This window comes from Marinobacter sp. G11, assembly GCF_021282325.1.
Lineage (GTDB): Bacteria > Pseudomonadota > Gammaproteobacteria > Pseudomonadales > Oleiphilaceae > Marinobacter > Marinobacter vinifirmus.
Genome location: NZ_JAJSPB010000025.1, coordinates 1 through 55,794, shown reverse-complemented (window position 1 = coordinate 55,794; position 55,794 = coordinate 1). Strand labels below are relative to the sequence as shown.

General features: G+C 58.9%; 51 protein-coding genes and 1 pseudogene. 27 read left to right on the top strand and 25 right to left on the bottom strand.

The window, feature by feature from the left end; all coding sequences use genetic code 11:
- Positions 1–448 precede the first annotated feature (448 nt).
- From LWH94_RS14625 to LWH94_RS19445, 3 genes and pseudogenes are all read right to left on the bottom strand, one after another.
- Positions 449–910, bottom strand: a pseudogene (locus LWH94_RS14625) (IS5 family transposase); the annotation flags it as partial.
- 128 nt (positions 911–1,038) lie between these two features.
- Positions 1,039–2,202, bottom strand: a complete 1,164-nt coding sequence (locus tag LWH94_RS14620) for a serine hydrolase domain-containing protein (RefSeq protein WP_232902685.1) — start codon at positions 2,200–2,202, stop codon at positions 1,039–1,041.
- A gap of 70 nt (positions 2,203–2,272) precedes the next feature.
- Positions 2,273–2,812, bottom strand: a complete 540-nt coding sequence (locus LWH94_RS19445) for a pilin (RefSeq protein ID WP_269802609.1) — start codon at positions 2,810–2,812, stop codon at positions 2,273–2,275.
- A gap of 365 nt (positions 2,813–3,177) precedes the next feature.
- Between LWH94_RS19445 and pilB the strand changes: the two genes are divergently transcribed.
- The 11 genes from pilB to LWH94_RS14555 all read left to right on the top strand — a co-directional run bounded on the left by pilB (position 3,178) and on the right by LWH94_RS14555 (position 15,727).
- On the top strand, positions 3,178–4,890 hold the full coding sequence (pilB, locus tag LWH94_RS14605) for a type IV-A pilus assembly ATPase PilB (protein ID WP_232902684.1): 1,713 nt from the start codon (positions 3,178–3,180) through the stop codon (positions 4,888–4,890).
- 2 nt (positions 4,891–4,892) lie between these two features.
- Positions 4,893–6,113, top strand: coding sequence for a type II secretion system F family protein (locus LWH94_RS14600; RefSeq protein WP_232902683.1), 1,221 nt, complete (start codon positions 4,893–4,895; stop codon positions 6,111–6,113).
- Positions 6,114–6,185: 72 nt separating this feature from the next.
- Positions 6,186–7,061, top strand: coding sequence for a prepilin peptidase (locus tag LWH94_RS14595; protein WP_232902682.1), 876 nt, complete (start codon positions 6,186–6,188; stop codon positions 7,059–7,061).
- A gap of 3 nt (positions 7,062–7,064) precedes the next feature.
- Positions 7,065–7,694, top strand: coding sequence for a dephospho-CoA kinase (gene coaE / locus LWH94_RS14590; RefSeq protein WP_232902681.1), 630 nt, complete (start codon positions 7,065–7,067; stop codon positions 7,692–7,694).
- A 137-nt stretch (positions 7,695–7,831) separates the two neighbouring features.
- Positions 7,832–8,080 carry a hypothetical protein gene (locus LWH94_RS14585; protein WP_442914999.1) on the top strand — a complete coding sequence of 83 codons (249 nt, stop codon included), beginning with the start codon at positions 7,832–7,834 and terminating at the stop codon, positions 8,078–8,080.
- Positions 8,073–8,822 carry a tRNA (N6-threonylcarbamoyladenosine(37)-N6)-methyltransferase TrmO gene (gene tsaA / locus LWH94_RS14580; RefSeq protein WP_232902680.1) on the top strand — a complete coding sequence of 250 codons (750 nt, stop codon included), beginning with the start codon at positions 8,073–8,075 and terminating at the stop codon, positions 8,820–8,822. The genes LWH94_RS14585 and tsaA overlap by 8 nt, the downstream gene beginning before the upstream one ends.
- A 44-nt stretch (positions 8,823–8,866) precedes the next feature.
- Positions 8,867–10,945, top strand: coding sequence for a response regulator (locus LWH94_RS14575; RefSeq protein ID WP_232902679.1), 2,079 nt, complete (start codon positions 8,867–8,869; stop codon positions 10,943–10,945).
- A 125-nt stretch (positions 10,946–11,070) separates the two neighbouring features.
- The gene (locus LWH94_RS14570; RefSeq protein WP_094623941.1) at positions 11,071–11,631 is read left to right on the top strand and encodes a YfaZ family outer membrane protein; all 561 of its coding nucleotides are present in this window, start codon (positions 11,071–11,073) and stop codon (positions 11,629–11,631) included.
- Between the two features lie 117 nt (positions 11,632–11,748).
- Positions 11,749–13,938 (top strand): hypothetical protein, encoded by a 2,190-nt coding sequence (locus tag LWH94_RS14565; protein ID WP_232902678.1) that lies wholly within the window; start codon positions 11,749–11,751, stop codon positions 13,936–13,938.
- Positions 13,939–13,999: 61 nt separating this feature from the next.
- Positions 14,000–14,818 (top strand): glucosaminidase domain-containing protein, encoded by an 819-nt coding sequence (locus LWH94_RS14560; RefSeq protein ID WP_232902677.1) that lies wholly within the window; start codon positions 14,000–14,002, stop codon positions 14,816–14,818.
- A 12-nt stretch (positions 14,819–14,830) separates the two neighbouring features.
- The gene (locus LWH94_RS14555; RefSeq protein ID WP_232902676.1) at positions 14,831–15,727 is read left to right on the top strand and encodes an acyltransferase; all 897 of its coding nucleotides are present in this window, start codon (positions 14,831–14,833) and stop codon (positions 15,725–15,727) included.
- Here the strand turns inward: LWH94_RS14555 and LWH94_RS14550 are convergent, their stop codons facing one another.
- The 4 genes from LWH94_RS14550 to zapE form a co-directional block, all read right to left on the bottom strand.
- Entirely contained in the window at positions 15,728–18,418 is a 2,691-nt protein-coding gene (locus tag LWH94_RS14550) for a LuxR C-terminal-related transcriptional regulator (protein WP_232902675.1), read from the bottom strand.
- A gap of 191 nt (positions 18,419–18,609) precedes the next feature.
- On the bottom strand, positions 18,610–19,971 hold the full coding sequence (locus LWH94_RS14545) for a DUF1329 domain-containing protein (RefSeq protein WP_232902674.1): 1,362 nt from the start codon (positions 19,969–19,971) through the stop codon (positions 18,610–18,612).
- Positions 19,972–20,004: 33 nt separating this feature from the next.
- Positions 20,005–21,831: a DUF1302 domain-containing protein gene (locus LWH94_RS14540; protein ID WP_232902673.1), complete on the bottom strand. Its 1,827-nt coding sequence runs from the start codon at positions 21,829–21,831 to the stop codon at positions 20,005–20,007.
- A 273-nt stretch (positions 21,832–22,104) separates the two neighbouring features.
- Positions 22,105–23,205 carry a cell division protein ZapE gene (gene zapE, locus LWH94_RS14535; RefSeq protein ID WP_208618749.1) on the bottom strand — a complete coding sequence of 367 codons (1,101 nt, stop codon included), beginning with the start codon at positions 23,203–23,205 and terminating at the stop codon, positions 22,105–22,107.
- Positions 23,206–23,438: 233 nt separating this feature from the next.
- Between zapE and LWH94_RS14530 the strand changes: the two genes are divergently transcribed.
- Positions 23,439–23,876 carry a YhcB family protein gene (locus LWH94_RS14530; protein ID WP_022990657.1) on the top strand — a complete coding sequence of 146 codons (438 nt, stop codon included), beginning with the start codon at positions 23,439–23,441 and terminating at the stop codon, positions 23,874–23,876.
- A 289-nt stretch (positions 23,877–24,165) separates the two neighbouring features.
- Here the strand turns inward: LWH94_RS14530 and LWH94_RS14525 are convergent, their stop codons facing one another.
- The 11 genes from LWH94_RS14525 to LWH94_RS14475 all read right to left on the bottom strand — a co-directional run bounded on the left by LWH94_RS14525 (position 24,166) and on the right by LWH94_RS14475 (position 33,443).
- Positions 24,166–24,909 (bottom strand): Nif3-like dinuclear metal center hexameric protein, encoded by a 744-nt coding sequence (locus LWH94_RS14525; RefSeq protein ID WP_232902672.1) that lies wholly within the window; start codon positions 24,907–24,909, stop codon positions 24,166–24,168.
- A 220-nt stretch (positions 24,910–25,129) separates the two neighbouring features.
- Positions 25,130–26,191, bottom strand: a complete 1,062-nt coding sequence (hisC, locus tag LWH94_RS14520; RefSeq protein ID WP_232902671.1) for a histidinol-phosphate transaminase — start codon at positions 26,189–26,191, stop codon at positions 25,130–25,132.
- 253 nt (positions 26,192–26,444) lie between these two features.
- Positions 26,445–27,749 (bottom strand): histidinol dehydrogenase, encoded by a 1,305-nt coding sequence (gene hisD, locus LWH94_RS14515; protein ID WP_232902670.1) that lies wholly within the window; start codon positions 27,747–27,749, stop codon positions 26,445–26,447.
- Between the two features lie 361 nt (positions 27,750–28,110).
- Entirely contained in the window at positions 28,111–28,761 is a 651-nt protein-coding gene (hisG, locus tag LWH94_RS14510) for an ATP phosphoribosyltransferase (protein WP_232902669.1), read from the bottom strand.
- Positions 28,762–28,788: 27 nt separating this feature from the next.
- Positions 28,789–30,051 carry a UDP-N-acetylglucosamine 1-carboxyvinyltransferase gene (murA, locus tag LWH94_RS14505; protein ID WP_232902668.1) on the bottom strand — a complete coding sequence of 421 codons (1,263 nt, stop codon included), beginning with the start codon at positions 30,049–30,051 and terminating at the stop codon, positions 28,789–28,791.
- A gap of 19 nt (positions 30,052–30,070) precedes the next feature.
- Positions 30,071–30,319 carry a BolA family protein gene (locus tag LWH94_RS14500; RefSeq protein WP_022989665.1) on the bottom strand — a complete coding sequence of 83 codons (249 nt, stop codon included), beginning with the start codon at positions 30,317–30,319 and terminating at the stop codon, positions 30,071–30,073.
- A 60-nt stretch (positions 30,320–30,379) separates the two neighbouring features.
- On the bottom strand, positions 30,380–30,691 hold the full coding sequence (locus LWH94_RS14495) for an STAS domain-containing protein (protein ID WP_058341294.1): 312 nt from the start codon (positions 30,689–30,691) through the stop codon (positions 30,380–30,382).
- Positions 30,688–31,341 carry an MlaC/ttg2D family ABC transporter substrate-binding protein gene (locus LWH94_RS14490; RefSeq protein WP_022989667.1) on the bottom strand — a complete coding sequence of 218 codons (654 nt, stop codon included), beginning with the start codon at positions 31,339–31,341 and terminating at the stop codon, positions 30,688–30,690. The genes LWH94_RS14495 and LWH94_RS14490 overlap by 4 nt, the downstream gene beginning before the upstream one ends.
- Before the next feature lie 38 nt (positions 31,342–31,379).
- Positions 31,380–31,829 carry an outer membrane lipid asymmetry maintenance protein MlaD gene (mlaD, locus tag LWH94_RS14485; RefSeq protein WP_232902667.1) on the bottom strand — a complete coding sequence of 150 codons (450 nt, stop codon included), beginning with the start codon at positions 31,827–31,829 and terminating at the stop codon, positions 31,380–31,382.
- A gap of 22 nt (positions 31,830–31,851) precedes the next feature.
- Positions 31,852–32,634: a lipid asymmetry maintenance ABC transporter permease subunit MlaE gene (gene mlaE, locus LWH94_RS14480; protein ID WP_232902666.1), complete on the bottom strand. Its 783-nt coding sequence runs from the start codon at positions 32,632–32,634 to the stop codon at positions 31,852–31,854.
- Positions 32,631–33,443 (bottom strand): ATP-binding cassette domain-containing protein, encoded by an 813-nt coding sequence (locus LWH94_RS14475; protein ID WP_232902665.1) that lies wholly within the window; start codon positions 33,441–33,443, stop codon positions 32,631–32,633. The genes mlaE and LWH94_RS14475 overlap by 4 nt, the downstream gene beginning before the upstream one ends.
- A 138-nt stretch (positions 33,444–33,581) precedes the next feature.
- Between LWH94_RS14475 and LWH94_RS14470 the strand changes: the two genes are divergently transcribed.
- The 12 genes from LWH94_RS14470 (at position 33,582) to yjgA (ending at position 42,811) form a co-directional block, all read left to right on the top strand.
- Positions 33,582–34,571, top strand: coding sequence for a KpsF/GutQ family sugar-phosphate isomerase (locus LWH94_RS14470; RefSeq protein ID WP_058341299.1), 990 nt, complete (start codon positions 33,582–33,584; stop codon positions 34,569–34,571).
- The gene (locus LWH94_RS14465) at positions 34,572–35,153 is read left to right on the top strand and encodes a KdsC family phosphatase (protein WP_232902664.1); all 582 of its coding nucleotides are present in this window, start codon (positions 34,572–34,574) and stop codon (positions 35,151–35,153) included.
- The gene (gene lptC, locus LWH94_RS14460; RefSeq protein ID WP_232902663.1) at positions 35,150–35,749 is read left to right on the top strand and encodes an LPS export ABC transporter periplasmic protein LptC; all 600 of its coding nucleotides are present in this window, start codon (positions 35,150–35,152) and stop codon (positions 35,747–35,749) included. Before LWH94_RS14465 ends, lptC begins: the two co-directional genes overlap by 4 nt.
- Positions 35,733–36,302, top strand: coding sequence for a lipopolysaccharide transport periplasmic protein LptA (gene lptA, locus LWH94_RS14455; RefSeq protein WP_232902662.1), 570 nt, complete (start codon positions 35,733–35,735; stop codon positions 36,300–36,302). Before lptC ends, lptA begins: the two co-directional genes overlap by 17 nt.
- The gene (gene lptB, locus LWH94_RS14450) at positions 36,280–37,005 is read left to right on the top strand and encodes an LPS export ABC transporter ATP-binding protein (protein ID WP_022989675.1); all 726 of its coding nucleotides are present in this window, start codon (positions 36,280–36,282) and stop codon (positions 37,003–37,005) included. The genes lptA and lptB overlap by 23 nt, the downstream gene beginning before the upstream one ends.
- Before the next feature lie 133 nt (positions 37,006–37,138).
- Entirely contained in the window at positions 37,139–38,671 is a 1,533-nt protein-coding gene (locus LWH94_RS14445; RefSeq protein WP_232902686.1) for an RNA polymerase factor sigma-54, read from the top strand.
- Between the two features lie 82 nt (positions 38,672–38,753).
- Positions 38,754–39,056, top strand: coding sequence for a ribosome hibernation promoting factor (hpf, locus tag LWH94_RS14440; RefSeq protein WP_022989677.1), 303 nt, complete (start codon positions 38,754–38,756; stop codon positions 39,054–39,056).
- Positions 39,057–39,151: 95 nt separating this feature from the next.
- Positions 39,152–39,622, top strand: a complete 471-nt coding sequence (gene ptsN, locus LWH94_RS14435) for a PTS IIA-like nitrogen regulatory protein PtsN (RefSeq protein ID WP_058341304.1) — start codon at positions 39,152–39,154, stop codon at positions 39,620–39,622.
- Positions 39,623–39,656: 34 nt separating this feature from the next.
- Entirely contained in the window at positions 39,657–40,541 is an 885-nt protein-coding gene (gene rapZ, locus LWH94_RS14430) for an RNase adapter RapZ (protein ID WP_232902661.1), read from the top strand.
- 6 nt (positions 40,542–40,547) lie between these two features.
- Positions 40,548–40,817 carry an HPr family phosphocarrier protein gene (locus tag LWH94_RS14425; RefSeq protein ID WP_022989680.1) on the top strand — a complete coding sequence of 90 codons (270 nt, stop codon included), beginning with the start codon at positions 40,548–40,550 and terminating at the stop codon, positions 40,815–40,817.
- Positions 40,818–40,903: 86 nt separating this feature from the next.
- Positions 40,904–42,265: a magnesium transporter gene (gene mgtE / locus LWH94_RS14420; protein WP_022989681.1), complete on the top strand. Its 1,362-nt coding sequence runs from the start codon at positions 40,904–40,906 to the stop codon at positions 42,263–42,265.
- An 18-nt stretch (positions 42,266–42,283) separates the two neighbouring features.
- Complete coding sequence (yjgA, locus tag LWH94_RS14415; protein ID WP_199457167.1) at positions 42,284–42,811, top strand: ribosome biogenesis factor YjgA; 528 nt, start codon at positions 42,284–42,286, stop codon at positions 42,809–42,811.
- A 28-nt stretch (positions 42,812–42,839) separates the two neighbouring features.
- On the opposite strand, the gene LWH94_RS14410 is transcribed toward yjgA, so the two are convergent.
- From LWH94_RS14410 to LWH94_RS14380, 7 genes are read right to left on the bottom strand one after another with little or no spacing between them, the layout of a single operon-like run.
- Complete coding sequence (locus tag LWH94_RS14410) at positions 42,840–43,664, bottom strand: carbon-nitrogen hydrolase family protein (protein WP_232902660.1); 825 nt, start codon at positions 43,662–43,664, stop codon at positions 42,840–42,842.
- 10 nt (positions 43,665–43,674) lie between these two features.
- A complete protein-coding gene (locus LWH94_RS14405) occupies positions 43,675–47,397 on the bottom strand; it encodes a YhdP family phospholipid transporter (protein ID WP_232902659.1) in 3,723 nt (1,240 codons plus the stop codon).
- A gap of 39 nt (positions 47,398–47,436) precedes the next feature.
- Positions 47,437–48,918: a ribonuclease G gene (rng, locus tag LWH94_RS14400; protein WP_022989685.1), complete on the bottom strand. Its 1,482-nt coding sequence runs from the start codon at positions 48,916–48,918 to the stop codon at positions 47,437–47,439.
- Positions 48,915–49,517: a Maf family protein gene (locus tag LWH94_RS14395; protein ID WP_232902658.1), complete on the bottom strand. Its 603-nt coding sequence runs from the start codon at positions 49,515–49,517 to the stop codon at positions 48,915–48,917. Before LWH94_RS14395 ends, rng begins: the two co-directional genes overlap by 4 nt.
- A 4-nt stretch (positions 49,518–49,521) precedes the next feature.
- Positions 49,522–49,998: a rod shape-determining protein MreD gene (gene mreD / locus LWH94_RS14390; protein WP_022989687.1), complete on the bottom strand. Its 477-nt coding sequence runs from the start codon at positions 49,996–49,998 to the stop codon at positions 49,522–49,524.
- Positions 49,998–50,864 carry a rod shape-determining protein MreC gene (gene mreC / locus LWH94_RS14385; RefSeq protein ID WP_288370829.1) on the bottom strand — a complete coding sequence of 289 codons (867 nt, stop codon included), beginning with the start codon at positions 50,862–50,864 and terminating at the stop codon, positions 49,998–50,000. The genes mreD and mreC overlap by 1 nt, the downstream gene beginning before the upstream one ends.
- Before the next feature lie 29 nt (positions 50,865–50,893).
- Positions 50,894–51,934 carry a rod shape-determining protein gene (locus LWH94_RS14380; RefSeq protein WP_036219800.1) on the bottom strand — a complete coding sequence of 347 codons (1,041 nt, stop codon included), beginning with the start codon at positions 51,932–51,934 and terminating at the stop codon, positions 50,894–50,896.
- Between the two features lie 400 nt (positions 51,935–52,334).
- On the opposite strand from LWH94_RS14380, the gene gatC reads away from it, so the two are divergent.
- Genes gatC through gatB form a run of 3 tightly spaced genes read left to right on the top strand, consistent with a single transcriptional unit; the run spans position 52,335 to position 55,587 of the window.
- A complete protein-coding gene (gatC, locus tag LWH94_RS14375; protein ID WP_014422114.1) occupies positions 52,335–52,622 on the top strand; it encodes an Asp-tRNA(Asn)/Glu-tRNA(Gln) amidotransferase subunit GatC in 288 nt (95 codons plus the stop codon).
- A gap of 33 nt (positions 52,623–52,655) precedes the next feature.
- On the top strand, positions 52,656–54,113 hold the full coding sequence (gene gatA, locus LWH94_RS14370; protein ID WP_232902656.1) for an Asp-tRNA(Asn)/Glu-tRNA(Gln) amidotransferase subunit GatA: 1,458 nt from the start codon (positions 52,656–52,658) through the stop codon (positions 54,111–54,113).
- Between the two features lie 22 nt (positions 54,114–54,135).
- Positions 54,136–55,587 carry an Asp-tRNA(Asn)/Glu-tRNA(Gln) amidotransferase subunit GatB gene (gatB, locus tag LWH94_RS14365; RefSeq protein ID WP_232902655.1) on the top strand — a complete coding sequence of 484 codons (1,452 nt, stop codon included), beginning with the start codon at positions 54,136–54,138 and terminating at the stop codon, positions 55,585–55,587.
- Positions 55,588–55,794: the final 207 nt, after the last annotated feature.

The following is a 55,794-nucleotide window of genomic DNA, read 5'->3' as shown; positions in this document are numbered from 1 at the left end:
CCGAAATCCTGGACGGCGACGACAAGCGGCTTAGGCTCCCTCCCCTTCTTTCTCAAATCAGACTATCGGCGCAGCCGCCGAAAACGTCGCTCGCCTGAAATCGGCAGATTTCCACAATTCACGGTGGAATGCCGCCGCCGTTTTGTCATAACCCCGAATTAGACGCAGCAAATCGAAAGCCAGGAACGACAAAGGCCCGGGGTCGAAACCGCCGGGCCTTTGGGGATCGGGTCAGGCTAGCGGGTCAGGCTAGTGCCTGTCCATGATCATTCAGAAACGACAAAGGCCCGGGGTCGGAACCACCGGGCCTTTGGGGATCTGGTCAGGCTAGTGCCTGTCCATGATCAACTTGTGTCCATGATCACTTACAGTGCCTGTCCATGATCACTCCATGTCCATGATCATCTGCATCTACAGGCTAGTGCCTGTCCATGATTGATATGCCAGTTTGGTTCTTGGTGGAGCTGGGAGCAGAGATGATGGTGGCATCTACGATGCTTCCTTCACGCAACATCAAGCCGTTTTTCTCCAGGTGTTTGTTCACCTCTTTAAACAGCGCCTTGCCAAGACCGTGCTGCTCCAGGAAATGCCGGAAGTTGAGAATCGTCGTCTCATCTGGCAAACGGTCCAGCTTCAGACCCGCGAAGTGCCGCATGGATTCGATCTCGTACAGCGCGTCTTCCATGGCCGGATCGCTCAAGTTATAGAACAACTGCATGCAGTGAACCCGCAGCATGGCAGGCAGCGGATAAGGGGGCCGTCCGTTCCGGCCCTTCGGGTAATAACGGGCTACCTTCTTCTCCAACTGCTTCCACGGAATCAGCTTGTCCATCCGTTCCAGAAAGATCTCGCGACGGGTCTTGCGCTTCTTGGTCTGGTATTCGGCTTCGGAGAAGGTGATCTGATCCATGCTGGCAACGATCCTATGCGATTGACGATGGCCGTATTATCGCTGATTTTGGAGACTTATTCAGAGCCTCCTTATATATCGTCAATAAGGCAAATGTGGCGCCAACTTTTTAAAGACATCTTTGCCTGCTAGTTAAACACTTCGAGCACTTTCGCTTCCAACCGCTCACGATGATGCGACTCCAGAGGAGCTCCAGCTGAAGTTACCAACAAAATATGCCCATCAGTATGGATGGCAAGCAATGAGCTCGCCCCCGGTAAGTAGCCTTGCTGGACACCGACACGCTTGCCATTCGGCAGGTCGTGGATAACAAGATTCGCTGAGTAACAGCGCCCCTGCTTTTTTTCCCGACAGCCAGGAACTGAGGGTAAAGTAAGAATTTCAGGATGTTCAAAATATAGAGATTGCATGAGCGCCACCAGCTCCTCTGGCTTACCAACAAGTCCTGCAGCCGGTGCCAGAGCGCTCACATCCAGCCAAGATGCATACGTCTGATTGAACCTCCAATCGTTGGAATAGTCGTATGAGGGCTCATCCGCCCTGAAACTCGACCCGATAAAACCCAAAGAAGGATACCTGAAAAGGTATTCACGGGTCATATAACTCTCGAATGGCTCGCCAGACTGCCGAGAAATGACTTCTCCCAAAAGGCAATAGGCAACATTAGAATAAACACTGTTGCTACCTGGCTGACCTGCAAGCCGAACGGAAGATAGCCTTGAAAAGTCGTGGGGGCACCAGGGTTGTTCATCCTTTTTTATCATATTGTCAGAACCAAAGGGCCCACCGAACCCCGAAGAATGACTCATCATCGAATAAAGACTGACCTCGGATAACCGATCATCGGCAAGGGTCTTCGGATCAATCTCTGGAAAATAATCCAAGAGCTTTGTTTCGAGTGTGACACTCGGGTTACCACCGACCATATTCAGCACGGAGAACGCAGTTAAAGTTTTGGTTACGCTGGCGAAACGGAAACTTTGATAGGAGGGGTTGATTGATCCGGATGACGAGGTGCATTCAGAAAGCGCGCCATCGCTATCCAAGAATAGGATATGGTTATCGAGGGCAAAAAAGGGGAGAGAAGTTCCGGCTAACACATCTCTCAGCTTTTCAGAACGACTGCCAGAGCATTTAATCTGTAAACCGACCTTGACTGCCTGCAAAAAGTAAGGGCTTTTTTTAACGTAATGCGGATATACAACATAGAAATGTACCACTAGGGAAAGGATCGCAATCGGAAACAACAGAAGCTTTATTATGCGCAAAAGCTTGCAATGAACACCTGTCATTTTTGTTTATCCCTAATAAAAATGGGCGCCCAACTTGGCGCCCATTTTAATCTCTGTTGCGATTAGCTCATCACGCCGGCTCGGGATTTGTTTCGGCCGGAGGTGTTTCAAGATCGCTCGCACAGCCGGAGGGACGGTAGTTGGTGTCCACATCAGTGGTGCAACCCCACACGCCATCTTCATCGCGGTTCCACTCGAGAACGCTATCGTTCAGAGCCGCAGCCGCGCTGCCGCCGAATGTAGCGATAATCTCTGCAGTGTTGTTCGCAGCATCGATGTTAACTTCCAGACCCGGATCCTGAATCGTTGCACCCAACAGGTTGCTGGCAGTCCAGCCAAGGTTGCACTCGGTAGCATCAGCAGGATCGGTGGTAACAATAGTGGTACGCCCTTGCAGCATGCAGTTCTCGACAGCAGTACGCAGTGAGCCGGTCTCGCTCATCACACGGGATACCTGGGAGCTGGCAATGTAGTTCTGGTACTGAGGAATAGCGATAGCAGCCAGGATGCCGATGATCGCAACCACGATCATCAATTCAATCAGAGTAAAACCCTGCTGACCTTTGTTCATCTGAATCTTTTGCATGTTATCAACCTCAAGAGTTGTCATTTTTCGTTTATCCAGCTCCGGGGCGGTGGAGCGTTGCCCCGTTTCCGCGCTGAGCGTGGTGTAACTTAAGCAGGCACCATGCCAATTGCAAGAAAATGTGAAAAATCAGCGTTCACACAGTGACTTAAATCAAAAAACGCCAACCACGCCAGTCCACACACCCAAACCCTGGTGCCCCTCCCCGCCCAAAGGTGACAATTTCCGTCACCCAAGCCGGCAATTTCAGACAGGCCACTTTTATCTGCATGTCTTTGAGAAAGATCAAACCTGAGACACACCCCGCTTTCCAAAGCGGAACCATCCATCTAAACTCTGGTTCATAAATCCGAGATTCAGCCACTTATAAGACTTTCCTCAGAGCATTTATGGCGAGCAGCAACCGAAACGTGACGCTGACGGGCCTGGCCCGTCGATTCGTGGAAGACGGGCTTCTGGACGAAGACGTGGCGAAGGATGCCTTTCTTCAGGCCTCCAAGAACCGTATTCCGCTGATCACCCACCTCACTCAGAACGACCTGGCCGACAGCCGCAGGCTGGCGTTTTCTGCCGCCATGGAGTTTGGTGTATCGGTACTGGACCTGGACGCCTTTGCCCCGGAAATGCTGCCGGAAAAGACGGTCGACGAGAAGCTCATCCGCAAACATAACGCCCTGCCACTTTATAAGCGTGGCAACCGATTGTTTGTGGCCATTTCAGACCCGACCAACCTGCAAGCGCTGGACGAAATCAAGTTCAACACCGGCCTGAGCACAGACTCGATTCTGGTAGACGACGCCAAGCTGCGTACCGCCATCGATAAATATCTGGAAAGCCAGGATTCCACCATGGGCGACTTGGAAGACGCCGATTTGGAAGGGGTGGAGACTGAAGGCGGTGATCAGGAAGACGAAAAGGCCGTCACTGCCGAGGTGGATGACGCGCCCATCGTCAAGTATGTGAACAAGATGCTGCTGGATGCCATTCGCGGCGGCGCATCGGATGTGCACTTTGAGCCTTACGAAAAGTCCTACCGTGTTCGATACCGTACCGACGGCATTCTGAAAGAGATTTCCCGCCCGTCCATCAAGCTGGCACCTAAGATTTCTGCCCGGGTGAAGATCATGGCGCAGCTGGATATCTCCGAGCGCCGGGTTCCCCAGGATGGCCGGATCAAGATGAAGCTGTCCAAAACCAAGGCCATCGACTTTCGGGTGAACACGTTGCCCACTCTGTGGGGCGAGAAGATCGTGCTTCGGATTCTGGACCCGAGCCAGGCCAAGCTGGGCATTGATGTACTGGGTTATGAAGAAGACCAGAAGCAGCTTTATCTGGATGCCTTGGAACAGCCGCAAGGCATGATCCTGGTTACCGGGCCCACCGGTTCCGGTAAAACCGTTTCCCTGTATACCGGCTTGAACATCCTGAACACCACCGAGCGCAACATTTCCACGGCGGAAGACCCGGCGGAGATTAACCTGGAAGGCATAAACCAGGTAAACGTTAACAACAAGGTGGGCCTGGGGTTTGCCGAGGCACTGCGAGCCTTCCTGCGTCAGGACCCGGACGTGATCATGGTGGGCGAGATCCGGGATCTGGAAACCGCCAACATTGCCATCAAGGCGGCGCAAACCGGGCACCTTGTGCTGTCCACCCTGCACACCAACAGCGCAGCGGAAACCCTGACCCGGATGATGAACATGGGCGTGCCGGCGTTCAACATTGCCACCTCGGTGAGCCTGATTATTGCCCAGCGTTTGGGCCGGCGGTTGTGTAATGGCTGCAAACAGCCGGCGAATATTCCGGTGGATGTGCTTTTGCAGGAGGGGTTCACACAAGAACAAATTGATACAGGCTTCACGTTGTACCGCCCCAAGGGCTGTGATAAATGCAATGGGGGATACAAAGGCCGCGTTGGTATTTACGAGGTGGTCAAGATTACAGACGAGCTGGCCAACATGATTATGGAAGAAGCCAGTTCCATAAAAATAGCAAAGCAGGCTCAGGCGGAAGGCTTCCGCACACTTCGGCAGTCCGCCCTTCTGAAGGTAATTCAGGGGGTGACCAGCCTTGAGGAAGCCAACCGCGTGACGAAGGATTAAGCATGGCAGAAAAATCACATAGGCTGGAAACGTACGTTTGGGCAGGTAAAGACCGGAAAGGCAATGCATCCAAGGGCGAGATTATGGGGTCCAGTATTGCTCTGGCCAAAGCCCAACTGCGTAAGCAGGGGGTGATTCCGGACAAGGTCAAGAAAAAGCCCAAGCCGTTGTTCGGCGGCAGCAAGAAGATTACGCCGTTCGACATTGCCATGCTCACCCGGCAGCTGGCCACCATGATGAAGGCTGGTGTGCCGTTGGTGCAGAGTTTTGACATCGTGGCAGACGGTCTTGAAAACAAGGGCCTGCAGGAGTTGGTGGTAACCATCCGGAATGACATTTCTTCCGGCTCCGGCTTTGCTGCGTCTTTGCGCAAGCACCCGAAATACTTCGATGATTTGTATTGCAACCTGGTGGATTCCGGTGAGAAGGCCGGTGCATTGGAAGCGATGCTGGATCGGATTGCGACTTATCTTGAAAAGACGGAATTGCTCAAGAAGAAGGTCAAGAAAGCCATGACCTACCCCATCGCCGTTATCGTGGTGGCAATCGTGGTTACTGCGATTCTGCTGGTAAAGGTGGTGCCGCAGTTCGAGAGCCTGTTCCAGGGCTTCGGGGCGGAGCTTCCAGTATTTACGCAGATGGTGGTTCGGCTATCTGAGTGGATGCAGAGTTGGTGGTTTGTCGTGCTGCTGGGCATTGTGGGTACAATCTTCCTCTTCAAGGAATCCAAAAGGCGTTCCCAAAAATTCTCAGATATTGTCGACAAGTACGTGCTGAAACTGCCGGTTGTGGGCGAAATCCTGGACAAATCCGCCGTAGCCAAGTTCGGCCGTGTTCTTTCCACCACCTTCGCCGCCGGTGTGCCGCTGGTAGATGCCCTGGATTCCGTCGCCGGCGCCACCGGCAACGCGGTTTACCGGGATGCCATCCAGCGTATCAAGAACGATGTTTCCAGCGGCACCCAGCTGCAGGCTTCCATGCGCCAGCAGGACATCTTCCCTGTGATGGCAGTGCAGCTGACGGCCATTGGCGAAGAGTCCGGTAACCTGGACGAGATGCTGCAGAAAGTAGCCGAACACTATGAGGCAGTAGTCGACGACATGGTAGACAACCTGACTGCCCTGATGGAACCCATGATCATGGCGGTTCTCGGCGTGCTGGTAGGTGGCCTGATCATTGCCATGTACCTGCCGATCTTCCAGATGGGTCAGGTTGTTGGCTAAACACCGGCCCGTTCCTGCTCCCCGTTTCTTTGGGGAGCAGGCATTCTCCCAACATTTCCGATGAGTTCCTGAATGCCCTCTCTCGACGTATTCCTCAACACCCCCTGGCTCCTCTACCTAACCGTAACCCTCGTCTCCCTCTGCATCGGCAGCTTCCTGAACGTAGTGATCCTGCGCCTGCCCAAAATGATGCATCAGGACTGGCGCTGCCAGTGCGAGGAATTTCTGGAGGTCCCGGAGGCGCAGCGCAAGCAAGAAGAAACCATCACCCTCTCCAAGCCCGCCTCAACCTGCCCCTCCTGCGGCCACAAGATTCGGGCCTGGGAGAATATTCCGGTGGTGAGTTGGTTGTTGCTGGGCGGCAAGTGCTCTTCCTGCAAATCCCGGATTTCGGTTCGTTACCCTCTGATTGAGGCCGTTACCGCAATATTCTCGGTGGTTACGGTGTTCTTGCTGGGGCCGACGGAAGCCGCGCTTTGGGCCTTGCTGCTGGTGTGGGCGCTGGTGGCGTTGACGGTGATTGATTTCGATACCCAGTTGCTGCCAGACAGCATCACCCTGCCGCTGATGTGGCTGGGCCTGGTGCTGAATTATTTTGGCGTGCTGACGGATTTCGAGAGCGCCTTCTGGGGTGCTGTGGCGGGGTATTTGTCGCTGTGGTCGGTGTATTGGTTGTTCAAGCTGGCCACCGGCAAGGAAGGTATGGGCCACGGGGATTTCAAGTTGCTGGCGGTGCTTGGGGCCTGGCTGGGATGGCAGTTGTTGCCGGCAGTGATTTTGTTGTCGTCCCTGGTGGGGGCTGTGGTTGGTATTGCGCTGATGGTATTCAAGAAGCACGGGCGTGAGGTGCCGATTCCTTTTGGGCCTTATCTGGCGGCTGCCGGATTGCTTGGATTGTGGTTTGGGGCGGAGATTCAGGGCTTCTGGTTTGGGTTTTTGGGAGTTTGATGCGTGAGGATTATTGGTTTAACAGGCGGTATCGGCTCCGGAAAATCCACCGTGGCCCGGTTGTTTGGGGAGCTGGGGGTGCACTGGGTGGATGCCGATAACGTAGCCCGTGAAGTTGTGGAACCGGGGCAGCCGGCACTGGCGCAAATTGCAGAGCATTTTGGTGCTGAGGTGTTGCAGGCGGATGGTTCGCTGAACCGCGCCTGGTTGCGCCAGCGGGTGTTTGCAGAGCCTGCGGAGCGGGAGTGGCTAGAGCAGTTGTTGCACCCGGTGATTCGGGAGGAGCTGGTTCGCCAGCTGCATAACCCTCCCAGCCTTTCGGCTAAGGGCAACTCCGGCGATTATCCGTTACCTTATGTGCTGCTGGTATCTCCCCTGCTTCTGGAAACCAATCAACACCAACTGGTTGAGCAGTTGATTGTGGTGGATGTGCCGGAGGAGGTTCAGCTGGAGCGCACTATGGCGCGGGATGCCAATTCCCGGGAACAGGTGGAGCGGATTATGGCGGCGCAACTGGGCCGGGACGAGCGGCGGGCGCGGGCAAGCGCTATTATTGATAATAACCGCCCGCTGGATAACGTGGAGCTTCAGGTTTGTGAGCTGCATAACCGTTTGCTGGCTGAATTCAGTTAAGGAGCTTCGGCTGCGTTACACCTCTTTTTTTGTCCTGTTCCTGGCCTTCGGCGCGGTTCTGGCACCCACAGCCCGTGGCGGCGAGCCGGTGTTCAATATGCAAGCGGCGCCGGTTCGATGCGGCGCAGATTTTCAGTGTGCGCAAGCGCCTGAATAACCGGTCGGTGGTTACGCCCCGCATTGGCGTTCTGGGCGAGAGCCAGCCGTCCTGGCGCACTACGTCCTACTTTGCGGATTTCACCTGGCGTTATCGCATGTACGAAGACTGGCTGTTCGCCGAGGTGGTGCCGGCCCTGGAGTTCCCCCGGGAAGACAGCTTCCAGGACCGGGCCTCGGTGGTATTGCGTATCGAAATGTATTTCTCCGGAACCATCAGCCGTGACTAGACCCCGCCACAAAAGCAAACCCGCTGCGGAAGCCCTCACCCTTACCCCCATTGCCTATACCCGCTCCTGCTTTCAGGACAAGTTCGGGGTGCCGCGCCAGCCGGGGCTCACCAAAAATGCCCACGCCAGTTTGGTGATCGAACCGCCGTTCGACCGGGAGGACGCCTTCCGGGGCCTGGAGTCCGCCAGCCATCTGTGGCTGGTGTTCCAGTTCCACGAGGCGGTGCGGGCGGAATGGCGGCCTGTGGTGCGCCCGCCCAGATTAGGCGGCAACAAGAAGATGGGCGTGTTCGCCAGCCGCTCGCCGTTCCGGCCTAACAGCCTGGGTTTGTCGGTGGTAAAAAATGAGGGTTTGGACAGGCACAACGGCCGGCTGGTGCTGAAGATCAGCGACCATGACCTGATTGAAGGCACGCCGATACTGGATATCAAGCCCTACCTGCCCTTTGCTGATGCCTTACCGGAGGCCTCCCTCGGCTGGGCAGAAGAAGAACCCTTACAGCGGTTGCCGGTCAGCTTCACCCCGGAGGCCGGAACACAACTGGCCGCCCTGCCCCCGGCGGACTACCCGGATTTACGGGGGCTGATTGAGGATGTTGTGAGTTACGACCCGCGCCCATCGTTCCGCCGGGGCCGGGATGAGGCGCGCATTTACGGCGCACACCTGTACGATCTGAACGTTCGTTTTCGTTTTGTAAACGAGGGCGCTGCCGTGCGTGTGGAAGTGGTATCGGTCTGCTAAACTGCCGCGAGTGATTTTGTCGTCGACACAGGGAATTTGTGCCTTTGCCTTCCAAGCAGTTTTTCAAGCGTTTAGGTGTTCGCCCGCTGGCGTTGCGGCTGCTGGCATGGGTGCTTTTGTACAGCGTGGTGCTGTCGCTGGTGGCCACCGGCGCACAGATGTATGGCGAGCTGGCCAAGGTATCCTCGTTCCAGCAATTCTATGACGAGGTGCTGGGCCAGGCACTGCACAATCTCTGGTTCCAGTCCATCGTGGTGATGTTGGGTACCCTGGGCCTGTTGCTGATTGTGCGCATTACCCTGTTCCGGCACCTGGAAACCATGGCGGATTACGCCGCCAGGCTGAACCTGGACGCCCTGGTTGACCCGCTGAAACTGCGCCGCAAGGCTCCCAAACGGCCGGATGAACTGTCAGAACTGGAGCAGGCCCTGAACCGCATGCGCCTGCAGATCCTGGAAGACACCCGTTCCCTGCGCCAGGACTCCCTGAAATCCCGGGACGAGCGCGACGAAGCCATCCGCGCCAACCATGCCAAGAACCAGTTCCTCGCCAATGTCAGCCACGAGCTTCGCATTCCCCTGCAATCCGTACTCGGTTACGCCAACCTGCTGACCGACACACCGCTGGACCAGGAACAGCGGGAGTATGTGAGCACCCTGCTGGGCGCGTCGGAAAACCTCTCTGCCATCATTAATGACCTGCTGGACATCTCCGCCATGGAAGCCGGCAAGATGGAGCTGGAAGCCATTCCGTTCGACCTGCGGGAAACCCTGAACGACCTCATCCACATGCTCGGCAGCCGTGCCCGGGAGAAAGGCCTGGCACTGGAAGTGCGGGTGGATGAGAACCTGCCCTGGGCGCTGGTGGGTGATCCGGTACGTATTCGCCAGGTGATGCTGAACCTGCTGTCTAACGCCATCAAGTTTACCGATTCCGGCCATGTGCTGATCAGCATTGAAGTGCTGGGCCGGCGGGGCGACAAGGTACGCCTGCGGTTGGCCGTGGAAGACACCGGCGTGGGCATTAACCCGGAAGATGTTCCGCTGGTTTACGAACCCTACGTGCAGCTGGGCCAGCAGTTCCAGCGGCAGACCCCGGGGGCCGGGCTGGGACTGACCATCTGCCGGCAGCTGATCGGGCTGATGGGTGGCTCGCTGGACCTGGAAAGCCGCCCCGGCGAAGGGTCCACCTTCTGGGCGGAAATCAGCCTGCCGGAAGCGGCAGACAGCGCGGCCCGGGTACGCCCGGATTCCCGAAAGGTGCATCACAAGCGCATTCTGGTAGCGGATTCCTATGAGTTGTCCCGCAAGATTACCCTGGAAATGCTGTCCCGCCACGAGGTTCACATTGAGGCGGTACGCTCGGCGGGCGAGGCGCTTACCTTTCTGCGCCAGGCCTTTGATGCGGGCACGCCCTACGATGCAATCATTCTGGACGGCTTTGTGCCGGATATGGACAGCGACATGCTGTGCCGCCAGATTCGCGGCAACCAGCAGTGGCAGGATATGCGCCTGCTGATTCTCTCGTCCAACCCCCAGCGGGGCGATGCCGAACATTTCCGCCAGGCCGGGGCCGATGCTTTCCTGAGCAAATCCCTGCGGGAGTCTTACCTGATTCCGATTCTGAACCAGCTGTTTGCGGATGCAGAGCAGCAGGAGCGCCGGTTCCTGACCCGCTTTTCCCTGCAATCCATCAACCACACCGGCTCCGTACGCCGGGAGCTGGCCTGCGGCTGTATGCAGGTGTTGCTGGTGGAAGACAACCCGGTTAACCGCACCCTCACCCGCCGCCTGCTGGAGAAACTGGGCTGCCAGGTGATGACCGCCAACGACGGCGAAGCCGCGCCCTCCCTGTACCAGACCCACCAGTATGATGTGATCATGATGGACTGCGTGATGCCTCGGGTAGACGGTTTTGAAGCCACCCGCCGGCTGCGCCAGTGGGAGCGGGACAACCACAAACCCCGGATACCGGTGGTGGCCCTGACCGCCAGCGCCATGGAAGAAGACGAGGAAAAATGCCGGGCGGCGGGCATGGATTCCTTCGTAGCCAAGCCGGTGAACATGGAGATGTTGCGGGCGGTGCTGGACCAGTATTGCCAGGCCGCGGCCAGCATGGACTAAGCTCGCGCGTCATAACCCCGCCCCGTCACCCCTTAACAGCGACTTACAGCCATTTAAGTTGTGGCGCCGCGCGCAGGTGTTTACCATTCCCCACGAATTAAAATGAAAGCAACAAAGGTGTCATCATGAAGATTACCCGCATCTCTGCCCTCGCTTTGTCCCTGGCTGCCGCTCCGGTATTTGCCAGCGACCTGGACCTGAGCCTGACCAACGATTCCGTTAAGGGCCAGGTAAACTTCTTCGGCACCCAGGACGAACTGCAGCTGGGCGCTGGCTACACCTATCACGAAGGCAGCCGCCACATCGGCAACGTGGACTTCCACGCCCAGGGCCGCACCGCCCTTGGCAACCTGCCTACCACCGCCGGCATTGGTTTGCGCGGCATCGCCTGGGATGACGACCAGGTAGACGGCGGCGCTGTGGGCCTTGGTGGCTTTGCTACCCTGAACATTCCGGATGTGCCGGGCCTGTCCTTCACCGGCGCCCTGCACTACGCCCCGAGCATTTTGTCTTTCGGTGATTCCGACGACATGACCAGCGTAGAACTGCGCGGCAGTTACCGTGTGATCCGCAACGCAGAAGTGTTCGCCGGTTACCGTTACCTGAACACCGAACTGGATTTCCGCGGCTCTCCGGATATCAACCTGGACGAAGGGGTGATGGCCGGTATGAAGATCTTCTTCTGATACCCGCCTTGCGGCCGCCCGGTTTGATGCCGGGTGGCCGATTCGTGCCCGCTTTCACGCTCTCCCCTTTGTTTTGCTGCTAGGCTGTGCCGAGATACATCATCCGGATTGCCTTGCATGAAATGTCGCCTGATTTCTGCCCTTGCCCTGCCCTTCCTACTGACCGCCTGCGGCGGTGGTGACAGTGCCATTGATGGCGCCCGCGAGATTCCCAACCGTTTTGGCAATACCGTCAACGCCCTGGACGACTTTAACCCCGGCAGCACCGGCGACTCCGGCAATACTGCCGGCCTGAAGGCCAATGAAGTCCGGATCACCATGGAAGTGCCCGCCTTTTATGCCCCGGATGCGGAACAAACCCGGCGCAACCTGAGAATCGTGATTCCGGACCAGGTGCAGGTATACCGGAGCAACCAGGGCGGGCAAAACCTTGGCAGTGTGGCCTACAGCACAAGTACCGGTGAGGACGGCCACATTATTGTGGCGTTTCCGGACGGCCAGCCCATCGGCCCGGATGTGGTGATTGAAGCCCGTTATTCCGGCGGCGGCCAAACAATTGCAATGAAAGCCCTGGCGGCGGATTCAGACCGGGATGTGAAGGTGAATCCCTTCTCCCATTACCTGGTGCAAAACGGACTTGGCGGTTACTCCTCCACCGAGTTTCAGGCCGTGATGGACTGCGTGAACGACCGGGGCGGCGCCCTGTGCCTGAACAAGTATGTGTGGTCCAGCCTGGCCGACCAGGTACACGATTTCGAGATTGATATTGCCGGCAACCTGACGCTGGATGCTGCCGTCAGCACGCTGGCCGGGCGGGCGGATTTTGCCGGCTATATTGAGCAGATGGCGGACTATGCCCTGCTGGGCCCGAATGCGTCTGGCACCATCCGCGCCAGCTCTGCAGACTACAACTCGGTATTTCTGGGCCTGGAACTGGGCCCCACCTTCCGTGACGCCCGCTACCCCGGTGCCGGCCAGTGGGGCGCTCGCACTGCACAGGAAGAAGATCTGGGCGGGGCATTTCTCTACCCGGCCCTGACCCTAACCTCCTTCGAGGCCTTCAATATCAACGTGACCTCCCTGGCCACCGATATTCCCTATGACCGGAGCACCCTGGTTCACGGCTTTACCAATCCGGACGGCCACCAGTTCGCCCGGGAAGACGACTGGACCCGAAACAGCCATTCCAGCTCACCGGGTGCTGCCACACTCACGCCGCCCTCAGAAGACGGCTCCGACCCTGCCCGCCTGCTGGCCGGCCGCGCCCTGTACCAGAGCATTACCGATGAACCGGGCAGCGCCAACAATGGCTGGACCCGCAACCCCTATTTCATGGATGCCTTCACCTCCGCCCCGGGCGATGAAAACCAAAGCCCGGACCGGGTGCTGGGCAGTTACTTTACCGCCGGCAAGGCCATCGCCCTGGCTGATGCAGACGGCAAGCTGAAGCGCCAGGAAACCCTGGAAGAACAGTATCTCTCCGTGCTGGAGCTGCATCTGTTACGCAGCGAAGATTTCGACATGGCCGGCATTACCGGCAGCGATTACAACCTGGTGTACCTTACTGCCCAGTTTGGCGGCAGTAATCCGGCAGCCTTCGAGACCGGCTATGGTGAGCTGGGCGGCGCTGATGGTGCACTGACCACAAATAACGCGACCATCTACCGTGGCAACACGGGGGCTGCGGGCGCAGGAGCGTCTTCGGCCGTGACCGACACCTGGAACATTGCCAACCGGCCGGCCCAGCTCAGTTCCGGCACCAAGAATATCGGCCGGCTAAGCCTGTGCCGCAGCTGTACCGAAAGCGAGCCGCCGCTGGGTCTTGGCGCCGCTACGCCCGATGGCTCCCTGCTGGCGTTCAATCTCGACGACGCGGGACTTGGCGATGGCCTGGTGATCGCCGGCAAAACCACTTCCCTGACTGCTCCCATTGCCGGCGATTACCGGGTTCAGGGCACGATGATCGCTCTGGATGCCGGCCAGAACAGGCTGCATCAGGTAGCCGATGGCTTACTCAAACTGACCGAAACCGGCGCAGATCTGACCGCCACCAGCTACCGGGTTAGCCATACCATCACAGAGAACGCGGTCGGCACTCCGGAAAATGAGTTGCTCGACCTTGGGTTCACCGTGACACCCGGTGGCAACGGCACCATCCAACTGGCGGGAGGCGAGCTGGTTCTGAACGGCTTCTACACCGAATCCGGTGACCAGATGTTTCTGGTGGTCCAGGATAACACCGGCCCGGAACTGCGCACCGGCCTGCTGATCGCCACACTCATTCCGGAATCAGCGGCAGCTCAGTGAACAGGCGTAAGCCGTATAACCTGTTATAATTCCAGCCATATCGATTTTGGCGAGAGGTTTTATGACGTTAATCTCCCGGGCACTTTTGCTGTGTGTTCCCCTGGTGTTATTTGCAATTGCCGGTGCTTTGTACTCCCCCGAAGCCCCGGAAAGTGAAGACACCGACATTGCCCTGGGCTCCCTGCCCGAACTGCCTGAATGGACCGCCGACGGCCTACCGGATTTTTCCGGGTACCAGGACACCACCGAAAAGAAGGCTGCCTTTTTCTCATTTCTTTACCCTCGCATTGAACTGGCCAACAACCGCATTCTGCTGGAGCGGGAATACCTGCAATCCCTCTCTGGCAAAGACGAGTTGACTGACGATGAACTGGAGTGGCTGGAACGCCAGGCGGGCCGGCTGAGAGTCGAGGCGAAGAACGGCAGCTCCAAACAGTTTGAGCAACTCACGGAAAAGCTGGATGTGATTCCTCCGTCCCTGATTATGGCCCAGGCCGCCAATGAATCTGCCTGGGGCACTTCCCGCTTTGCCACCGAGGGCAACAACCTGTTTGGCCAGTGGTGTTTTACCCGTGGCTGCGGGCTGGTGCCGCTGAGCCGCCCGGAAGGGGCCAACCATGAGGTGGCAAAGTTTTCGTCGCCTTATTATTCTGTGCGCTCTTACATCCAGAATCTGAACCGGCACCCTGCCTACCAGCCGCTGCGGTCGATACGCTCCACGGCCCGGGCCGACGGTGATGCTTTTTCCGGCATCGCCCTGGCACAAGGCCTGCTGAGCTATTCCGAAAGGGGCGAGGAATATATAAAAGAGATCCGCGCCATGATTCGCTACAACAACCTGGAATTCTACGACAAGCAATTCCGGGCTCAACTGGACTGACGAGACTTTCCCATGCTGGACTTTTTGCCCGCCCCGTTGAAAGGGGTCCTGGTGGTTTTGCTTATCCTGCTGAACACCCTTATTTTCCTGCCGTTTTTGCTGCTGTTCGCCATCATCAAACTGATTATTCCGGTGAAATTGGTGCGTACCCTGTGCACACGGATGGTGAACCTGATTGCCTGGTACTGGATTGGCTTCAACAACACCCTGGCGGACCTGTTCCACAAGATTGAGTGGGATATTCGCGGCGCCCGGGAGCTGAGCAAGAAGCACTGGTACTTCGTAACCTGTAACCACCAGAGCTGGACCGACATCACCGCCATCCAGTACGCCCTGAACAACAAGATTCCTTTGCTAAAGTTTTTCCTGAAAAAGGAGCTGATCTGGGTACCGCTGCTGGGTGTTGCCTGGTGGGGGCTGGACTTCCCCTTCATGCACCGGCACACCAAGGAGCAGATTGCCAGGCGGCCGGAGCTGAAGGGCAAGGATATAGAGGCCACCCGCAAGGCTTGTGAGAAGTTCCGCTACACCCCGGTGACCATTTTCAACTTTATGGAAGGCACCCGCTTTACCCCGGAAAAGCACGCCCGGCAGAATTCCCCCTACAAGAACCTGCTGAAGCCGAAGGCCGGCGGCACCGCGTTTGTGTTCGGCGCCATGGGCGAGATGATCCACACCATGTTGGATGTGACCATTGTGTACCCGGACGGACGGCCCGGCATCTGGGATTACCTGAGCGGCCGAGTGCGCCGGATTATCATCGACATCCGCACCCGGGAAGTGCCGGAGCGTTTTCTGGGCATGGATTACGAAGGCAACCGGGAACTGCGGGCAGACTTCCAGCGCTGGGTAAGCGGGATCTGGGCCGAGAAAGACGCCCGCATCGAGGAACTGAAAGCGGGCGCCTGATTACAGGATGCCCAGCTCGCGAGCCCGGACAATGGCCTGGGTTCGCGATTTCACATCCAGCTTGGCGTTGATCCGGCGGGCGTGGGTTTTCACGGTGTGCAGGGAAATGTGTAGCTTGTCTGCGATCTCCTGGTTCGACAAGCCCTGGGCGATCAGCTCCAGCACGCCCTGCTCCCGGTCACTGATGGGTTCTGCAAGGGTCTCGGTGGCGACAGGCGCATTGTTGAGACCAAACAGCTGGCCCAAATCCCGGTTGAGGGCGTTTTCCGGTAGTTGCCGGAAGCATTTCTGCATCAGTGGTGTGAGTTCGTTGACCAGCTCCGCAAACGGACTGATAAAGCGCTCGCTGGCAGCCTGGCGAATCACCTGCTCCAGCTGTTTCCTGGCGGCCGGCAAACCCTTCTCCTGTTGCAGCAGGACGGCACTCAGCAGGCCAACGTGCAGTTCCAGCCCCCAGGGTAAGGTATCGCCATAACGGCCCAGAACGGCGTCCAGCTGCTCCCTGGCACGAACCAGGTCACCACTGGCCATGTCCGCCCGAACCTGCAGGCAGTCCATCAGCCCCGGCATCATCGGGAATAATTCCGGCACGCAGCCACCCTGTCGATACGGCTGGAGCTTTTCGATGGCCTGGGCGGCACTGTCTGTCTGGCCATGGGATAACCAGCAGCTGGCTTTCAGGGCTTCCAGTACCGGCACGTACAGGGATTCATCCACCTGCCAGGCGTGCATGGCCCGCTCTGCCCGACCAATCCACACAAAGGCATCTTCCAGCCGGCCCTCGGCTTTACACATCAGCACCCTCAGGGCCATGGCCAGCAACAGGCCCAGGTCCCGGGTCTGTTCGGCATGGCGTGAGCAACTCACCAACAGGCGATCGGCTTCGTCCAACCGGCCCTGATGCCACAGTACCAGTACCAGGTTCAGTTCCAGCCGGGTTTCGCCGATGCGCGCCGGGCGGCTGAGTTCGTGCATGGCGGTGTCCAGGCCGGTTCTGAGCAGCTGCTCCGCATGCCCGAGCGCGCCCTTGCCCAATTCAATACGGGCGTGGGCGTAAACCGCCAGCGCCTCGGAGCCGGAATCGCCCGCTTCCCGGGCCAGCTTGGCCGCTGCGCGGTTGGCATCCCGGGCTTCGTGGAATTTGCCGGCGGCACACAAGGCACTGGCACGAACAATCTGGGTGACCAGCTGGGCCTGGGGTGATAAGCCTCCAGCGGCGAGCGCCTTGTCTGCCATGGCCAGCGCCGGCTGCACATAGCCTTCGCCCCTCAGGATAAAGGCTTTCAGGGCGTAGATGCGGGCTTCCTGTTGCTCCCGGTCCTCCGGCGAGAAGCCTTCGAGCAATTGTCGGGTCTGGTGGAACTGTCCGCCAATGGCATGAACCCAGCTGTAGACAATGCGTAATCGCGCGCTGCGCTCCAGCAAGCCGGCAGGCAGGTGTTTGCGCAGAGTAAGCAGGGATGCGGTGTCCTGGCCCAGCAACAAGGCCTCGGTGCCCTCAGAGGCAATGCGCACGACTTCTTCGGCATCTCCGGACAGCAGTGCGTACTTCAATGCCTCCGGAAACTGGTTGCGCTGCCCGAACCAGCGGCTGGCCAGCAGCATGCGAGTGTTGTAACCACCCAGTGCCGGTGTTTTCAGCCAGGCCTGAAGTAACGGATTGAGGCGATACCAGCGGCCACGGCCGGATACCGGCTGCAGGGGCAAGCCCTTTTCACAGGCAACGGACGGCAGCATGCCCGAGTCGCCAACCGATGCCTGCAGGGCGATAAACAGTTCATCCGACACCCCGTCCAGCTCCGCCATCATGCGCAGCGAATTCATCTGGCCGGGCGCCATCTGCCCCAGCACCGAGCCTTTCAGGAAGCGTTCAACGGAGGCGGTTTCCTGCATCGGCCGGCGTTCCGGACTGCGCAGCAGCTCCCGCCGGTACAGGGCCAGCGGTGTAGGCCAGCCTTCGGTGAGGCTATACAGATGATCAATGGCGACACTGGTAATCAGGCTGTCCGGCCGGGCGTCCTGGAAGTAGGCAAAGGTTTCCGAGCGGGTGAATTCCAGGCTCTCGCGGCCAACACATTGGTAACGGTTTTCCAGCTCAAGGGTGTGGCATTCGAACGGTAGCGGCAGCCGGGAGGTAAAGGCTACCGACAGGTTGCCCGGCATATCGCAGACAAGCTGCTGCAGCAGCCCGCCCACCGCCGGATTGGTCAGGTGGTGCAGGTTATCCAGCACCAGCACATCCCGGCCCTGCTGCTCCAGACGGCCCTTGGCCACCAGCATAACGGCCAGGTTGTCTTCAAACGTGCCGCCACCCTGATTCCCGGGATGAAGGGACTGGGGCAAATCCAGCGCCATGGCGATGAGGGATAATAAACGGGACGGCGCGTTGTCGCCGGCATTCAGGGTAACCCAGCGAATCCGGTCAAACTCACTGGCACCCTCGCTGAGGGCGCTGACCAGGCTGTGGGTTTTGCCGTAACCGCAGGGCGCTTCCAGCATCAACAGGGAGCGGGGCGCGAGGCTATCCATAATCTGCTTCGAAAGCGCGGGGCGGGGCTGATGATCTTTGGGAATGGCCGGCAACTGAAGCCGGTGCTCCAGTAAATCCCGAACCAGCTCGCCATTTTGCAGGTTGGTATTGGCGCCCTGAAACTCGTCGTTGGCAGCGTTGCCTTCGTTAAAGGATTTCACTCACGGCCCCGATTACACCTTTAGTATTAGAGATTGGCCTCGAGAGTAAACCAAAGCGGGGTCTGGCTGCAAAAAATTGGCGGGGCTAAACGGGGTTAGTGACGATTTTCCAGCGCTGTAATGTGACAACACTCACAAAAAAAGGCGGGCCATTGCTGGCCCGCCTTTCTCAACCGGTTACGTGAGACCGATTAGCGAGTTCCCGCCCGGCGCAGAGCGGCCGGAGTGAAATCACGGGACTGGCGCTCAACGCCGAAGGAGTACGGAGTGTTCTCCTCGTTGGTCAGGCCCAGTGCCAGGTAGCGACCGGAGAGCAGGTCGTACAGTGCTTCGATGGCGTACCAGGGAACGTCCTGGTCGTACATCTGAACCGCATGTGCTTCGCCCACACGCCACAGCTCACCACGGCCATCGTAATGGTCGATCACAGAAGCCTGCCAGCTGTCTTCATCGATGTAGAAGTCACGCTGGGCGTAGACGTGGCGCTCGCCCTCTTTCAGGGTGGCGCGCACATGCCACACACGGTGCAGCTCGTAACGGGCCAGGTCCTGGTTGATGTGGCCAGGCTGGATAATCTCGTCGTAGCTCAGGCCACGATCCAGCAGCTTGTAGGAGTTGTACGGGATGTACATCTCTTTCTTGCCAATCAGCTCCCAGTTGTAGCGGTCCGGAGCACCGTTGTACATGTCCAGGTTGTCTGAGGTACGCATACCGTCAGCCGCGGTACCCGGGCCGTCATAGGCAACCTGGGGCGCACGGCGAACACGGCGCTGGCCGGCGTTGTACAACCAGGCACGGCGTGGTTCGGCTACCTGGTCCAGGGTTTCGTGAACCAGCAGTACGTTACCCGCCAAGCGCGCCGGCGCGGTGATCGACTGCTTGAAGTAGAACAGGACGTTATCGTCTTTACCCGGCTCGTAGTCGGTCAGGTAGCTGTTCCACACCAGTTCTTCCTGGAACTTCACCACAGAGAAGTCGCCGCCCGCGGTCGGAGTTACCTGACCCACGTTACGCTGCACCGAGCCACCCCGGTAACGGGTAATGTGGTTCCAGATTACTTCCAGGCCGTTCTGGGGAATCGGGAACGGCGTGGCATCCTGGTAGTTGTCGATACCGTTACCGCCAGACACCAGTTCTGCCTTGGTCGCATTCGCTACGGTCTCATCCATGATCTTCTTCGGATAAGTGGCGGTACGATGAGTCGGATATACCGGAATCCTGTAGTTATCGTACTTGCGGATCATCTCGACCTGGCCCGGAGACAGCTTGTCTGCGTACTGGTCGACATTGCTCCGGTCGATAACAAACTTCGGTTGCTCACCGGCGAAGGGGTTCACGTAAATGCCGTCCCCCTTGTATCCGGCCGGAGGCGTGGAAAGCCCGCCGTCCCAGGCCGGAATGTCGCCGCCGTTGCCGGCTTTCTCCGCACCCATCGGGGTGAGGGTATCACCCAGCTTGGCTGCTTCCTGGGCAGAAACCGCGCCCCAGGCCTGGCCTGCAAACAAACTTGCAGTCAGAACGCCGGTGGCCAGTAGTTTCTTGTTCAGTTTCATTTAAGTTACCTCGTTAAACGAATTCGGTCCGGTTCAGAAGGAGTAGGAAACACTCGCGCTCACGAAATCCCGGTCGGTCATTTCGTTATACGGCTTGCCACCGAAGTAGTTGGTATAACCGATGTTGCCGGTGATCTTGTTCTGGTATACGCCTGTCAGAGACAAACCGATGGATTTGTTGCCTTCGTTGAAGGCGCCACCGGGTTGCGGGGCGTAGCCTTTTACGTCATGACTCCAGGCAATTTGCGGAGACAGGTTGATGCCTGCAATCGCGTTCGGGTAGTCCCAGACAAAACGGGCACGGTAACCCCAGGAGAAGTCAGTTACGTAGCCGTCGTTGGTGCAATAGGTCGGATTGATGTTGGCAGACTCACCAGCTTCACACTGCCCACCGGGCAAGGCACCAATACCGAAGGTGCCGGAGCGTCCGTACCGGGCTTCGTCTTTACCCGGAAGATCATGAACATAGGTTGCGCCCACTTCACCTACAAAGGACATTCGGCTTGCGCCCATAATCTGATCAAAGAACTTAATCAAAGTCATCTGGGCCTGGGAAACGCCATACTTGTCATACCCTGACAGTGCCAAATTATCTGTGGTGCCATACTGCTCTTGCAGGCGAGGAGCCTCTCGCTGATAGAGCAAGCTTGTATCACGCTGCAAACCGCCGTAAATCAGTTCGAAAGCATTCCACTGAATAGGCAACTTGTCACGGTAGCTGTATTCGGCACCCAGAGACCAACCGCCGGGCGTCGTTGTGTTGATACTTACACCATAAAGGTCAATACCTTCAGGGTACTCAATAAAGTAACTAGGGAATCGACCGCCTTCAGCCTGATTGGAGGTAACACCGCTAATGTACGGCAGTCGGCTGTTGTACTTGATGTAGTAGAAGCCGAGTTCAGAGTCGTTAAGGGCTGGAACATACCAACGCATGGCAACACCGAACTGGTCTTTTGCATCCGCTTCCTGATCACCCACACGGGGGGCAAAGAAGCCCTGGGCCTCAGCCTGCGAGTCCGGCAGCTGACCAGCCAGAAGAACCGGGCCACAGCCGTCAGCTACGAAGTCGTTGGTCGAGAAGAAAGTACCACAATCATCAATGCGCACTTTTTCCCAGTCTGTCTGAACGAAGGTCTCCAGTGTGATATTTTCGGTGACACCGGCAGACATGTAGAACATCTCAACGGGCAACAATGCGTCTTTCAGCTGGGCACCCGGAGCACGGAAGGCTGGAACGTCAATCGGGTTGATGGTGTTGATACCACCCTGAATAAAGGTACTTTCGCCCCAGGATACAACTTGTTTACCGTAACGCAGGCTGACTGGCACATCACCGAAATACCAATCAGAGAATACGTAAGCATCGAGGATCTCTCCGCCAGAGGCGTTATCCATACCGTCCGGGCTTAGTGACCGGCGCTGACCGACTGGATCAATTGCACGCTTTTCGTCTTTCAACTCAAAGTCGTACCAATAACGACCACGGAGCAAGCCACCAACACGCGTCAGGACATTGCTATCGACCGAATAATCGATAAACAGCTCACTGTTACCTTTGACGACCTTAGAGTAGGTATCGCCCTTTTCGAAGTTGAGGTTACCGTCATCATAGTTATTAGTTGAGGCGCCGACAGGACCAAACGCATACTCAGGCCCCAGATTGCCCTGGGCAATCAGGCGGCTGTCCGGATCTTCCACCCGCCAGCCAACACCCGCAGACAGCGTCGTGTTGAACTGAGCGTCTACATCGCCCATGTAAAACGAAATGGCGGAGGCCGGTGTGGATACGCCGGCGGCTATGGCTACGGCCAGTGGTAACTTGGTCCAACGCTGCCACGGTTGAGTTTTTCTTGTCATTGGAAGGCTACTCCGTTGTTGTTCTGAGTCGCTGCTCGGTTGTTCTGGTGTTTTTGTCCTGGCGGCTGTACTTACAGTGCCGTGATGCTTGCACTATATCCAAGGCCTGTGGGGGCTTTGATCAGTCAAAAGTATGATTTTGCAGTCACTCTCCGTTCATGGTGTTCTCGCACTCCCTCACTATAGACAAGATTCGGGAGTGCAACCACTTCGGAATGACCAAGGGCGAAGCTTGGGTAGGGCGACCACGAGTGTCCGTGGCCGAATGGCTCTTTAAGGCTTGTGCGGTGCTTCCAGATACTCCCGGGACTGCATTTCCAGCAACCGGGACTCAGTGCGCTCGAACTCGAAGCTCAGCCGGCCGCCGGTGTACAGCTCGGTGATGGGCGCGGCGGCGGAGATGATGACTTTTACGTTGCGGTCGTAGAACTCATCGATCATGTTGATAAACCGGCGGGCCTGGTCGTCGTTGTTCTTGCCCAGCTGCGGCACGTTGCTGATGATGATGGCGTGGAACTGGCGGGCCATTTCGATGTAGTCGTTCTGGCTGCGGGGGCCGTCGCACACGGCTTTGAAATCGAACCACACCACGTCGTCCGCATGGGCTTCGGCGGGGATTTTGCGGCCGTTGATTTCCATGGTTTTGCTGTGCTTTGCCGCTTCTACCGCCAGGGCATCGAAGCTGTTACGCAGGCTGATATCGGCCTGGTCGTCCAGCGGGCAGTGGTAGAGCTCCGCCTGCTCCAGGGTACGAAGCCGGTAGTCCACACCACCGTCGACATTCACCACATCGGTGTGCTGTTTCACCAGGGCGATGGCTGGCAGGAAACGGGCCCGCTGCAGGCCGTCTTTGTAGAGGCCATCCGGCACGATGTTGGAGGTACACACCAGGGTAACACCCCGGCTGAACAGGCCATCCATCAGGGTGGCGAGGATCATGGCGTCGCCGATGTCGGACACAAAGAATTCGTCAAAACAGATAACCCGGGTTTCGTCTGCAAATTTCTTCGCGACCATTTCCAGCGGGTTCTTCTCGCCTTTGAGCTGCTTCAGCTCGTTGTGCACCCGCTGCATAAAGCGGTGAAAGTGCACACGCATTTTGCGATCAAACGGCAGCGCCTCGAAGAAGGTGTCCATCAGGTAGGTTTTACCACGGCCAACGCCGCCCCAGAAGTACAGGCCTTTGACCGGATCTTCCTTACCCTTCTTCAGTTTGCGGCGGAGCTTGGACAGGCCGCCCTTGCTGCGTTCGCTTTCGGCTTCCACCAGTTTGTCGTACAGTGCCTGCAGGCGCTTCACGGCATCTTCCTGGGCCGGATCCTTGTGAAAGTCCGGGCGCTCAAGATCCTTTTGGTAGCGTTGCCAAGGGGTCAGGTTCGCGACGGTTTCGGAGGACATGGCTTCTGTCATCAGGATTTTCCTGCCTGCTAGGTGGATTTTCGGGCGCGGTATTGTCGCTTATTTCACGTTTTTTCGCCACGCCGCACGGGCGCCGGGGCAATAAGACGATTGGCGCAGTGTTTCGGCATGGGATACATCCGTTCGGGGGGTTATACTGCTTGAATGAGGAATGGCTCACTTGCAGGCAATGAAAGGACGATTTTTATATGACAAACCTGATTGTGGCGGCGGTTGTCGCGTTGGTGGTTGGCATTGTCATCGGGCTTATGTTTGGCCGGTCTGGTCAGGGAGCTTCGTTGCGACAGCGCCGGGCGGAGCAGCAGGTTGATGAGTTGCGTAGTGAGTTTACGCGGTATCAGGCCCAGGTGAATGAGCATTTTATGGAGTCTGCGCATTTGCTGCGGCGGTTTAACGATACGTACCGGGATGTGAATCAGCATATGGCCCGGGGCGCGAATCGTCTGTGCAATGATGAAGACTGGCTGGAGGAGCTGGGGCAGGATTCTTCGGGTCGCCTTGGCCATTCGGAGGCTGAGCCTTCCGAGCCGCCTCGGGATTATGCTCCGAAGTCTGATCCGGAGGCTAAGGGTACTTTGGCTGAAGATTATGGCCTGAATGCGGATGGTTCTAAGCGGTCAGCTTAATTACATATTAGCCCCCTGATATGGGGGTTTGGTTTTCTGGCTTGGTACCACGACTCTCCTAGCCTTCTGAGTTTGGTGTCTGGCCAGTCTGGGGAACGGCTTTCCAAAAACCGCTCCTTGCGGCACATCCCTGTGGCGCTTCTGCTCCGCCATCCATGGCTCCGCAAATTTTTGGAAAGCCGTTCCCCAGACTGGCCGATCATAACCCTCTACTATCCGCCTCTCAGTCTTCAAAAAGACTTTCCAATAAACTGAATTTTTACCCGCATGTACTCATCGCACACTATCGTTACACCGGGTTATCGCAGTCGATGAACTGGTGCTTTACTCCGAATTCCCTTGCTAATGCCTCTCCCAACGCCCGAACACCATAACGTTCAGTCGCATGGTGACCGGCCGCGTAGTAGTGAATCCCGCACTCTCTGGCCGTATGAGTCGTCGGCTCGGAGATCTCGCCGCTGATGTAGGCGTTGACACCCGCATCCAAAGCCGCGTTGATGAACCCTTGCGCAGCCCCGGTGCACCAGGCGACAGTCTTGATCATTTCCGGGCCATTGCCTACGTGAAGGGGCTGCCGGTGCAGGGCTCTGGCGAGGTGCAGGCCGAACTTTTCGGATGACATGGCTTCGGGTAATTCACCTTGCCACACTAATCCACCCATTGGGCGTGGATTCTGGAGGCCAAGTATATCGGCGAGTTGGCGGTTATTGCCGTACTCGGGGTGGTCATCCAGTGGCAGGTGGTAGGGGACGAGGTTTATGTCGTTGTCCAAGAGCTGTTTGATGCGGTTCTTTTTCATGCCACGGATGGTCTGGTCTTCGCCTTTCCAGAAGTAGCCGTGGTGGACCAGGATCATATCGGCGTTTTGTTTTACGGCTTCGTCGATCAAGGCCTGTGATGCAGTCACACCTGAAACGATAACGCCTACACTCTCGCTGCCCTCAACTTGCAGGCCGTTCGGAGCATAGTCCTGAAAATTTTCGGGCGCTAACCATTCGTTTATTTTCGCGAGAACGTCGCTTCGGTTTGCCATGTCTACCTCCCTTATTCTTGCGATATTTCTGAACGGATCAGCGCGCACACTGTACGAGGCGAGGGGCTGGAAAGGCTTTCCAAAAATGTGCGGAGCCATGGATGGCGGAGCAGAAGCGCCACATGGATGTGCCGCAAGGAGCGGTTTTTGGAAAGCCTTTCCAGCCCCTTGCTTTGCGCAACAACCAAAGCGCTGATCCTAACTCCAACTCTATGCCAGCCTAGAGAGAATCAAGGCCCTTGACCAAAGCGTTGTTCTGATCGCTGGTGCCAATGGTGATTCGCAGGAAGTCACTAATTCGTGGCTTGTTGAAATGGCGAACGATGATGCCCTGCTCTCTCAACTTTGCCGCGATCTCTGCACCTTCGTGGTCAGGATGACGAGCGAAGACAAAGTTTGCTTTTGATGGCAGCACTTCAAAACCCCGCTGCTCAAGCTCTTCCGTCACCCTCTTCCGCTCACGAATCACACCGCTACAAGAATCTTCAAACCACTGTTTGTCTTCGAATGCAGCAACGGCTCCAACCAACGCCAGGCGGTCCAGCGGATAGGAGTTGAAGCTATCCTTAACCCGATTCAGGGCCTCGATCAGCTCTTCGTTACCCACTGCAAAACCAACACGCAGACCAGCAAGCGAACGGGCCTTGGAGAGGGTCTGGCAAACCAGCAAATTCGGATACTGGTTTACCAGGCGAATCGCCGTATCACCGCCGAAGTCCACATAAGCTTCGTCTACCACCACCACGCTGTCGGGGTTGGCTTGCAGGATCTCTTCCACATGTTGCAGGCCCAGGTAGCGACCAGTCGGCGCGTTCGGGTTCGGGAAGATGATGCCACCGTTAGGGCGTTTGTAGTCTTCCGGGTTGATCTCGAAGCTGTCGGTCAGCGGAATCACCGTGCTTTCGATCTGGTACAGGCCGCAGTATACCGGATAGAAGCTGTAGGTGATGTCCGGGAACAGGATCGGTTTGTCGTGTTTCAGCAAACCCTGAAAAATGTGCGCAAGAACTTCGTCCGAGCCGTTGCCGACAAACACTTGCTTTGCATTAATCGCAAAATCGACGTGGTAGTCGGCGATAGCTTCTTTCAGCGCCTGTCCTTCCGGATCAGGGTATAAACGAAGATTGTCGTTCAACTCTTTCTGAATGGCTTCTATCACTTTTGGCGATGGGCCAAAAGGATTTTCATTGGTGTTCAGCTTCACCAAATTAGCCATTTTTGGCTGTTCGCCAGGTACGTACGGCTGCAATTCGCTGACCAGCGGGCTCCAGTATTTACTCATATCTCTTGAACTCCAAAATGGTGCAGGAGCCGGGTTGGTTGTATTTATTTGGGAGTTTTCGCAGGGCAGGTAGGGCTTTCCAAAAACCGCTCCTTACGGCACATCCATGTGGCGCTTCTGCTCCGCCATCCATGGCTCCGCAAATTTTTGGAAAGCCCTACCTGCCCTGCTATTCGAACCTTCCAGTACAACCAACCCGGCTCTCAAGCTATTCAGATGGACCAGCAGCACCCAAGGACACCGCAGGAATCAGTCAGTCTTTGATACGGTACTCAGCTGAACGGGCATGGGCCGTAAGGCCTTCACCGCGCGCCAACACAGAAGCCACACGCCCCATTCGGTCAGCGCCTTCCGGAGTAAAACCAATCAGGGACGATCGTTTTTGAAAATCGTATACACCCAGCGGGGAACTGAACCGGGCAGTACCGCTGGTGGGCAACACATGGTTCGGGCCCGCGCAGTAGTCGCCAAGAGCTTCTGCTGTGTAGCGACCCATAAAGATGGCGCCGGCATGGCGGATATCATCCAGCATCGCCTGCGGGTCTTCTACCGACAGCTCCAGGTGTTCAGGAGCAATGCGGTTGGACACCTCAGCCGCTTCTTTCAGGTCAGCCACCTTGATCAGTGCACCACGGCCCAGCATGGAAGTGCGAATGATGTCTTCACGCTCCATAGTCGGCAGCAGCTTGTTAATGCTCGCTTCCACGGCATCCAGGAAATCCGCATCCGGACTCACCAGGATACTCTGGGCCTGCTCATCGTGCTCGGCCTGGGAGAACAAGTCCATGGCAATCCAGTCCGGATCGGTTTTGCCATCGCAGATCACCAGGATCTCGGAAGGCCCGGCGATCATGTCGATACCGACCACACCAAACACCTCCCGCTTGGCCGTGGCCACGAAAATGTTCCCCGGGCCCACAATCTTGTCCACCGAAGGCACAGTTTCCGTACCGTACGCCAGCGCCGCAACCGCCTGGGCGCCACCGATGGTAAACACCCGGTCCACACCCGCAATCGCCGCCGCCGCCAGCACCATGTCGTTCACCACGCCATCCGGCGTAGGAACCACCATGATCACCTCGGCAACCCCGGCAACCTTCGCAGGAATCGCATTCATCAGCACAGACGATGGATACGCAGCCTTACCTCCCGGCACATACAAACCCGCCCGATCCAGCGGCGTCACCTTCTGCCCCAGAACCGTGCCGTCTTCGTCCTGATACTGCCAGGACTTCTGATTCTGCCGCTCATGATAACCCCGAACCCGCTCAGCAGCCTTCTCAAGAGCCACCCGCTGATCCTGGGGAATCCGCTCCAAAGCCTCCTGCAGACGCCCCTGATCCATCTCCAACTCAGCCATGGAGTTGACCTTCAACCGGTCGAACTTCTCCGTAAACTCCAGAACCGCCGCATCGCCACGGGTTTTCACCTCACGCAGGATATGCCGAACCGACTCATTCACCTGATGGTCAACACTGTCATCCCACGCCAACAGCTTGGCCAGCGCACTGTCAAAGTCGCCCTGTGTGGTATTCAGTCTGGTGATCTTGTCGTTCATATCTCAAATCCTGCGTTGGATTGTTTACTCACAGCTGCCGGATTACCCGCCTGCAATTGCGGGCCACCGACAAAAAGCTTCTCAACCTGGGAGCTCACGCCATCAGGTAGGCTCTTCCAAAAACCGCTCCTGCGGCACATCCATGTGGCGCTTCTGCTCCGCCATCCATGGCTCCGCAAATTTTTGGAAGAGCCTACCTGACGGCGTCCGATGTACAGAGTTCAAAAAAGCCCTTGGGAAGGCCTTTCCAAAAATTTTGAGGGCCAAGGATGGCCCGAAATAAGCGCACATGGATGTGCTTGTAGCGGTTTTTGGAAAGGCCTTCCCAAGGGCTGACAGCACCCATGTTGAAAAGGACGCCCTACTCCGCTTCAGAACGCCGGCGATCCACAGCCAGTGCCATCTTTTCGATAATGGGGTTAATCTGCCCATGCTTCATCTTCATGGAAGCCCGGTTCACCACCAACCGACTGCTGATGTAATCAATCAGCTCCCGCGGCTCCAGCCCATTGGCCTTCAGGGTATTGCCGGTATCGACAATATCGACAATCTCGTCGGCCAGGTCCAGAATCGGCGCCAGCTCCATCGCCCCGTAGAGCTTGATGATATCCGCCTGCCGCCCCTGGGCTGCGTAATAGCGCCGCGCCAGATTCACAAACTTGGTGGCCACGCGGATGCGCCCCGCCGGAGGCTGCTCACCCTTCTTGCCAGCCGTCATCAACCGGCAGCGGGAAATGTTCAGATCCAGCGGCTCGTACAGCCCCTCGCCGCCGTGCTCCATCAGCACGTCCTTACCGGTCACGCCCAGGTCGGCGCCGCCGTACTGAACGTAAGTGGGCACATCCGTGGCACGGATAATCAGCACCCGCACGTTCGGATCCGTAGTCGGAAACACCAGCTTGCGGGACTTTTTCACGTCGTCCACCAGCTCAATACCGGCTTCCGCCAGCAGAGGCAGGGTTTCTTCGAGGATTCGTCCCTTCGACAAGGCGATGGTGATGGAATCTGTCATGGATCTATCCGGTTTCCCGTTGGTTAATTATGCCGGCAAACGGCGAATACTTGCGCCCAGCAGCTGCAGTTTTTCTTCAATACATTCATAGCCGCGGTCTATGTGATAAATGCGGTCTACGATGGTATCGCCTTCTGCGACCAGTGCCGCAATTACAAGGCTGGCCGATGCCCGAAGGTCGGTGGCCATCACCGGTGCGCCGGTCAGGTGCTCCACGCCTTTGATGATGGCCGCATTACCTTCCAGGGTAATGTCCGCACCCATGCGGATCAGTTCCTGCAGGTGCATAAAGCGGTTTTCGAACACGGTTTCCACGATGGTACCGGTGCCTTCCGCCACGGCATTCATGGCCGCAAACTGGGCCTGCATGTCGGTGGGGAACGCCGGGTACGGTGCCGTGCGCAGGCTGACCGCTTTCGGGCGCTTGCCCTTCATGTCCAGCTCGATCCAGTCCGGGCCGGTGGTGATTTCCGCGCCGGCTTCTTCCAGCTTCAGCAGTACTGCTTCCAGCAGGTCTTCCCGGGTGTCTTTCAGTTTTACCCGGCCACCGGTCGCCGCTGCCGCCACCAGGTAGGTGCCGGTTTCAATACGGTCCGGCAGTACGTTGTAGTGGCAACCGTGCAGGCGCTCTACCCCGTTGATCTCGATGGTCGCTGTGCCGTGGCCCTTGATGTCTGCGCCCATGGCGATCAGGCATTCGGCCAGGTCGACCACTTCCGGTTCCCGGGCGGCGTTTTCCAGAATGGTTTTGCCTTCCGCCAGGGTGGCCGCCATCAACAGGTTCTCGGTACCGGTTACGGTCACGGTATCCATGAAGATGTGGGCACCTTTCAGGCGACCGTTGGTTTTCGCCTTGATGTAACCGTTCTCCACCTTGATGTCTGCGCCCATCAGCTCCAGGCCGTGGATGTGCAGGTTCACCGGGCGGGTACCGATGGCACAGCCACCGGGCAGGGACACTTCCGCTTCGCCGAAGTGCGCCACCAGCGGGCCCAGCACCAGGATGGAGGCGCGCATGGTTTTCACCAGCTCGTAGGGCGCGTGGAAGTGCTTGATGGTGTTGGCGTGAATTTCCACACTCATCTTTTCGTCGATCATCAGCTCCACGCCCATGCGGCCCAGCAGCTCGATCATGGTGGTGATGTCGTTCAGGTGCGGCAGGTTGCCGATGGTTACCGGCTCATCGGCCAGCAGCGTGGCCGCCAGAATGGGCAGTGCCGCGTTCTTGGCGCCGGAAATGCGAATCTCGCCATCCAGGGGCTTGCGGCCCCCGATCAGAAGTTTGTCCACAATACTTGTCCTGTGCTGTTCAGGCCTGGGCCTGCCGCTCGGCCCACTCGCTCGGGGTGTAGGCTTTCGGGTGAAGGGCGTGAATGGTGCCGTCCATAATGTGCTGGAACAGTACCTTGTTGATCATCTGCTGCCGTTTGATGGTGGGCAGGCCTTCAAATACGTCACCCACAGCAACCACAAGGTAGTGGCTGCCATCGACCTGTACCTGAACCTCACAACCGGGCAGGGCTTCTTTAACAAGTTCGGTAACCTGGGCGGCGTCCATAGGGATTCCTCGACTGGTTTGAAATCAGGGGCGGAATTGTAACCAATTCCCGGGCGCCGGTCAGCTGTGTGTGGCAAATCCGGGAATCTGGTCTTCCAGATTGCTGAGGGCGGCCAGCGACAACAGGCGGTCGCTGGCACCCTGAAAGGTGAGGGGTTGCTGTTTTTCCAGGGCCAGCCGGTGCCAGCACAACAGCATGGACAACACCACACTGTGGGCGGTGGCCAGGCCGGAAAGGTCAACGGTTAACGGGCCGCTGGCCGCCCCGATCAACTGTTCACCCTGCTTGCGCAGGGCGATCACGGTATCGGCGTTCACCTCACCGGTTACGGCGAGAGTATTACCTGAGAGCTCGACAGCCGGAGCGGTCATGAACGGTCCAGCTCTTCATCAAGCTTCAGGGCTTCAACAGCATCGCCCCAACCATCAATCACGGCCTGAACCTGGCCACGGTTCTGCTCCATTTCCTGAGCAAAGCGATCCCGGAATGCCAGGCCGATGTTCACGCCTTCCACAATCACGTTCTCCATCATCCAGCGGCCTTCGCCATTGCGGTACATGGAGTAGGTGACCGGATAGCGGTTGCCGGACGCGCTGATTACTTCCATCTGCACAGACGCACGGTCGTCGTTCTGAGCCAGGATTTCCGCTTCCAGCACGTTGATTTCGAAGTTCTCGGCACTCACCAGCGCCTGGGCGTAGCTATCGAACAGGCTGCGCTTGAACTTGGCCACAAACTCGTCCCGCTGTTCGGGGGAAGTCTGGCGGGCGTAGCGCCCCATCACCCGGGCCGCAATGCGGCGAAAATCCACAAACTGGTCCAGGGTTTCATCCATGCTGGCGTAGAAGGCTTCCGGATCCTGTTCATACAGGCCCTTTTCTTCATTGAGCTTCTGCACCAGCTTCTGGGTGTTTTCGTCTACATACTGTTTCAGGTCATCTTCCGGACCGGCCCAGGCCTGGCCCGCCACCAGGGCAACCATGGCAAACATCCAGATGAATCGTTGTTTCAGGGCAAGCATTGTGTTCTCCCGTATTCGTTTCTGTGCTCTGCCCGGCATCAGCGTCCGGAGGCAAAGTTACTGATCAGCCGCTCCAGGTTCATGGCGGACTGGGTAGAATAAAAGGTGTCGCCCGGGCTCAGGGACTCGAGGTCGCCACCAACAGATATATCAATGTACTGATCTCCCAGCAAACCGGATGTACGTATTACTGCTGCACTGTCCGCCGGAATGTTGTCAATATCGGCATCGATCGCCAGCACTACCCGGGCCTGAAAGGTTTCCGTATCCAGCTCGATGGATTCGATGGCACCGATGGTTACACCAGCCATCGACACCTTGCCCCGGGGCGCCAGGCCGCCGGTGTCATTGAAGTTGGCATACAGGGTATAGCGATCACCGGCCGATTTGGGTGACAGGCCACTCACCTGCAATGCCAGGAACAGCAAGGCCGCCAACCCGGCGATCATGAACAGGCCTACGATTACTTCTGTGGTTCTTTGTGCCATTGCAGGCTCCCTGAAAATTGGATCAGAAATCGCCGAACATGACGGCGGTCAGGACGAAGTCCAGCCCGAGCACCGCCAGCGATGAATAGACAACAGTCTTGGTGGTGGCAGAGCTGATGCCGGCGGAGGTGGGTACGCAATCGTAGCCCTGGTACACCGCAATCCAGGCACAGACAAACCCGAACACCACACTCTTGATAACGCCGTTAAGCACGTCATCCACAAAATCCACTGACGACTGCATATTGCCCCAGAACGCGCCTTCAAACACACCGAGCCAGTCCACACCCACCAGCATGCCGCCCCAGATACCGACCACCGAGAAAATCATGGCCAGTACCGGCATGGCAATAAAGCCCGCCCATAGCCGCGGTGCTATCACCCGGCGCAGGGGGTCGACGCCCATCATTTCCATACTGGATAGCTGTTCGGTAGCTTTCATCAGGCCAATTTCCGCGGTTAACGCCGAACCGGCCCGGCCGGCAAACAGCAACGCCGTTACCACCGGCCCCAATTCCCGTACCAGTGTAAGCGCGATCATCTGGCCAATGGCGGCCTCAGAGCCGTAATCACTGAGAATGGTGTAGCCCTGCAGGCCCAGCACCATGCCGATAAACAATCCGGAAACCACCACGATAGCCAGCGACAGAACACCGACAAAATACAACTGGCGCAGCAACAGCGGAAAACCGATGGCTGGCCGGGGAAAGCCTGCCAGAACGCCTACCAGGAAGCGCCCGGACCGGCCAACGGAAGACACCACATCCAGCCCGCCACGGCCCAGGGCGGCAATACGGTCAATCATAGCGCGCCTCCGCTTACCCCGAAGTCTGCTGCGGCGTCGCTGGCCGGATAATGGAACGGCACCGGGCCATCGGGCTGGCCGTTCAGAAATTGCTGCACGCGGTCAGAGGGGTGCTGGCGCAGCTCCTCCGGGGTGCCCTCTCCGATCACTTTACCGTCTGCCAGGATGCAGGCGTAGTGGCAGATACTGAGGGATTCCGGCACATCGTGGGACACCAGCACGCTGGTCAGCCCCATGGAACTGTTCAGGTCCCGGATCAGTTTGACCAGTACACCCATGGCAATGGGATCCTGCCCCGCGAAAGGCTCGTCGTACATGATCAGTTCCGGGTCCAGGGCGATACTGCGGGCCAGTGCGACCCGGCGGGTCATGCCGCCGGACAGTTCCGATGGCATCAGTTTGCGGGCACCACGCAGGCCCACAGCTTCGAGCTTCATCAGCACGATGTCGCGGATCATGTCTTCCGGCAGCCTGGTATGCACCCGCAGCGGGAAGGCCACGTTTTCATAAACGCTCAGATCGGTGAACAGGGCGCCGCTCTGGAACAGCATGCCCATTTTTTCCCGCAACCGGTAAAGGTCTTTGCGCTTGAGGGCCGGCACATTGTGGCCGGCCACGGTAACCTGCCCGGAATCCGGCCTTAGCTGGCCGCCGATCAGGCGCAAAAGCGTGGTCTTGCCCGTGCCGCTGGGGCCCATAATGGCGGTGATCTTGCCCTTGGGTATATCCAGCGTTACGCCGTCGAAAATGCGGCGACCACCTCGGGAAAACACCACATCCTTAAGTGTTATGTAAGCAGATGACTCCATAATCCATCCTTCTCGGGGAGCGCCTACATTAAGACAAGAGGATCATAAATGATATACTTGCCAGCCAATCGCTCACGGCCCCGGATGGTAGCCGGGGCAGCCAAACCGAGCAAGCGGACAGAGGGAAAACCAGCCGAGATGACAGACTCCAATTCTTCAGGTGGCCAGGACTACCGCACCTCTGCCCTGCGGGCCATCCGCATCGAACGGGAAGCTATCGAAGCCCTTGAAGGCCGCATTAACGGCGACTTCACCCGGGCTTGCGAGGTCATCATGGCCTGCAAGGGCCGCGTGGTGGTGACCGGCATGGGCAAATCCGGCCACATCGGCAACAAGATTGCCGCCACCCTGGCCAGCACCGGCACTCCCTCATTCTTTGTCCACCCCGGCGAAGCCAGCCACGGCGACATGGGCATGATTACCCCGCAGGATGTGGTCATTGCCATCTCCAACAGTGGCAGCACCAGCGAAGTGGTTACCATCCTGCCCCTGATCAAGCGCATGGGCGCTCCGCTGATCAGCATGACCGGCAACCCCAACTCGGTCCTGGCCAAGGAAGCCATCGCCAACCTGGATGTCAGCGTCGCTATTGAAGCCTGCCCTCTGGGGCTGGCGCCCACATCCAGCACCACCGCCACCCTGGTGATGGGCGATGCACTGGCCGTTGCCCTTCTGGAAGCCCGCGGCTTCAGCGCAGAAGACTTCGCGTTTTCCCACCCCGGTGGCAGCCTGGGCCGGCGCTTGCTGCTGCGGGTCTCCGACATCATGCATTCCGGCGACGCGATTCCGAAAGTCTTCGAGGATGTCAGCCTCAGCACCGCGCTGCTGGAAATCACCCGCAAGGGCCTGGGCATGACCACGGTAGTGAATACAAAGGGCGAACTGACCGGCATCTTCACCGATGGTGACCTGCGCCGTACCCTGGATAAATCCGTGGATGTGCACACCACTGTCATCCGGGATGTCATGACCCGCCACGGCAAAACCATCCGCGCCGACCACCTGGCCGCCGAAGCCCTGAACATGATGGAAGAACTGAAGATCAACGCCCTGCCGGTCACCGATGAAAACGGCCAGCTGACCGGCGCCATCAACATGCACGACCTGCTGCGCGCGGGGGTTATCTGAATGACCGGCATGGTTCACCCCCTGCAAAACCAGTGGAACGACGCACTGAAAGCCAAAGCCGCCGCCATCCGCCTGGTGGCCTTTGACGTAGACGGCATTATGAGTGATGGCCGCCTGTACTTCAGCGCCGGCGACGACGAGCTGAAAACCTTCAACATCCTGGATGGCCTGGGCCTGAAACAGCTGATGCATGCCGGCATTACCGTGGCGGTGATTACCGGAAGGCGCTCGCCGCTCACCGAAAAGCGCATGAACGACCTGGGCATCAGCCACCTGATGCAGGGCCGGGAAGACAAGCGGGTGGCCCTGCAGGAACTGGTGGCTGACATGGACATTACCGCCGGGCAAATCGGCTATATGGGCGATGACCTGCCGGACCTCCCTGCCCTTCAGTACGCGGGCCTTGGCATCAGCGTGCCCAACGGCCACTGGCTGGTCCGCCAGCATGCCGACTACTGCACACAGGCAGCGGGCGGTCAGGGCGCGGTGCGCGAAGCCTGCGAACTGATTCTCTGGGCCCAGGGCCAGCTAGAAAAAACCCTGGCCCCCTACCTGGCCGAATCACAGGACGACCGGGCATGATCCAGCGGTTCTTTTCCTCACAGGCCGGCAAGCCCTGGCTGCGCACCCTGGCCCTGGCGGCTACGGTTGCCGCCACGGTTTACCTGATGTGGCAAAGCGGCGAGCCACCGGTACCCGATCCCGAAGCGGCACAGCTTCGGGGCCCCGCCGAGCCGGACGGCTTCGTGGTGGGCGCCGACTACCGGGCCTGGAATGAACAGGGCACCCTGGAAATCCACATGACCAGCCCCCGCATCGAGCAGTTCGATCACGACAGCAGCGCCAGGATGACAGACCCGCGCGCCCGCCTGTTCGGCGAGGGTGAGGCCGAACCGTGGATAATTGAAGCTGATGCAGGTAGCCTGCTGCAGTCTCAGGGGCTGATGCACCTGGAAGGCAACGTGACCGTACTGCGCACCAGCGGCGACTCCCGGGCCACGCTGGCCACCGAAGCGCTGACCCTGGACAACAACGAAGGCACCGTTTTCACCGACCTGCCGGTAACCATTACCGAGCCGTTCGGTACCACCCAGGCCACCGGCATGAAGGCCTGGATTGATCAACGCATACTGGAACTCAACTCCCGGGTGGAAGGGCAATATGAAACCGTCAGGTAAGCTCCGTTTTTATCCGCCGGCGCTGCTGGCTGCCGCGCTGATGCTGGCCGCCCCGGCGATGGCCTTTGATATGGACTCGAACACCCCCATCCAGGTGAGTGCCGACTCCGCCCGGCTGGATGACAGCGCCGGCGTGGCCACCTACACCGGCGACGTGGAACTGGTGCAGGGCCGCACCCGGCTGGAAGCCCAGCGCGTTGTGCTGTACCGGGACGACCAGGGCCTGAGCCGCATTGAAGCCAGTGGATCACCCGCCCATTACCGCCAGCCCTCCCGGGAAGGCGAAGGCATGACCAATGCCAGCGCCCTGAACATTACCTGGGCCGCGAAAGACAACCAGCTGACCTTCGAGCGCCAAGCCGTCATCGAACAGGCAGGCAACACCTTCAAGGGTGACGTCATTCATTACAATACGGTCAGCCGGGTGGTCACCGCCGAGGGCGGCAATACAGAAACCGGCGGTTCCGGCCGGGTCGAAATGGTCATCCAGCCGCGTAACACCGGCCAGTCCAGCAACGGGGAAGGTTCTGATGGCAGTACTCAGGGCCAGTAATCTGGCCAAAAGCTACAAGCAGAAAAAAGTGGTCCTGGATGTTTCCCTGGAGATCCGCTCCGGGGAAATCGTCGGCCTGCTGGGCCCCAACGGCGCCGGCAAAACCACCTGCTTTTACATGATCGTAGGCCTGGTGCCGGCAGACCGGGGCCGCATCACCATCGACAGCCAGGACATCACTCCGCTGCCCATGCACGGCCGCGCCCGCAAGGGTATCGGTTACCTGCCCCAGGAAGCCTCGGTATTCCGCAAACTCACCGTGCGGGACAACATCATGGCCATCCTGGAAACCCGCAAGGGCCTGAACCGGGCCGACCGGGAAGCCAAGCTGGAAGAGCTGCTGGAAGAATTCCACATCACCCATATCCGGGACAGCCTCGGCATGGCCCTGTCCGGTGGCGAACGTCGCCGGGTGGAAATTGCCCGGGCCCTGGCCATGGAGCCTGCCTTCATCCTGCTGGACGAGCCCTTCGCCGGGGTAGACCCCATTTCCGTCAGCGACATCAAACACATTATCCGGCACCTGCGGGATAAGGGCATTGGCGTACTGATTACCGACCATAACGTGCGGGAAACCCTGGACATCTGTGAGAACGCCTACATTGTGTCCGGCGGCCACATCATTGCCTCCGGCAACTCCGAGGCCATCCTCGCCAACCAGCAGGTAAAAGAGGTGTATCTGGGGGACGAATTCCGCCTTTAAGCGGAGCGCCCCGCCCTTTCACCGAGGTCTGATTGTGTTGCAGAACGGTAACAAGTAAACTCGGCAAAGATCTTGCAAGGAAATTCGATTTTTTACCGGGATACCAGTCTGTTATGGATCTAAAGCCATGGTTATGAAAGCCTCGTTACAGCTAAAACTGGGCCAGAGCCTGACCATGACGCCCCAGTTGCAGCAAGCCATCCGCCTGTTGCAGCTTTCTACCCTCGATCTCCAGCAGGAAATCCAGCAGGCGCTGGACTCCAACCCCATGCTGGAAACCGCCGAGGACGACGATCACGGCCCGGACGACACCACCGAACCGCAAAGTTCTGACGACCAGGATAACGAAACCGCCAGCGCCCAGGATGACAACGCCCCGGAAAGCAGTAACGACTGGGACGAATCCGAAAACGGGCCGGACTGGAACTCGGAAAACGACATTACCGACACCATTCCTGACGACTTGCCGGTCGATACCGCCTGGGAAGATATCTACCAGACCGCCCCGGCCAGCGCTGCGAAAGACGACGACGAGAACGACTCGGACTTCGAAACCCGCAACTCCCCTGCGGAAACCCTGCGGGATCACCTGGAATGGCAGCTGAACCTCACCCCCCTGAGCGAACGGGACCAGGCCATCGCCCACGCCCTGATGGACGCCGTGGACGACCGGGGCTACCTCACCTCACCACTGGACGAAATCCACGCCGGCCTGCGTGAAGACAGCGATGAAGACCCGCTGGACCTGGATGAGGTAGAAGCCGTGCTGCACCGCCTGCAGCATTTCGACCCGCCCGGCGTGTTTGCCCGGGACCTTCAGGAGTGCCTGCTGATCCAGCTGAACCAGTTGCCACCGGACACCCCCTGGCTGCGCCAGGCGCGCCAGGTTGTCACCCAGTTCCTGCACCTGCTGGGTAACCGTGACTACGCGCAGCTGCTGCGCCGCAGCCGGTTGAAGGAAGACCAGTTGCGGGAAGTCCTGGCCCTGATTACCAGCCTGAACCCGAAACCGGGGGATGTGATTGATCACGGTGATACCGACTACGTAATCCCCGATGTGATCGTGCGCAAGCATGAAGGCCGGTGGCGGGTGGAACTGAACCCGGAAATTGCCCCGCGCATCCGGGTGAACGCCAGCTACGCCTCGCTGATTCGCCGGGCCGACAGCAGCGCCGACAACACCTACCTGCGCGACCAGTTGCAGGAAGCCAAGTGGTTCATCAAGAGCCTGCAGAGCCGCAACGAAACCCTGCTGAAAGTGGCCACCCGCATTGTCGAGCACCAGCAAGGCTTCCTGGACCAGGGTGAGGAGGCCATGAAGCCCCTGATCCTGTCGGACATCGCCCAGGCCGTGGAGATGCATGAGTCCACCATCTCCCGGGTAACCACCCAGAAGTACATGCACACACCCCGGGGCATCTTCGAGCTGAAGTATTTCTTCTCCAGCCACGTGGGCACCGCCGAAGGCGGGGAGTGTTCCTCTACCGCAATTCGTGCCATGATCAAGAAACTGATTGCAGAGGAAACCCCGAAAAAGCCGTTGAGCGACAGCAAAATTGCGGCCATGCTAGGGGAACAGGGTATCAACGTGGCCCGGCGCACCGTGGCCAAGTATCGGGAGGCCATGCACATACCTCCTTCGAACGAACGCAAACGACTGGTTTAACGTTTACCAAATAATCACCGGGGCACGAAGCCCTGGCACTCAGTCCGGCGGAACGCCGGCATGATGACAACAGGAGACGCCAATGCAACTCAACATTTCAGGCCATCACGTAGAACTGACCCCTGCACTGAAGGATTACGTCAACACCAAGTTCGAGAAGCTTGAGCGCCACTTTGACCACATCAGTAACTGTCAGGTGACGCTGGAAGTTGAGAAAGTTCGCCAGATGGCCGAAGCTACCCTCCACGTTGTGGGTGGCGAGGTTCACGCAAAGGCTGAAAACGAGGATATGTACGCGGCAATCGATGCCCTGGTGGACAAGCTTGACCGCCAGATCCTCAAGCACAAGGAAAAGAACGTAGACCGGATGCACGGTAACGGCTAAGCGCCTTCAGGCGCAGGCTACCGGGTAATTCAATCGAACGAGCTGCGGCAGGGCTACCGGCCGCAGCCTTTTTTTTACGGGTTCACAGTTAATCCATGAGCGATACATCCCTGACCATCGACAACATCCTGGCCCCGGCACTGACGCTGTGCCAGGTACCGGCATCCAGCAAGAAACGGGTGTTGGAGTTTATTGCCGAGCGGATTCACTATCAGGACGAGACTCTCAACGATAACGACATCTTCAACAACCTGGTGTCCCGGGAGCGTCTTGGCAGCACAGGTATCGGGCAGGGTATCGCCATACCCCACTGCCGCCTGGAAGGCCTGGATCGGGTAATCGGAGTGTTGATGACCCTGGCCGAGCCGGTGGACTTCGATGCCATCGACAACCAGCCGGTAGACCTGGTGTTCGCCCTGGTTGTGCCCAAAGAAGCCACCAGCGAGCACCTGGAGCTGTTGAGCCAGCTTGCCGAACGTTTCAACGACAGCGCATTCTGCGAGCGCCTGCGCAAATGCCAGGATGCCGACTCCCTGTATAAGGGCATGACCACCGACAGCCAGTAACCGAGGGCTGTCAAAGTACGGGAGAAGCCTAACCATGAAGCTGATCATCGTCAGTGGCCGGTCCGGGTCGGGCAAGAGTACGGCACTGCACGTACTGGAAGACCTGGGGTTCTATTGCATAGACAACCTGCCCATCGGCCTGCTGTTTCCCCTGACCCGGGAAGCCGTGGCCCACGAGGCCCCCGGCCGCCTGAAGAAAATGGCGGTCAGTATCGATGCCCGCAACCTGTCTGGTGAACTGGCCAATTTCGAGGACATCTACCAGCGGCTGGGTGATACCGGGATCGAGATCGAAATCATCTTCCTGGATGCCGACGAGCAATCCCTGCTGCAACGGTTCCACGCCACCCGGCGCAAGCACCCCCTGAGCGACGACAAGACCTCCCTGCGCGAAGCCATCAGCAACGAGAAACAGCTGCTGGAACCGCTGTCGAAGCTGGCCGACCTGTATATCAACACCACCGGCCTATCCATGTACGAGTTGCGCGACATGGTGAAACAGCGGGTGGCCGGCCGCAAGGAACAGGAAATCGCCCTGCTGTTCCAGTCATTCGGTTTCAAGCACGGCGTGCCGGTGGATTCCGATTATGTATTTGATGTGCGCTGCCTGCCCAATCCCTATTGGGACACCAGCCTGCGCAAGCACACCGGCACCGACCAGCCGGTGATCGATTTCCTGGAGCGGGAACCCCTGACCGGGCAAATGGTGGACGACCTCACCGGTTTCCTGAACACCTGGCTACCGCCCTTTGCCGACAGCAACCGCAGCTATATGACCATTTCCATCGGCTGTACCGGTGGCCAGCACCGGTCGGTGTATGTGTGCGAGCAGCTGGGAGATTACTTTCGCACGCAGTACCGCAACGTGCAGGTGCGCCACACCGAGCTGCCCCACCTGCAAGCCCGGGGGGAGATCTGAGCCGCCATGATCTGCCGCCCCATCACTATCATCAACAAGCTCGGGCTGCACGCCCGGGCGACCAACAAGCTGGTGACCACCGCCTCCCGGTTTGACAGCAAGATCACCCTGAAGGCCAAGGGCCGGGAAGTGGATGCCCGCAACATCATGCAGGTGATGATGCTGGCCGCCAGCCAGGGTACCGAAGTGGAGCTGGCCGCCGATGGCCCGGACGAACAGGAAGCCATCGACGCCCTGGTTGCACTGATCGACGACTATTTCGGCGAGGGTGAATAAAACTTCGCCATTCACCTACAAGTCTTCCTCACCTGTGTAACCTAACTCCGCTATAATACAAAGGTTTTCTGATCGCAGGTGGTTTCATGACCGACATTCTGGAAAAAAGTCAGGCCCGACAGCGGCTTCGCTCCCTCAGTGAGGCCCTCGACAGTGGTGCCCTCAAACAGGTAGCGCGCATCCTGAATGGCGGCCTGAGCCCCAGTGATATTGCCCACCTGCTGGAATCTTCCCCGCCACGGCAGCGGGTTTTGCTGTGGAAGCTGGTCGACAAGCAACTGGAAGGTGAAGTCCTCCAGTACATGTCGGACGACATCCGGGCCGACTTCCTGAGCGAGTTCAACGCCCAGGAACTGGCCAACCTGCTGGAAGACTTCGAATCGGACGACCTGGCCGACTTGCTGCAGCAGTTGCCGGATACGGTGATCCAGGAAGTCCTGGATACCATGGACGAGCAGGACCGGCAGCGGGTAGAGGAAGTACTCTCCTACCCGGAAGACACCGCCGGTGGCCTGATGAACACCGATACGGTGACGGTGCGCCCGGACATCACCATTGACGTTGTTCTGCGGTACCTGCGCCGGCACCGTACCCTGCCGCCGATGACCGACAGCCTGATTGTGGTCAGCCGGCGCGACGAATTTATCGGTATTCTGCCCATTACCCGCATGCTGGTATCCAATCCCGGCGCAACCGTGCGGGAGGTTATGGATACCGACATAGAGCCGATTCACGTCACCCTGTCCGACACCAAGGTTGCCACCCTGTTCGAGCGCTACGACCTGATCTCCGCGCCGGTGGTGGATGAAAGCAACCGGCTGCTCGGCCGGATCACCATCGATGACGTGGTCGACGTTATCCGGGACGACGCCGACCATTCCCTGATGAGCATGGCCGGCCTGGATGAAGACGAAGACACCTTTGCCCCGGTGATGAAAACCACTAAGCGCCGGGCCGTCTGGCTGGGCGTAAACCTGATTACCGCCTTTACCGCCTCGGCCGTCATCGGCCTGTTTGAAGAAACCATCTCCAAGGTGGTGGCCCTGGCGGTACTGATGCCTATCGTGGCCAGCATGGGCGGTATTGCCGGCAGCCAGACCCTCACCCTGGTCATCCGCGGCATGGCCGTGGGCCAGATCAGCGGCGCCAACGTAGGCTGGCTGCTGAACCGGGAGTTTCTCTCCGGCGTACTCAACGGCCTGTTATGGGCCCTGGTGGTGGCGACCGCCGCGGTGCTCTGGTTCAACGACTGGCTGATTGGTGCGGTAATTGCCGCTGCCCTGGTGATCAACCTGGTAGCAGCGGCCCTGGTGGGCACGGTGTTGCCCCTGTTCCTGAAATCCCGGAACATTGACCCGGCGCTGGCCGGCAGCGTTATCCTGACAACGGTAACCGATGTTGTCGGTTTCATGGCCTTCCTGGGATTGGCCACCCTTTTCTACGCCTGACAGACAAGCCTGATTGCCATGACAGACCAACACGAAGACCAGTTCGAGGAAGATTTCGGCCCCAGTAAATCCCAGCTCAAACGGGAAATGCACGCTCTGCAGGAACTGGGCAAACGCATGCTGGACCTGAGCGATGAACAACTGGCCTCGCTGACCATCAGCGAAACCCTGAAAGCCGCCATTGTGGAATCACGCCGGATTAACCAGCGCGAAGCCCGGCGCCGGCACCTGCAATACATCGGCAAGGTGATCCGCCAGGAAGATGACCCTGAAGCGGTGAGCCGGGCCATTGATGCCTTCCACGCCGGCAGCGAGGAACACACGCGCCGGCACCACCTGGCCGAGCGCTGGCGCGACCGGATGATCGCCGAAGGCGACAAGGTCGTGGGCGAGTTTATCGACTACTGTCCGACCGCCGAGGTGCAGCATCTGCGCAACCTGGTGCGCAACGCCCGCAAGGATGTGGAGAAAGAGAAGAATACCGGCCAGTCCCGAAAACTGTTCCGCGCCCTGCGGGAATGGATCGACGACGCCGAGCAGCAGTAATCACGGTGGGGCGCAACGCCCCACCGCTTTACAAGCGCCGGTGCTGCCACACCGGCATGCGGGTTCTCAGCTGTTCCAGCCGCTCCAGGTCCAGGTCGGCCAGCACCACGCCGGGGCCCTGCTCTATTTCGCAGACCACCTCGCCCCAGGGATCACAAATTAAGCTATGGCCGTAGGTTTTTCGGCGTTCGCTGTTCTGGCCACCCTGACCGGCTGCCACCACCCATACCTGGTTCTCGATGGCCCGGGCACGAATCAGCGCATGCCAGTGGGCATCACCGGTCTGCCAGGTGAAGGCGCTGGGCAGGCACACCCAGTCAGACCCTTGCTCTCGTAGCGCCCGGAACAGCTCGGGGAAGCGCAGATCGTAGCAGATCGCCAACCCAAGCCTGCCCGCCGGCGTATCCACGGTAACCACCTGCTGCCCGGGCTCGAAGCTGTCTGACTCCCGGTACTGGCCGTGGGCATCGTCCACCATGGCATCGAACAGGTGGATTTTGTCATAGCGGGCGACTTCGTGGCCCTGGTCGTCGTATACCAGGCAGGTGGCCCGCACCCGGTCCGGAATATCGCTGCCGTCAGGCCGGTTCGCCAGCGGCAGGGAGCCGCCGACAATCCAGAGCTTGTTTTGCCGGGCCTGGTCAGCCAGGAAACGGCGGATGACCGGTTCCGGCCCGGCCTCCTGCTCGCCGCAGCCACGCATCTTCGCCGTGGCCAGTACCGCAAAGTTCTCGGGAAGCACGGCCACCTTCGCGCCCTGCCCTGCGGCTTCGGCCAGCAAGCGCCCGGCTTCGTCCAGGTTGGCTGCAACATCGTGGCTGCTGACCATCTGTATGGCGGCTACCTGTGTCATCCTTCCCTCCTTACTGTTCGGCAGTATCAAAGACACTGCGCAGATCAACTTCGGGTTCGCTCCAGCTACCGGTGACACTGTAGGTGGCGCTGGTCAGTTTACTCAAAGGATCACCCAGGATCTTGTCCAGCACAAACAGGGCGCCACCAATCGGTGCACTGGCCCCCATCAGTATGGCAGCCAGGGGCAGGTTCTGGGTAACCGGTAACACCACCACCAGTCGCATATCCAGGCTTTCATCGGCCATGTTGGTGGTGCCGTTGATCTTGAAGGCACCGGACGGGCCCACCAGTTGTAGCTCCGGGTCCATGGTAACCAGCCCGTCACTGATGCGGGCCTTGCCGGAAATGGCATCAAAGGCCACGCCCCGCTCGTACAGGTCGGAAAAGTCCAGACGCAGACGGCGCCACAGAGTGTCGGTGTTCAGCAGGTTGAAGACCCGGAACAATTGGGCCGAGTTGTTCTGCTCCAGGATCACGCCATCGTCCAGCCGCACGCTGACTTCCCCGCTGAGCGCACTCAGGCCGATATCATTGGGGCCGCCAGGCCAGTCAATATCCAGCTCCACCGCCGTGGCCTGGTTGGTCAGGGGGATGGAGCTGCCGGTGAGGGCTTCCAGGTCTTTCAGGGCACCGCCGGTCAGCTGGCCCTGAAAGCGGGTGGTTTCCCGGTCATCCACGACCCGCCAGACCATGTCACCTGCCAGTTCCAGGGCACCCAGGCGGCCTTCAATCGCCTCCACATTCAGCTGGTGCGGGGCCGGGCGCAACCGGAAGCTCCAGCTGCCCGCCGACTCACCCCCAAGCTTGAGGTTACTGATGCGGCCGTCCACATCCGGCCAGCTGCCAATATCCAGCTGGCGGAAGGCTTCCAGCTGTTGCTCCAGGGTCAGCAGCTCAGGCGCTTGGTCCTGTTCGGTTGAAGCGTCCTCCCGACTTAGGTGCAGGGTGTGCAGGTCGACCTCAACCACGCCGTCGCCCTGCGGAATAACAACCCGGCCGGCGGCCCGTTCCGACTCGGTGTTGACTACCCAACGGTCGCCCAGGTTCAGGGCGCTGATGGTGATATCGGTGAGCCGGTGGCTGCCCAGGCTCAGATAATCAAACCGCAAATCCAGTGCCGATTCTTTCCAGAGCAGGTCCAACGCCATCCGGTCTTGCCAGTCTCCGGTAATGCGCACACCTTCCTCAACAAAGGGATCGACACGGGCTTCCAGTTGCGCGGTTTGCCCGGCGGTTTTTGCCAAAGGCTCGGGCCAGTCCACGTTCAGGCCGGCCAGGTCAGAGGTCATCTCGATGGCGGACGGGCCATTGGCATCCACCCGCATCCGGGCCTGGTAATCCAGTGTGCCATCCAGGCCAAATCCGGTTCCTTCAGGCTGTCCCAGCTTGTCCAGGAAGGACGGCAGGGACAACTGGCCGGCCTGCCGGATGGTGAGGGCTTCGGCACGGCCGGTTTGCTCGAACGACAGGGTAACCGGCTGATCCATAAAGAGGGCATTCACCGGGCCGCCGGAGAAACCCTGTTCGGTGTGGTAGGTCAGGTCGGTGCGGATATCCCTCCAGGCCAGGCCTGGCCCGGGCAGACGGAAACCGCCGTTCTCGGTGCGAACCCGGGCCTTTACCTCGGTGTTGGCACCGTCCTGCAGCGGAATCTCGATGTTCAGGCCAAGACGGTACTGGCCGGCAAATTCAGCACTGCTGACGGCCGCCCCGGCCAGCTCACCCAGCGGGCTGTTGGCCATCCACCAGGGCACTGCATCACCCGGCACATCCGACGTGACATCCACCAGCACCCGGGTCGGCTGTTGGCCGGTTGCCGGCACAACCTGTACCAATCCATCGCGGACGTCGAGCCCTCCGGTCCGGGCACGGTTCAGGGTTACCCGAGTGTCGGCATTCTGTACTTCCACCCGGCCCGCGGCGGCTTCCACTTCCGGCCAGCGGTCGTCGTAGCGGACCCGGGCATTGTCGAATTCGTACCACATGGAGGATACAAAAGAACCTTTTGGTGCACCGGAATCAATCCGGCCATGGCCATAGTATTCGCCACCGGTAATGTCGGCTTCGGTAATGCGGGTCGTGAGCCATTCATAGAGCCCTTCGTTCACCACTTTTGCGGGCACAAACTCCGCGAGCATTCCGGCCTGGCCATTCTGCACGCCGACCCGAAGGCCCAGGTAGTCATCACCGGCCCGGTCCAGGCGCAGTTCAAAGGCGCCGGTCAGGCGGGTGTTGTCCTGATAGGAAAACTGCAGGTCGTCCGCCCATACCCGGGTGATATTGCCGGCTTTTTCCCAGGCTACGCGGCCGGTCATGGTGTTCAGGGTCCAGCTCCCGGTATACAAACCTGGAAAGCCAAGGGTCGCGGGTTCGTTATTATCCAGTTCAACAAAGCCCTGATCCGCCGTCAGCTGCAAGCGGCCATTGAGGCCGGATGCACCCGGTGCGCCCCGCCAGGGTTTTACCCCCAGGTCCCGGATTTCCCCGGACAACCTGAAATCCCGGGCCTGCTCCGGTAACTCCAGCAACATATCGTCCAGGTAACCGGTGGGACGATAGTGGTCGAGGGCATCATCGGCTACTTGTGGCAATACCGAAAGTGAGCGAACCAGGCGACGTAGCGGCCCCAGGGGCAGCGCATCCGCCACCAGCGCGGAGGCACCAGGCTGGTTCAGCAGGCGCACACTGAACGGTTCCACCTGGTCGCCATCCCATTGCCACTGCAATTGCTGCAGCATCAGGTCGCCGCCCCGGCGCCAGCCAAAGCGGGTGCTGATGTCTTCCAGCGGAGCCAGCGACGCCATGCCGACTCCCAACTGAAGGTACGGGGTCTCCAGCGTGCCCTGTATCTGCTGCAAGGTGCCGTTTTCAAACGTCAGCCAGGCCCGGCCGCCCAGATCGAAACCTTCCACCCGGATGCCGCGCCAGCTCAAGTCGTCGATCAGGCCATCAAACAGGCGGCCCGAATCCACGTCTACATACAGCTGGCCGGTAAAGTCGCCCCGGAAAAAACGCTGCCCTACCAGCGCAAAGCTGGCCAGCTGGGTGGCCGTGCCGCTTTGCATGGCACGACCGGAAGCCTGGAACAGCCCACGGGTATACAGCAAATCAAGTCTGGGAATATAGAGATGGCGCAGGTCGTCCTCGTTCTGGCCGATGGCCAGGCTGACCCGGGTAATCCGTACCTCCGGCTCCGACAACCACTGGCCCGCCAGCTTCAGCCACTCCCGGGCTGCCCCTTCATTGAGCGGTTCCAGTTCGGCCATCTGTTCGACCGGGTCCGAGAGCTGGTCTCCGGGAGCCCGAATCAGGGTAAGCGCCAGGCCATCGGCCTCGAAATCCTCGAACACCAGCCGAAGCCGTGATACCGACGCCAGGAAATCCAGCCGCAGGCGCAGGTGTTCCAGCTCGGCAATGGTGCGGCCGGAATCGGGATTGGAGAGGGTCAGTCCGGAGGCGGCCAGGGACGGGTCGAGCCAGTTCCAGCTGGAGGACAGCCGGGTAATATCTACATCCAGCCCGGTCTGGGCAGATATTTCAGCCCCAATACGATCGGAAAAGCGGTCGACCTGGGCGGTCAGTTGCCGGCCGATGCCGGCATACAGGGCAAGCAATACCAGAACCACCAGGATCGACCACCAGACGGCGCCTGCAATCAGCTCCAATAGCCGGCCAACCGGGCCGCTTTTGGGCAGCTCCGGCTGATCGGTGTTCTGATCGCGGCTCGACATATGGCAGAGAACTCCCCGGCTGGTTCCGCCGGTCAGGCGTCAGAGCAGAACCACATCGTACTGCTCCTGGCTGTAGAAAGGCTCTACCTGGAAGCGAATGGTCTTACTGATAAAGGTTTCAAGGTCGGCCACGTTGTCGGATTCTTCGTCCAGCAGCCGGTCTACCACTTTCTGGGACGCCATCACGAGGTAGTTTTCCGCCTCGTAGGCCCGGTTGACCCGCAGGATCTCCCGGAAAATTTCATAGCACACCGTTTCGGCCGTTTTCAGGAAACCCCGGCCGTCGCATATCGGGCACGGCTCGCACAGCACCTGGCCCAGGCTTTCGGTGGTGCGCTTGCGGGTCATCTCCACCAGCCCCAGTTCCGACACGCCGGTAATCTTGGTCTTGGCGTGGTCCCGCTCGAGCATTTTTTCCAGCATGCGGTGCACCTGGCGCTGGTGCTCCGGGTCTTCCATGTCGATAAAATCGATAATGATGATGCCGCCGAGGTTACGCAGGCGCAGCTGCCGGCTTATAGCCCGCGCCGCTTCCAGGTTTGTCTTGAAAATGGTTTCTTCAAGGTTCCGGTGGCCGACAAAAGCCCCGGTGTTGATGTCGATGGTGGTCATCGCCTCGGTCTGGTCGATGATCACATAACCACCGGACTTCAGCTGCACCTTGCGGCTGAGCGCCTTCTGGATTTCATCTTCCACGGAATACAGGTCGAAGATCGGTCGCTCACCGGGGTAGTACTCAACCTTGTCGGCAAACTCGGTAACAAACTCCCGCACAAACTCCATCACCCGCTGGTAGCTCTCGCGGCTGTCGATGCGTACCTTTTCGGTTTGCGGCCGGATCAGGTCCCGGATGGTGCGGATAAACAGCGGCAGGTCCTGGTAAACAACGGCCGGGGCCTGCACCTTGCCGATCCGTTCCTTGATAGACACACTCAGCCGGTGCAGGTAGGTCATGTCGGCGATCAACTCTTCCGCCTGGGCAGCTTCTGCCGCTGTGCGGATGATGTAACCACCCTGCACGTCGCTGTCTTCGGCTGCGGCTTCCTCGATCAGGGTTTTCAGGCGGGCGCGTTCGGTTTCATCTTCGATGCGCTGGGAAATACCGACGTGGCTGACCCCGGGCATAAAGACCAGATAGCGGGACGGGATCGATAACTGGGTGGTCAGGCGAGCGCCCTTGGTGCCAATCGGGTCCTTGGTGACCTGAACCACCAGGGACTGGCCTTCGCGCAGCAGGGTGCGGATGTCGGGCACGGTTTTCGGGCCGTCTCCGCCTTCGTCGCTGGGCTGTTGGGTGCAGGCCACATCGGAGGCATGGATAAACGCCGCCCGTTCCAGGCCGATATCCACGAATGCTGCTTCCATGCCCGGTAGAACCCGAACCACCTTGCCTTTATAGATGTTGCCAACGATGCCTTTGCGGCTGGTCCGCTCGATATAGGCTTCCTGCAACATGCCGTTTTCAACCAGTGCCACCCGGGTTTCCACCGGGGTTACGTTGATCAGAATTTCTTCGCTCATGCCTGGTTCTCCTTACTGCGCGGCCAGTTCTGCCAGACCGGACAACCGGCCTGAGCGAGTAATTCGGCGGTTTCCTGTAGTGGCAATCCCACTACGGCACTGTAACTGCCTTTCAGTTCCCTGACAAAAATACCGCCACGGCCCTGAATGCCGTAGCCGCCGGCCTTATCCATCGGCTCGCCACTGGCCACGTAGGCCTGAATTTCCGGCTCGCCCAGGGTACGGAACGTTACTTCGGTGATGCTCACCCGGGACTGGCAATCGCTTCCCCTGGCGAGCGCCACGGCGGTCATGACCTGGTGGGTTTGCCCGGACAAACGGGACAGCATGCTGCAAGCATGGTCATCCGACTCCGGCTTGGCCAGGATCTCGCCGGCCAATACCACGGTGGTGTCTGAGCCCAGCACCAGGTTTTCCGGATGGCCAGCAGCAACCGCCAGGGCCTTTTCCCGGGCCAGCCGTTCTACGTAGTGTTCAGGGGATTCGCCGGCCAGCGGGGTTTCGTCGATATCCGCCGGGCAGGCCCGGTGGTTTACGCCAATCTGGCTCAGCAGCTCGGCACGTCGGGGAGAAGCAGATGCCAGGATCAGGCCGGTCATAGGGTTATCCGAGTTTGCGGTTCAGGCTGTCGAGCAGTCCAGACACGAAGGGCCAGGCGACGGCACTGGTCAGCGCCGGCCACAGGTAACTGAAGCCGGGTGTGTCGGCGCCGAACAGCTGTTTAACGAAATGCACCAGCATCTGGTTGATGCCCACTAACAGAAACACCATCAGACACTGCTGGGGCAAGGGATACATGCGCAGGCGGTGATGAACCGTCAGCACCAGGAAGGCAATCAGGGCCATGGCCATGGCGTTGACGCCCAGCGGTGTGGATTCCAGGATATCCAGCAACAGACCCAGGCACCAGGCCATCACGATGCCGAATTGAGCGGGCGCCCGGAAAGTCCAGTAAAAGACGATAAGCCCCAGCCACTCGGGGCGGAACTCGAACCAGCCCACCGGGAACCAGGAAATACTGAGCACCAGCGCCAGCACAACCGTCAGGGCAAACAGGGGGTAGCTGATCACCGACAACATCAGTTCTGCTCCTCCACTTCTCCGAGCGGTACCAGCGGGGCTTCGGCTGGCTCATCCTTCTGCTGGAACACCACCAGTACCAGGCGGCTCTGGTTCAGCCGGGCCTTTGGCACGGCGACAATATCCACAAAGGGCTCGCCCGGCTCCTTGGAAATGCTGCTGACCTCTGCCACCGGATAGCCCCGGGGAAAACGACCGCCCAGGCCCGAGCTCACCAGCATGTCGCCTTCGCGGATATCGGCAGTGTCGGGGACATGCACCAGTTCCAGTTCATCGGTCTCGCCGTTACCCAGCAGAATCGAGCGCAGGCCGTTGCGAACCACTTCCACGGGCACCGCATGGCTGCTGTCCGACACCAACAATACCCGGGAGGTAAACTGGCTGGTCTGGATCACCTGTCCCAGAAGGCCTTCGGCATCGAGCACCGCCTGCCCGGTGGTTACACCGTCGTTACTGCCTTTGTTGATGACAACCTCATGGGAGAACGGGTCCGGGGAGACCGCAACCACTTCGCCGACAATCACCCGGTCGTCCAGCACTTCGGAGGAGTTCAGCAAGCGGCGCAGTTCGTTGTTTTCAGACGCCAGGGCGGCGTATTTGAGGGCCCGTCGCTCGAGAATGAGCAGGCGGGTTTTAAGTTCTTCGTTTTCCTGCTGCAGGTCGTCGCGGCTGACAAACAGGCCGGAGAACCAGTCGCTGAAGCGGTAGGGCGCATTGCCCAGCCAGTAAACGGGGCCAAGGCCGGTTGCAATCGCGCTACGCACCGGTGCCAGCTTGTCAAAACGGCCATCGGCAGCGATTAACGCTGCCGATACCAGAATCACAAGCAGAAGTCTGAAGCCGGGAACCGGCCCCTGGACGAAGATGGTCTTAATGGCTTAGCCCTCCCACAGGGTCACCCCTCCTGGGAGAACATTCCGATGCCACCGCGATCAATGACTTCCAGCGCCTTGCCTCCACCACGGGCGACACAGGTGAGCGGGTCTTCGGCGATGATCACCGGCAGACCGGTCTCTTCACTGATGAGCTTGTCGAGGCCACGCAGCAGGGCGCCACCACCGGTCAGCACGATGCCGCGCTCGGCGATATCAGAGGCCAGTTCGGGCGGAGACTGCTCGAGAGCACTTTTCACGGTCTGGACGATCTGGGCCAGGGATTCCTGCAGGGCGTCCAGGATTTCTTCACTGTTCAGGGTGAAGGCCCGGGGCACACCCTCGGCCAGGTTGCGACCGCGAACGTCGATTTCGCGCACTTCCAGGCCTTCGTAGGCGCAGCCGATTTCGTGTTTGATGCGCTCGGCGGTGGAATCACCGATCAGGCTGCCGTAGTTGCGGCGCACGTAGGTGACGATGGCTTCGTCGAATTTGTCGCCGCCGACACGCACGGAATCCGCGTAGACGATGCCGTTCAGGGAGATGATGGCGATTTCGGTGGTGCCGCCGCCGATGTCGACAATCATGGAGCCGCTGGCTTCTTCTACCGGCAGGCCGGCACCTATGGCCGCCGCCATGGGCTCTTCAATCAGGAAGACTTCACGGGCGCCGGCGCCCAGGGCAGATTCGCGGATGGCTTTGCGTTCTACCTGGGTGGATTTGCTGGGCACACACACCAGTACGCGGGGGCTCGGGGTGATGAAGCTGTTTTCGTGCACTTTGTGGATGAAGTGCTGGAGCATTTTTTCGGTGACTACGAAGTCTGCAATCACGCCGTCTTTCATCGGGCGGATGGCGGTAATGTTGCCCGGGGTACGGCCAAGCATGCGTTTTGCTTCGGCGCCTACGGCGGCAACCATTTTCTGGGATCCGCTGGTGCGGATGGCGACAACGGAGGGTTCGTCCAGTACGATTCCGCGATCACGTACAAAAATCAGTGTGTTGGCGGTGCCCAGGTCGATGGACAGGTCGCTTGAGAACAGGCCTCGGAGTCTTTTGATCAGCATTAGTGTAGTTTCAACCTGAGAGTTGCGGTTGCGGATGTAGAAGAATCCGGCAACTTTAGCAGTGGCGCCATTTTCAGGCAAGGCGCCATCTGTGGCGGGAGCTTACCATTCTCACATTTTTGGGCGTGTTCCGGGGCCAATCTCTGGCGGGATTCTGGTAATATGTTCGGCTTGTTTCAGACAGGTGCAAGGATGCCTTGGGGCAGGGCCTTCCAAAAACCGCTCCTTACGGCACATCCATGTGGCGCTTCTGCTCCGCCATCCATGGCTCCGCAAATTTTTGGAAGGCCCTGCCCCAAGGCATCCCCGGACGGCACAGGCAGCATCAAAACAGCCAGGCTAAACCTCCGGAGATCATTGCATTAAATTGTTTTCACACTCTTCTATTGGAGGCAACGTGAGCATTTCCCGCGAGGACATCGAAAAAGTTGCCGTGCTCGCCCGCATCAAGGTGGACGGCGAGCAGGTTTCGGCTCTGGAGAAAGATCTCGGTAATATCCTGGATCTGGTGGATCAGTTGAGTGCCGCGGATACCGATTCGGTGGAGCCCATGGCGCATCCACTGGATGCGGTGCAGAAGCTGCGGCCGGATGTGGTTACCGAGACCAATCAGCGGGAGGCGTTTCAGGCGATTGCGCCGGCTACCGAGGATGGGTTGTATCTGGTGCCCAGGGTTATTGAGTGATTTGGTCGTCCATCAGAGATTTCGGGATTTATCATGCATAACAAGTCTGTAGCAGAGCTTTCCAGAGAGCTGGAGAGTGGCAGGATTTCGAGTGTGGAGCTGACTCAGCAGTTCCTGGACCGTCTGAAAACGGAAGACGGCAAGTACAACAGCTTTATTACCATCTCCGACGAGCAGGCGCTGGCCGAGGCGAAGGCCGCTGATGAGATGCGGGCTGCCGGTAAGGCCACGGTGTGGACCGGGGTGCCGTTTGCCCATAAGGATATTTTCTGCACCAGTGGCGTTCGCACCAGCTGTGGTTCGAAGATGCTGGATAATTTTGTGCCTCCTTACGACGCCACGGTAACGGCCAATTTCAAGGCGGCCGGTGCGGTGTGTCTGGGCAAGACCAATATGGATGAGTTCGCCATGGGCTCGTCCAACGAGTCCAGTTTTTATGGCGCGGTGACCAATCCCTGGGGGCTGTCCAGCGGTGACAAGCGGGTGCCGGGTGGTTCTTCCGGCGGTTCTGCAGCTGCCGTGGCGGCTCGGTTGGTACCGGCGGCGACGGGTACGGACACCGGCGGTTCAATCCGCCAGCCGGCAGCGCTGTGTGGCATTACTGGCCTGAAGCCGACTTATGGCCGGGTGTCTCGCTATGGAATGATTGCCTTTGCATCTTCTCTGGATCAGGGCGGGCCGATGGCGCGTACGGCAGAAGACGCGGCGCTGATGATGAATGTGATGGCGGGGCACGATCCGAAGGATTCCACCTGTATCGACCGGGAAGTGCCGGATTACACAGCCACCCTGAACGAGCCGCTGAAGGGCCTGAAGATTGGCCTGCCGAAGGAATACTTCAGCGACCAGCTGGCTCCGGCTATGGAAGAGCAGGTTCGCAATGCCATTCGCGAGTATGAAAAGCTGGGCGCGACGGTGAAGGAAGTGTCGCTGCCGAACGCGAAGCTGGCCATTGCGGCTTATTACGTGATTGCGCCGGCAGAGGCGTCCGCCAACCTGTCCCGGTTTGACGGTGTGCGTTACGGCTACCGCTGTGAAGATCCGAAAGACCTGATGGACATGTACACCCGCACCCGGGCGGAAGGGTTTGGTAACGAGGTGAAGCGCCGGATTCTGGTGGGTTCCTATGCCCTGTCCGCCGGTTACTTTGATGCTTATTACCTGAAAGCCCAGAAGGTTCGGCGTTTGATCCAGCAGGATTTCATCAATGCGTTCAAGGAAGTGGACGTGTTGATGAGCCCGGTATCGCCGACACCTGCGTTCAAACAGGGCGAGAAGAACACCGATCCGGTGTCCATGTACCTGGAAGACGTATTCACCATCGCCATCAACCTGGCGGGCATTCCGGCCATGTCGGTGCCGGCCGGGTTTGTTGACGGCTTGCCGGTGGGGCTGCAGATTATCGGGGACTACTTCTCCGAAGCGCGCCTGCTGAACGCCGCCCATCAGTTCCAGCAGGTGACCGACTGGCACCAGCGTGAACCCCAATAAGCCCGGATTAGGAGACGAACACATGCAGTGGGATATCGTGATCGGGCTGGAAATTCACGTTCAGCTCGCCACCCAGACCAAGATTTTCTCCGGCTCCAGCACCGCCTTCGGTGCCGAGCCCAACACCCAGGCCAACGCCGTTGACCTGGCCATGCCCGGCACCCTGCCGGTGCCCAACGAGCAGGCATTTCGCTACGCGGTGATGTTCGGCCTAGCCACCAACGCGGAAATCGGCCGCCGCTCGGTGTTCGAGCGCAAGAACTATTTCTACCCGGACTTGCCCAAAGGCTACCAGACCACCCAGCTGGCCCAGCCCATTGTCGGCCCGGGCTACGTGGACATCGACCTGGCTGACGGCAGCACCAAGCGCGTGCGCATTCACCACGCCCACCTGGAAGAAGACGCCGGTAAATCCCTGCACGAGGATTACCACGGCATGACCGGCATCGACCTGAACCGGGCCGGCACCCCGCTGATTGAGGTGGTGACCGAGCCGGACATGACCAATGCCGAGGAAGCCGTAGCCTTCGCCAAGAAGCTGCACAGCATCGTCACCTCCCTGGGCATCTGCGATGGTGATATGTCCCAGGGCTCCATGCGCTTCGACGTCAACATCTCGCTAAAGCCAAAAGGCTCCGACACCCTGGGCACCCGCACCGAAACCAAGAACCTGAACTCCTTCCGGTTCATGGAACAGGCCATCGCCCACGAAGTGGAGCGGCAGATGGATATCCTGGAAGACGGTGGCGTGATTGTGCAGGAAACCCGCCTGTACAACGGTGACCGGGACGAGTCCCGCTCGATGCGCACCAAGGAAGAAGCCAACGACTATCGCTACTTCCCCTGCCCGGACCTGTTGCCGGTGGAAATCGACGATGCCTTCATCGAAGACGCCCGCAGCCGCCTGCCGGAACTGCCGGACGCTCGCAGGGCGCGTTTCAAGGAGCAATACGGCCTGAACGACTATGACGCTGGCATCCTGTCTGCCGACGCCAAACTGGCTGCATTCTTCGAAGAAACCGTGGAACACGGCAAAGATGCCAAGCTGGCCGCCAACTGGATTCAAGGCGAGTTCTCCGCGCGCCTGAATGCGGAGGAGAAGTCCGTCGCCGAGGCGCCGATTACCGGCGCACAACTGGGCGCCATGGTGACCCGCATCGCCGATAACACACTGTCCTCCGCCGGTGCCAAGAAGGTGTTCGAGGCGCTATGGACGGGCGAAAACAACGATGTCGATGCCATTATTGAAGCCAAGGGCCTGAAGCAGGTGTCTGACACTGGTGCCCTGGAGTCCATGGTTGACGAAGTTCTGGCCGGCATGCCGGATCAGGTGGCCCAGTATCAGGGCGAGGAAGATCCCAAGAAGCGCAAGAAAATGCTTGGCGGCTTCATGGGGCCACTGATGAAGGCCTCCAAGGGCCAGGGCAACCCCAAGCTGTTCAACGAGATTCTTGTTCGCAAGCTTGGCGGTTAGCATTGGCGTGGGCCGTCTTGTTTCGGCCCCAGCCTGCGTGGTTGGGTGGTGGGCTGCGTTTGGGGCCCCTTCCCAAAAACCGCTACGAGCACATATATGTAGACCTCTTGTTGCGCAAGCCTCCCAAGCTCTCGGTGGTGTAAAAAGTTAACTGGGTAAAACTGCGCACGTATATCCGGCCTTTATGATGAGTCACTTCGGCGACTC

What these genes read in the sequence shown, in the direction of transcription:
- LWH94_RS14620 (WP_232902685.1), bottom strand. Translation starts at nt 2,202, where the DNA reads ATGACAGGTGTTCATTGCAAGCTTTTGCGCATAATAAAGCTTCTGTTG.
- LWH94_RS19445 (WP_269802609.1), bottom strand. Translation starts at nt 2,812, where the DNA reads ATGACAACTCTTGAGGTTGATAACATGCAAAAGATTCAGATGAACAAA.
- pilB (WP_232902684.1), top strand. Translation starts at nt 3,178, where the DNA reads ATGGCGAGCAGCAACCGAAACGTGACGCTGACGGGCCTGGCCCGTCGA.
- LWH94_RS14600 (WP_232902683.1), top strand. Translation starts at nt 4,893, where the DNA reads ATGGCAGAAAAATCACATAGGCTGGAAACGTACGTTTGGGCAGGTAAA.
- LWH94_RS14595 (WP_232902682.1), top strand. Translation starts at nt 6,186, where the DNA reads ATGCCCTCTCTCGACGTATTCCTCAACACCCCCTGGCTCCTCTACCTA.
- LWH94_RS14570 (WP_094623941.1), top strand. Translation starts at nt 11,071, where the DNA reads ATGAAGATTACCCGCATCTCTGCCCTCGCTTTGTCCCTGGCTGCCGCT.
- LWH94_RS14565 (WP_232902678.1), top strand. Translation starts at nt 11,749, where the DNA reads ATGAAATGTCGCCTGATTTCTGCCCTTGCCCTGCCCTTCCTACTGACC.
- LWH94_RS14560 (WP_232902677.1), top strand. Translation starts at nt 14,000, where the DNA reads ATGACGTTAATCTCCCGGGCACTTTTGCTGTGTGTTCCCCTGGTGTTA.
- LWH94_RS14555 (WP_232902676.1), top strand. Translation starts at nt 14,831, where the DNA reads ATGCTGGACTTTTTGCCCGCCCCGTTGAAAGGGGTCCTGGTGGTTTTG.
- LWH94_RS14545 (WP_232902674.1), bottom strand. Translation starts at nt 19,971, where the DNA reads ATGAAACTGAACAAGAAACTACTGGCCACCGGCGTTCTGACTGCAAGT.
- LWH94_RS14540 (WP_232902673.1), bottom strand. Translation starts at nt 21,831, where the DNA reads ATGACAAGAAAAACTCAACCGTGGCAGCGTTGGACCAAGTTACCACTG.
- LWH94_RS14530 (WP_022990657.1), top strand. Translation starts at nt 23,439, where the DNA reads ATGACAAACCTGATTGTGGCGGCGGTTGTCGCGTTGGTGGTTGGCATT.
- LWH94_RS14525 (WP_232902672.1), bottom strand. Translation starts at nt 24,909, where the DNA reads ATGGCAAACCGAAGCGACGTTCTCGCGAAAATAAACGAATGGTTAGCG.
- hisC (WP_232902671.1), bottom strand. Translation starts at nt 26,191, where the DNA reads ATGAGTAAATACTGGAGCCCGCTGGTCAGCGAATTGCAGCCGTACGTA.
- hisD (WP_232902670.1), bottom strand. Translation starts at nt 27,749, where the DNA reads ATGAACGACAAGATCACCAGACTGAATACCACACAGGGCGACTTTGAC.
- hisG (WP_232902669.1), bottom strand. Translation starts at nt 28,761, where the DNA reads ATGACAGATTCCATCACCATCGCCTTGTCGAAGGGACGAATCCTCGAA.
- LWH94_RS14500 (WP_022989665.1), bottom strand. Translation starts at nt 30,319, where the DNA reads ATGGACGCCGCCCAGGTTACCGAACTTGTTAAAGAAGCCCTGCCCGGT.
- LWH94_RS14495 (WP_058341294.1), bottom strand. Translation starts at nt 30,691, where the DNA reads ATGACCGCTCCGGCTGTCGAGCTCTCAGGTAATACTCTCGCCGTAACC.
- LWH94_RS14490 (WP_022989667.1), bottom strand. Translation starts at nt 31,341, where the DNA reads ATGCTTGCCCTGAAACAACGATTCATCTGGATGTTTGCCATGGTTGCC.
- mlaD (WP_232902667.1), bottom strand. Translation starts at nt 31,829, where the DNA reads ATGGCACAAAGAACCACAGAAGTAATCGTAGGCCTGTTCATGATCGCC.
- mlaE (WP_232902666.1), bottom strand. Translation starts at nt 32,634, where the DNA reads ATGATTGACCGTATTGCCGCCCTGGGCCGTGGCGGGCTGGATGTGGTG.
- LWH94_RS14475 (WP_232902665.1), bottom strand. Translation starts at nt 33,443, where the DNA reads ATGGAGTCATCTGCTTACATAACACTTAAGGATGTGGTGTTTTCCCGA.
- LWH94_RS14470 (WP_058341299.1), top strand. Translation starts at nt 33,582, where the DNA reads ATGACAGACTCCAATTCTTCAGGTGGCCAGGACTACCGCACCTCTGCC.
- LWH94_RS14465 (WP_232902664.1), top strand. Translation starts at nt 34,572, where the DNA reads ATGACCGGCATGGTTCACCCCCTGCAAAACCAGTGGAACGACGCACTG.
- lptC (WP_232902663.1), top strand. Translation starts at nt 35,150, where the DNA reads ATGATCCAGCGGTTCTTTTCCTCACAGGCCGGCAAGCCCTGGCTGCGC.
- lptA (WP_232902662.1), top strand. Translation starts at nt 35,733, where the DNA reads ATGAAACCGTCAGGTAAGCTCCGTTTTTATCCGCCGGCGCTGCTGGCT.
- lptB (WP_022989675.1), top strand. Translation starts at nt 36,280, where the DNA reads ATGGCAGTACTCAGGGCCAGTAATCTGGCCAAAAGCTACAAGCAGAAA.
- LWH94_RS14445 (WP_232902686.1), top strand. Translation starts at nt 37,139, where the DNA reads ATGAAAGCCTCGTTACAGCTAAAACTGGGCCAGAGCCTGACCATGACG.
- hpf (WP_022989677.1), top strand. Translation starts at nt 38,754, where the DNA reads ATGCAACTCAACATTTCAGGCCATCACGTAGAACTGACCCCTGCACTG.
- ptsN (WP_058341304.1), top strand. Translation starts at nt 39,152, where the DNA reads ATGAGCGATACATCCCTGACCATCGACAACATCCTGGCCCCGGCACTG.
- rapZ (WP_232902661.1), top strand. Translation starts at nt 39,657, where the DNA reads ATGAAGCTGATCATCGTCAGTGGCCGGTCCGGGTCGGGCAAGAGTACG.
- LWH94_RS14425 (WP_022989680.1), top strand. Translation starts at nt 40,548, where the DNA reads ATGATCTGCCGCCCCATCACTATCATCAACAAGCTCGGGCTGCACGCC.
- mgtE (WP_022989681.1), top strand. Translation starts at nt 40,904, where the DNA reads ATGACCGACATTCTGGAAAAAAGTCAGGCCCGACAGCGGCTTCGCTCC.
- yjgA (WP_199457167.1), top strand. Translation starts at nt 42,284, where the DNA reads ATGACAGACCAACACGAAGACCAGTTCGAGGAAGATTTCGGCCCCAGT.
- LWH94_RS14410 (WP_232902660.1), bottom strand. Translation starts at nt 43,664, where the DNA reads ATGACACAGGTAGCCGCCATACAGATGGTCAGCAGCCACGATGTTGCA.
- LWH94_RS14405 (WP_232902659.1), bottom strand. Translation starts at nt 47,397, where the DNA reads ATGTCGAGCCGCGATCAGAACACCGATCAGCCGGAGCTGCCCAAAAGC.
- rng (WP_022989685.1), bottom strand. Translation starts at nt 48,918, where the DNA reads ATGAGCGAAGAAATTCTGATCAACGTAACCCCGGTGGAAACCCGGGTG.
- LWH94_RS14395 (WP_232902658.1), bottom strand. Translation starts at nt 49,517, where the DNA reads ATGACCGGCCTGATCCTGGCATCTGCTTCTCCCCGACGTGCCGAGCTG.
- mreD (WP_022989687.1), bottom strand. Translation starts at nt 49,998, where the DNA reads ATGTTGTCGGTGATCAGCTACCCCCTGTTTGCCCTGACGGTTGTGCTG.
- gatA (WP_232902656.1), top strand. Translation starts at nt 52,656, where the DNA reads ATGCATAACAAGTCTGTAGCAGAGCTTTCCAGAGAGCTGGAGAGTGGC.
- gatB (WP_232902655.1), top strand. Translation starts at nt 54,136, where the DNA reads ATGCAGTGGGATATCGTGATCGGGCTGGAAATTCACGTTCAGCTCGCC.